The following is a 56,671-nucleotide window of genomic DNA, read 5'->3' on the forward strand; positions in this document are numbered from 1 at the left end:
GCCGGGGTCGGTGCTGGCGCGAGCGCCGGCTCGCAAGGCGCATCCGTCGGGGCAGGCACGAGCGGTGCCGGGGTCGGTGCTGGCGTGAGCGCCGGTTCGCAAGGCGCATCCGTCGGGGCCGGCACCAGCGTCGGCGGTGCGGGGGTCGGTGCTGGCGGGAGCGCCGGTTCGCAAGGCGCATCCGTCGGGGCAGGCACCAGCGTCGGCGGTGCCGGGGTCGGTGCTGGCGTGAGCGCCGGTTCGCAAGGCGCATCTGTCGGGGCAGGCACCAGCGTCGGCGGTGTGAGCGGAGCAAACGTCGGAGCTACGGTCGGCGCAGGTGCCGCGTCCCTCGGCGCTCCCGGCAGTCCGGCCGTAGACACGACAGCCAATGACCCAGGCAAGTCCGACGGGAAATCGATCGCCCTGCCACTCGTCCTCAGGCCTTCCAAAGCAGGTTTGGGTGACTCCACCAGGGGGTATCCCTTTGGATCTCTTGGACCGCTGGGAGCGAGACCCGGTACGCCAACTGCGGTCGTGCAAGCCTGCCGCGCGGCGATCCTGTCCGCTGCGACGCCGCTTGGCGCCCTCCGTGTCCACGCGGTGAGCGCGGGTGCCTTGCGTCAGCGTCGAGGCGCACTCACGGCGCCGATCGCGGTGCGAATAGACTACGCAAGACGAGGCGGCATCGAAGTTCGGCAGGCGCGAGTCGGCTGTCGCCTCGACGCGGCGGGCAGGGTCACCGCAGTGAGATAGCACCAAGCCTGTCGGGCAGGTTTCGAAATCCGAGGACAATACGCCGGCAACCAGCGTGATCTGGTCGTCGAGGCGCATGGCCAGCCGGTGCACGGCGCCGATGAAGGCGTTGCGCCCGCCACCCACCATGCCGACCCGCAAGCATTCACGCATCGATCCGTCAGCAATTGCGTAAGACCATGATTTGAAAACTCCCTCCTGAAGATTGACTATCGGGAATTGGCGTTCCCTAGTCTGCAAAATGCCAACATTGTTCCGGGAGGAGGAATGGAGCTTCGGCTGGACGGCAAGGTGGTGCTGGTCACCGGCGCGACGCAAGGCATCGGCCGGGCGATCGCCGAGACGCTCGCGCGCGCAAGTGCCGGCGGCCTGCTGGTCTCCGGGCGCGAACCCGTGCGTGGCAACGACGTGGCGACGGCGCTCTCCCAGGCAGGCACGCCAACCGCATTCGTCGCCGCCGATCTGGCTGATACCACGGCGCCGGCGCGGCTGGTGGACGAATGTATCAGCCGCTTCGGGCGCATCGACGCGCTGGTCAACGCCGCCGGCCTGACCAACCGCGCCTCGTTTCTCGATGCCGACCTCGACGATTGGGCGGCGCTGTTCGCCGTCAATGCGCGGGCGCCGTTCTTCCTGATGCAGGCGGCCATCGCGCAGATGATCAAGCAAGGTCAAGGCGGCGCCATCGTCAACATTCTGTCGATCAACGCGCATTGCGGCTCGCCCGAACTCGCCGTCTATTCCGCCACCAAGGGCGCGCTCGCGACGCTGACCCGCAACGCCGCCAACGCGCATGGTTTCGACCGCATCCGCGTCAACGGCATCAATGTCGGCTGGACCGACACTCCGGCCGAGCGCATCATGCAGGCCGAGACGCTGGGGCATGGCCCGGGCTGGATCGACGCCGCCAACGCGTCGCAGCCTTTCGGGCGCCTGCTGGCGGCGGACGAGGTGGCCAACCTCACCGTCTTCATGCTCTCCGACGCCTCCGGGCCGATGACCGGCGCTCTGATCGACCAGGAGCAATGGGTGGTGGGAGCGAACCGGTGAAGGCTGCTTCGCTCGGAACGCTCGGCCCAGCACTGCTTAGCCGGCTTCCTTCCCTGGCTCCAAAAACCGTCTTACGACCGGGCAGCACTTGCCCGCAGGAAATAGCCTGGTGGACTGCATCGCCGTCAACGACAATTTCCGCACGGCTGTCACAGCCGGTCTCGTCGGCCTGCTCAGCGAGGATCCGACGGCGTTCGTCGGACAGGTTTGCGCATTGCCGGCGGCCGCACGGGTGAAGCGGCCGGCACAATCGGCATAGTAGGTCGCCACGACCACGGGAGGGCAATATGAAGCTCGGACTGCTCACCGCACCGTTTGCCGATACCCCGCTCGTCGAGGTCGCCGACTGGGCACGTTCTGCCGGCTTCGAGGCGCTCGAGATCGCCTGCTGGCCGAAATCCTCAGGCGCCGCCCGGCGCTATGCCGGCACCAGCCATATCGACGCCGCCTCGACCTCGGCCTCGCAGGCCAAGGAAATCGCCGCCGCACTGGCGGAAAACAAGCTGTCGATCTCGGGCCTCGGCTTCTACCCCAATCCGCTGCATCCCGATGCCGCCCACCGCAAGGCCGTCATCGATCATTTGAAGAAGGTGATCGTGCTGGCGAGCCATATGGGCGTGCCTGTCGTCAACACCTTCTGCGGCGGCGACGCTGCAAAAACCATCGACGCCAACTGGCAAGAGGCGCTCAAACTGTGGCCTGAGATCATCGCCCATGCGCGCGACAACGGCGTCAAGCTGGCCTTTGAGAACTGCCCGATGATCTTCAGCTATGACGAGTGGCCGGGCGGGCACAACATCGCCTATTCGCCCTATATCTGGCGCCGCATCCTTGAGGCCTGGGGCGGCGATGTCGGCATGAATTTCGACCCGTCGCATTTGGTCTGGCAGATGATCGACCAGGCCCGCTTCATCAGGGAGTTTGGCCCCTACATGCTGCATGTCCATGCCAAGGACTTGATGATCGATCATGATGGACTTTACGAGCGCGGTATCCTCTCGGCCGGCATGGGCTGGCAGGTGCCGCGCATGCCGGGACTTGGCGATGTCGACTGGAATGTGATCTTCTCCGGCCTCTATCGCGCCGGTTATGACGGACCCATCATCATCGAGCACGAGGACCGGCGGTTTGAGGGGAGCGATGAAAACGTCAAGCGGGGCTTTCTGCTGGCCCGCGATGTGCTGCGCCCCTTTGTGAAATGAGGCCGACTTTTCGAACTGAACTGAAATCAATGTGGAGGAAGACTGAAATGAAAAAATATCTGGCGATGGTCCCGCTGCTTGCCGGCGCGGCGTTTCTGGCTTCGGTGGGCGTCTCGTCCGCTGAAGCCAAATACACGATCGGCGTGTCCAACACCGTGCAAGGCAATGGCTGGCGCGAGGAGATGATCTGCGCCATCAAGGCGCAGGCGCTCGCGTCCGGCGAGGTGACCAAGCTCAACATCGCCCATCGCAACACCGACGCCGCCGGCCAGCTCGAGGACATTCGCAACCTGATCAGCGCCAAGGTCAACGCCATCGTCGTCAACCCGGCCGATCCGGCCGGCATCAAGTCAGCCCTTGAGGAAGCCACCAAGGCCGGCATCGTCGTCGTCGCCGTCGACCAGGCGGTCACCGAGCCTTCGGCCTACATCATCTCCAACAACCAGGAACAGTACGCCTATCTCGGCGCAAAATGGCTGTTCCAGCAGATCGGCGGCAAGGGCGATGTCGTCTACATGCGCGGCGCCGCCGGCGCTTCGGCCGACAGCGACCGCGACAAGGGTTTTAAGAAGGCGCTTGCCGAATTCCCCGATGTGAAGGTCGTGCACGAGGTCTTCACCGGCTGGCAGCAGGATCAGGGCAAGCAGCAGATCCTCGATTTCATCGCCACCGGATCGCCGTTCAACGGCATCTGGACCTCGGGCATCGACAATGTGATCGTCGACGCGCTGGTCGAGTCGCAGACGCCGCTTGTGCCGGTGGTCGGCGCCGACAATGCCGGCTTCGTCGGCCAGCTGAACTCGGTCGAAGGCCTCGTCGGCGCCGCGGTGACCAATCCCGGCTCGATCGGCGGCGCCGGCGTGACCTTGGCTCTGCAGATCCTGAACGGCAAAAAGCCGGCGGAGCAGACCGTGCTCGTCGAGCCGCAGCTGTGGGAGAACGCCACCGAAGAGGGCAAGGCCAAGCTGAAAAGCGTAGCCGATCCGTCGCTGAGCCCGGAATGGCCGGTCTCGATCTCCATTCCGGAGTGGACCACCTACACCAAGGACCAGATCATCGCCTGCAAGGGCCCGGGTGAGTAATATGGGCTTTCGCTTCAGACCATGACCGTTTCCAACTTCTGCGGAGACTGTCGACGTCGACGCCGCCCCTCATCGCCCTGCCGGGCCCTTCTCCCCGTGACGGGGAGAAGGGGCTGGCCGCAACTTCGGCGCCCTTCCTGCGACGGTGATGATTGGCGAAACCGGCGATCACAGCCCCCTCTCCCCGTCCCTATACGGGGAGAGGATGCCGGCAGGCAGGTGAGGGGCGGCGCCGGCGTGAGATGATTTGGGCCACTTAAATCGAGAGCAACGCGATTTTGACCACCAACCCTCTCCTGGAGGCCACCGGCGTCGTCAAGACTTACGGCGCCGTGGTTGCGCTGCGCAACGCGTCGCTGTCGGTTCTGCCGGGCGAGGTTCACGCGCTGATGGGCGCCAATGGCGCCGGCAAATCGACGCTCGTAAAAATCCTGACCGGCGCGATCCGCGCCGATGCCGGGCATATCCTGATCCGCGGCGAAGCCCGTGACGTGCGCTCGCCCGCCGATGCGCGCCGCGCCGGCCTGCTTCCCGTCTACCAGGAACCGTCGCTCATCCCCGATCTCGACGTCGCCTCCAACCTGCGCCTGACCGACACGCCGGTCGAGCCGTTCCGCGCCTGGGTGCGCGAACTCGGCATTCCCGACCTCGACATCCGCGACACCGCGCGCGACATCCCGCTTGCCGTTCTGCGCGTGCTCGATCTGGCGCGGGCGCTGGCGGTCGAGCCCGACGTTCTGCTGCTCGACGAGATGACCGCGGCACTGCCGGCAAACCTTGCCGAGAAGGTGCTCGAAGTCGTTCGCCGCCAGGGCGACAGCGGCCGTTCGGTGATCTTCATTTCCCACCGCTTTGTCGAGATAGCGGCGCTTTGCGACCGCGCCACCGTGCTCCGCGACGGCGAAACCGTCGGCGTCGTCGACATCAAGCCGGGCGTCGAGGAGCGCATCGTCGAGATGATGCTCGGCGCCAGGATCGAAAAGACGCGCGTGGCGGCGCGCCAGACGAGCCAGGCCGCTTCGCCTAGGGATAGCCGTCCGCGCCTCGGCGTGGCGAACCTTCGTGTCGGCACCAAGCTCAACGACGTGTCGTTCGACCTGGCGAACGGTGAGGTCGCGGGCGTCGTCGCGCTTGAGGGGCAAGGCCAGGACGAGCTCTTCGCCGCGCTCGCCGGCTCCATCCGCCCGTCCGGCGGCACGATCGAAGTGGACGGGAAGCCAGTGAAATTCGCGCATCCGGCGGATGCGATCCGCGCCGGCATCGCCTATGTGCCCGGCGACCGCACCGAAGCTTTGACCATGCAGCGCTCGGTGCGCGAAAACATCGCGCTTCCCTTCAGCGCCGCCTTGCGCAACTGGGGACCGATCAACATGGCGCAGGAACGCTCCAGGGTCGTCAGTGCGATCGAGCGTCTGCAGATCGACACGCGCGCCCAGCGGGAAGTGCAGCGCCTGTCCGGCGGCAACCAGCAGAAGGTGACGATCGCCCGCTGGATCGCCGCCGAAGCACAGACCATCCTCTGCTTCGACCCGACGCGCGGCATCGATGTCGGCACCAAGCAGGAGATCTACAAGCTGCTGCGCGAACTCGCCGACCAGGACAAATCCGTGCTGTTCTATACATCCGAGCTCGAGGAGGTGCAGCGTGTCTGCGATCGCGTCATCGTCATCTTTGGGGGGCGCGTCGTCGACGTCTTCCCCGTCGAACTCGCCGACGAGCCGGCGCTGATGCGCGCCGCTTACGGCTTGTCGCGCGGCGCCAAGGAGGATGTCGGCATCCTTGCCGATATCCACTCGAGCCCGGTGGCGAAACCTTGACCCGGCTCGTCCGCCGTCAGGGCTGGGTCGCCGGCCTGCTTGTCCTGTTCGTGGTCCTGTTCGTGATCACCAGGCTCATCCAGCCGGGCTATGGCAGCGGCGATTTCGGCTCGCTGGTGCGCGCGGTGCTGCCTTACGCCTTTGCCGTGGCCGCCCAGACGATTGTCGTCATCGCCGGCGGCATCGATCTTTCCGTCGGCGCCATGATGGCGCTGACCAGCGTCACCGCCGCCTCGATGATGGACGGCGCCAGCGAGGAATACGCGCTTTTCGTCGTGCCGTTCGTGCTGGCCATGGGACTGGTGCTGGGCGCCGTCAACGGCATGCTGATCGTCGTCACCCGCGTGCCCGACATCGTCGTCACGCTGGCCACTCTCTTCGTCCTGCAGGGCGCGGCGCTGCTGGTGCTCGGCGCGCCCGGCGGCGCGGTCGCCGAATGGCTGAGGGCGACCATCGTCGGCACGGTCCCGATCCCCGGATTGCCTGAGATCTCTGCCTGGATACCGAAGGCGCTGGTGCTCCTGGTCGTCTGCCTCTGCATCATCTGGATACCCCTGAAGCGCTCGAAGCTCGGCCTGTCGATCTACGCCATCGGCAGCAGCGAGCTCGCGGCATTTCGCAGCGGCGTGCCTGTCGCGCGCACCAAGATCATCGCCTATGCCTTGTCGGGGCTTTTCGCTGCCATGGGCGGGCTGGCGCTGACCATGAGCACAGGCATCGGCGCCCCCATTCCCGGCCCCTATCTTCTTGCCAGCGTGGCGGCGGTGGTGCTCGGCGGCGTCGCACTCGGCGGCGGCAAGGGCGGATTGCTCGGCCCGATCGTCGCGGTCTTCGTGCTACGGCTGGTGCGCACCGACCTGATGCTGCTGGCCATCGATCCCAACGTCACGGCAATCATCGAGGGCGCGATCATGGTCGCCGTCGTCATGTTCGGCGCCTTCATCACCATGCGGAGCCGCCAATCATGAGCAATGGCGTAAGGCTGGTTTATAGAGTCGGCGATCCTTCGCGCCCATCCAATCTCCCCACGACTAGGCAGGGCTATCGCAGGTGGGAAGCCGAGGCTTTCGCTCTACGATGTACCCCCACCCCTAACCCCTCCCCACAAGGGGGAGGGAGACTTCCGTTGGCGCTGACCTCGGCAAATTGCCTGTCTTTCGGGGCCAAAGGGAAAGGACAGGCGCGCGGCAGCGTTCCCTCCCCCTTGTGGGGAGGGTTAGGGTGGGGGTCCATCTTCGCAAGAATCCAAATGCGATTGCCCTGCCGGGTCCGCACGCGCCGTAGAGCGCCATCCCCTCCCGGCATCGGGCAAAACCAATCGCGAGCAACATCATGAGCACAACCGCGATCCAACCCGTACCCTTCGGCCGCCGCCTCAAGCGCTTCATGGCCGACCGGCCGCTGATCCCGCTGATCATCCTGCTCGTCATCCTGGTGGTGGTCCTGCAGATCCTGCGCCCCGGCATCGTCAACGAGCGCTGGCTAGCCAACACGGTCAAATTCGCCATCCCGCTGGCAATTCTTGCCGGCTGCCAGACCATGACCATGCTGACCGGCGGCATCGATCTGTCGGTCGGAACCGTGGCGACGATGAGCGCCTTCATCATGGCGACGCAGGTCGTCAATCATGACCCGGCGGTGGCGATTCTCATCGCCTTGGTGCCGGCGGTGCTGATCGGCCTGGTCAACGGCATCGGCGTCGGCGTATTTCGCGTGCACCCGCTGATCATGACGCTCGGCACCAGCCTGATCGGCACCGGCTGCCTGCAGGTCTATCAGCGCACCGTCATCGCTTCGGGCGCCAAGATTCCGCCCTTCCTGGCCTGGCTGGGCACCGGCCTGACCTATGGCGTGCCCAATGCGCTGCTGCTGTTCGTGCCCATCGCCGTCCTCATCGTCTTCACCTTGAACCGCACCGGCTTTGGCCGCCTGCTTTACGCGGTCGGCGACAATGAAGGCGCGGCACGCCTGTCCGGCGTCCGCTATTGGCAGGTCATCACGGCGCTCTACGTCATCTCGAGCGTGCTCGCCGGCATCACCGGGCTGCTCTATATCGGCCTGATCAAGGCGCCGTCGCTGTCGTTAGCCGAACCGCTGGTGCTGCCTTCGGTGGCAGCCGCCGTGATCGGCGGAACCTCGATCTTCGGCGGCCGCGGCGGCTACACCGGCACGATCATCGGCGCCCTGATCCTCACCGTGCTGACGACGCTGCTGACGATTTTGCAGATGCCCGAAGGCGCGCGGCGGATATTATTTGGGCTGATCGTCCTGTTCGTGACGGCGGCGTATTTGCGGATTATTGAGGATCGGTAGGGGAAGGCTGATGCGAGCAGCTGCTTTGTCTCGAAGCAAGACCCTCGCACACGGAGCCGTAACAGCTTTGCGCCCAATCCCAGCCGCTCGTCGACGCTCAGCTCGATCCCGAATGCCGCCGTCGAGGAACGAGAAGGCACTGGCTGGGGGTTGATGGCCACATCGGGAGGTGAACCCATGGAACCGCGCGCCAAGGAACAGGAGAACCTTTCCCGACTCGAACGGGGCCGCGCGACAGCTGCTGATGCGTCGCGGCAGACAAGCCCGGATACTCGAACGTGTGCGTCCAATCCTCCTCACTCGTTCGTGTCGACATGGCTTGCGATCTCCGACTCAGGCGGAACCCATGATTCACAACCGACCCCAAGGAACACTGTTGCCGCCCATCTAGCCGTCTTATCGGTATCGGCGAAGCCGCTGATCTGTGCTAAGCCGCCGCCCGAATAGCCAAAGGAGTACACCCGTGAGCGAGCCGACCGTGGCCGAGGCGACCGACAGCATCTATGCATCGCTCCGCGCGAACAATGCCGACATCGACGCACATATCGCGGCGCTCAAAGCAGCGCTGGCGCGAGAGGGGATAGAACAAGCGGTGTTCGATCCGACCAGGCTGGCGCAGAACAACCGTTCGGGCCGCAAGCTAATGCAGGCTTATTTTCGGCAGCGCGGGGTGAGCGTGAGGTTTTCGGCCTCGTAGGGGCGCACGCTGAGGCGCCACAGCCCGCCGGCAATCATTGTGGTCCAAGATCCCGCGGGGAGTTCAGGCAAGTCCGCTTTTGGCTTCTGCAGGCCGACATGCGGCTTCCGGCCCCGCCGACGTCAAAGTACCTGGGAAATCGGCCGACAAATGGTCAGTTCAATCACCTGCGCCGGCTGCCGAGTACATCAGCGACCGATTCGCCGCTTCGGGCCTTCGGATTTGACCGGATCAATCGCATGAATCTGCCGCCTTGAGCGCTTCGGCGCGGTCAGATTTGTCTAACGCTCCTATCCGTCGAACCGACGCGAAGAATCGTGGATAGTCGCCCGAACACAAATCGAACAAGCGGAGAAACGTCGCCACCCGATCGCCGTAGACGGAAGTCGCGGCGAGCTTCGCGTTGTTAATCGGAGAATCGAACCAGACATCGTATCCCCGGTATCCACGCCAGCGACTGTCGCGCATCTCTCGGTAGCGCATCCGCAGCCGTTCGATCGCGGCTATCTTTGCGGCCCGCTTCTGCTCAGAGGTAGCGCTGTCGTCATAGACGTGCCTTAGCTCGTCTCGGGTCTGCGACACCAGTGCAAGAAATTGAGCTCTGCGCCTCCGGTCGGCTTCGTAACGGCGCAAACCGGCAGTGTCCCCATTCGCGCGCAGCCATTTTCTTACACCGGTTGTTTCGACAGCGGCAGCGAACGCTTCGTTGAACGCGGAATCGTCCTGTACGTAGATGCGCTGGTGGGCCAGCTCATGGAACACCAGCCCTGCAAGACCCGCTTCATCTTGGCTGAGCATGGTGCTTAGCAGCGGGTCACTTGACCAGCCGAGCGTGGAATATGCAGTAATGCCCGTCACATAGACGTCCAGGCCCTGTCTCTGAAGTTCGACAGCGGTTTCAATCGCAGACCTTTTGGAGAAGTACCCTCGGTACGGAACGCATCCGAACACTGGAAAGCACCATGTTCGTGGCGTCAGCGAGAATTCCTGCGCTGCGAAGATGGCCCATGTCACCGCGTCCCGACCAACGTCAACATAGCTGCGGTAGCTATTGTTGTCCGGCAGCGCTAGGTCATCTATCGCAAACTGTCGGATGGCGCTCGCCGATGCCATTCGAGCGCGCAACGTCGCAGGGGTCGACGGATCGTCGATCAGCTCTCCGACATCCTGGCGCGCCGCCATGATCTCCACGTGACCCTTCAAGGATTGTGCGTAGTAGGAAATGCTGGTGCAACCTGCCACGCCGGACATCACGATCATCGCAGCAACCGAACGAAAAAAAGCATGCATCACGGTTCGCCAACGGCATTGCTCACACGTCCGGATAGGGCAAATGTACGCAAGTACGCCCGGTCCCAAACAGTCGCGCCAATTTGGTTAAGGTTCTGGATGGGTTTAGGTTAGACGTTCGTCCTCGGCAAGACTGTCACAATTCGGTCACTGGCCGCCAAATTGCCGAATGTCCGGACGCGGCGGACTGAAGCAACGCAGCATTTTCCACTTTGAGGCGAAGTAATTCTCACCTATGGTCCGCCAGGCTTTTGGCATGGAGGGGAATATTGCCGATGGTTTTATCACGCAGGGGTATCGTGCTCGGCGGCCTGGCGCTGGTCGCGGTGGGTGCAACCAGCAATATTGCTCAAGCCGCGGCGGCAAAATCCTTTTTCGCCGGTACCGCCAGCGATAACAATTTTGTCTATCGCAAGACCAACTTCGCCAAGATCGACAAGAGATGGCATCGCCAGATCGTCAAGTATTTCAGCAGCGAGCCGGTCGGCACCGTCGTGGTCGATACTCGCCACCACTTCCTCTACGTCATCATGGAAAACAAGACCGCCATCCGCTACGGCGTCGGCGTCGGCAAGGACGGCTTCAAATGGTACGGCCGCGCGACGATCGACCGCCGCGCACTGTGGCCGCAATGGGTCCCGCCCCCCGAAATGCGTAAGCGCAGGCCGGACCTACCGCACATGGTCGCAGGCGGCGCGTCCAACAATCCGCTCGGGCCGCGCGCGCTCTATCTGCACCGCAACGGCGCTGACACCGGCTACCGCCTGCATGGCACGCTGGAGCCATGGAGCATCGGCACCGACGCTTCCAGCGGCTGCATCCGCATGTTCCCGGAAGACATCATCGACCTGTACCAGCGCTGCCCGATCGGCACCGCGGTGCAGGTCCTGCCGCACATCGCCGACCAGGCGCCCGCTTCCACCACTGTCGAATGATTGGCGCCTCATGAAACGCATGATTGAAAACACGCGCCGGCTGCTCGCCGCCGGCCTGCTGGTGCTGGCCGCATCCTGCTCGACCAGCAACACGCTGGCCCCCTCCACGCCCGACATCACCAACACCGAGGTTGCCGGCTTCCAGAACGTGCAGCCGGGCAGCGAGGAGGATTTTATCCTCAATGTCGGGCGCCGCACCTATTTCACGCAAGGTTCGGCCGCGCTCGATTCTGTCGCCAAGGCCACCCTCGACACCCAGATCGCCTGGTTGGCAAAGCATCCGCGCTGGCTGCTCAAGCTGCAGGGTTTCGCCGACGATCCCGGCGCAAGTGAAACGGCGCTGTCGCAGCAGCGCGCCGATGCGGTGATGGACTACCTCGCCGCCGGCGGCATAGACCGCAACCGCTTGTGGGCCAAGGGCTACGGCAAAGACAGGCTCGTCCGCGACTGCCCTGACACCGCCTGCAGGTCGCAGAACCGCCGCGTTGTGTCTAATTTGCGCGATGTGAGGGACGAGCCGTAGGGGGCTGCTGTTCTGCTTGTGACCCGAAGCAGAGTCTCACACCCGACGGCGGCATGGATCGAGGACGGGAGCCACTACACTACTTGATCCTGCAGGAAACTGATCGACCATGGAGTAAAGGTCACTTCCGCCAGAGGCAGCTCTTCTGGGTGCTTTGAGTTTGCTTCTATGCAACTTTGAACCGCGAAGGCCGCCCTCAACCGGCTCCCAGATATGTTTCAGCAATGCCGATGGTAGTCGACGTCGCGTCGGTACGCTCCTAGCTGGCCCAAGCGTAGAAGACGGCGAACAGCACAAGCCATACCGCATCGACAAAATGCCAGTACCAGGATGCCGCCGTCGTTATGAAGCCGGCGCCGCCGGCTGAGCGCGCGCGGATCACCCGATATGCGGCGATCGACAGCAACAAGATGCCGATAACGACGTGCAGGCCGTGGAAGCCAGTCGTAAGGAAGAAGATCGAGGGATAGACACCGTCGCGGAATCCCACCGAGGCGAGGCTGAATTCCCGAAGCTGAAGGCCGACGAACACGCCGCCGAGCGCGATCGCCACGGTAAGCCCGATAGCCGAAAGCTGCCATCGCTCTTTCAGAAGCCAGTCATGCGCCGCTGCGACGCAGACCCCCGACGCGACGAGGATCACTGTGTTGAGAAGCGGGCCGCCCCAAGGGTCGTCGGGGCGCATCGGCGTAGGTGGCCATGAGCTGAACCCCGCGATCTCCGGATAGATCGCGTATCGTAGGTAGACGGCGAACAAGGCGGCGAAGAACGCTACCTCGGACGCGATTAAGGCGATGATTGCGATCCTCGGGCCAAAGGTGTTTTGCGGACCATTCGCACGCTCACCACTCGTCGCCCGCGACCACGCTGTCAGAGCGATGAACAATGGCAGAAGCCCCACCGCGATCACGAGCGGACCGAGTGCCGCGATGCTGCCGGCCAGCGTGCCGAACAGCGACGGGTGGAAGAGCGCGAGACCGGCGCACGCCAGCAGGAACAGCGAGACAGCAGTCGCGACAGGCCATCGGCCATCCGTGCCGCCGACCTCGGTGACAGTCTTGCTCACGCGCCTGCCTCCGCGCCCGCCGTGCCACGCGGACGCGCCATCTCGGGATCGTCATCCCATTCATGCGTGAAAGCCGGACCCCACACATCGCGCGGGGCCGGCGCGCCACGGCGCAGCGAGACCGCAAGCATCACCAGGAACAGCAGCGTGGAGGCGAGCGCGAGCACAGCGCCGAGCGACGCAATCATATTCCAGCCCAAGAAACCGTCCGGATAATCCGCGATGCGCCGTGGCATTCCTGCCAGTCCGAGGAAATGCATCGGGAAAAACAGAACGTTGGTGCCGATGAAGAAGCACCAGAAATGCAACCGTCCAACCCACTCCGGGAACATGCGTCCGGTCATGCGCGGGAACCAGTAATAGAAGCCGGCGAAGATCGCATACGTCGCGCCGAGGCTCAGCACATAGTGGAAATGCGCGACGACGTAGTAGGTGTTGTGCAGCACTTGATCCGCGCCGGCATTGGCAAGCACGATCCCCGTCGTGCCGCCGACCGTGAACATGATGATGAAGCCCAGCGCCCACAGCATCGGCACGGTGAGGCGGATCGACCCGCCCCACATAGTGGCAATCCAGGCGAACACCTTGATGCCGGTCGGCACCGCGATCACCATCGAGGCCAGCGTGAAGAAGGCACGCGGCGCGAAGCCGACACCGACGGTGAACATATGGTGCGCCCAGACGATGAAACCCAGCGCCGCAATTGATGCCATCGCCAGCACCATGCCGGGATAACCGAAAATCGGGCGACCTGAGAACCGCGAGACGATCTGGCTGATGATGCCGAAGGCCGGCAGGATCATGATGTAGACCTCCGGATGGCCGAAGAACCAGAAGAGGTTCATGAACAGCATCGGGTCTCCGCCGCCGGCTGGATCGAAAAAGGCGCCGCCGAAATTGCGGTCGGCAAGCAGCATCGCCAGCGCGGCCGCCAGCACCGGCATGGCGAGAAGCAGCATGAGCGACGAAATCAGGATCGACCACACGAACAGCGGCATGCCGAACAGCGGCAAGCGATCCTCGCGCATGTTGAGGATGGTAGTGACGAAATTGATCGCGCTGATCACCGAAGAAATGCCGGCCAAGTGCAGCGCGAGGATCGTCATGTCGACCGACGGTCCGGGCTGGCCGTCTATGCCCGACAGCGGCGGATAGAGGCTCCAGCCGGTACCCGTTCCGTCGCCGACCAGCAGCGACCCGATCAGCATGATCAAGGACAGCGGCAGCAACCAGAAGCCGAGACTGTTCAGTCCCGGAAAAGCCATGTCGCGCGCACCGATCATCAGCGGGACGAACCAGTTGCCGAAGCCGCCGATCAACGCCGGCATCACCATGTAGAAGATCATGATTAGGCCATGCGCGGTAGCGCACGACATTCTGCCGGGTCAGGTCGAACGCCGAAACGGTGACGAAGGAGTTCCAGCCAACCGGCTGATATTTCAGCCCGACCTCGTACTGCTTGCCGGTTTCGGGCACGAGCGGATTGCCGTTGCTGTCGGGGCCGGACACCGGCTGGAACGATTCGGAATAGCTGACATAGGGCGCAAGGCCGTTGTCGGCGAGATAAAGCAGACCGGCGCGGCTGGTGAAGGCGTCGTCCTTCTGGCGGGGACCGAAAGCGCCGCCCAGATTGTCGTGGACTTTCGCGTCCGCCCAGTCCTGGCGGCCGCCCAGCGTCAGCCGCCAGTTGCCCAGCTTGATCTGGTCCTGCGCGTAGAGGCCGACCTGCGATTGGGTGGTGTCGGTGTCTGTATAGGGCGTCATTTCGCCGACCGGATAGCCATAGACTGGGTCGAAAATATTGAAATCATCGTCGGTCATATCGTTGCTGGCGGCATAGTCGCGGTAGGTGTAACGCTTGTAGTCGAGGCCGAGAAGCAGCGTGTGGGCGAGCAGCCCGGTGTCGAAATCGGCCTGCGCCTGGTTGTCGATGGTCACGCCGCTGAGCCTGCTGCCGCCGGCATCGGCATAGCGGGAATAGTCGCCCTCATCATTCAGAAGCCCGCCGCCGAAGACGCCTTCCTCATAGTGCTTCAGATAGGCGTAGCGGGCGTGCTGGCGAACCTGCCACGTCTCGTTGAAGCGGTGATCCAACTCGTAACCGATCGACGCCTGGTCATTGTTGTAGGTGTCGAAGTCCGGTTCGCCGACGAACATGCTGTTCGGCAGGTATTTTCCGTCCTTGCCCGGCCTGATCGTGCCGTATGCCGGCAGGTACTGCATCGCCCAACCGGACCGGTCGCGCTGATAGTTGGCGAGGATGGTCAGGCTGGTATCGGCATCGGGCTGCCAGCTCAGCGCCGGCGCGATGAAGATGCGGTCGTCCTCGACGAAGTCTGTCTGCGTATCGCCGGTGTGGGCGGCGCCGGTGAGGCGGAACAGGAGCGACTTGTCGGCGTTGACAGCCCCGCTGAAGTCGAACTTCCTTCATAACGGTCGAAGCTTCCGGCGCCGATCTCGACCTCGCGGAGGTTCTCCTCGGTCGGGCGCTTGCTGACATAGTTGATGATGCCGCCAGGGCTTGCCTGGACGTAGAGGACCGATGCCGGCCCGCGCAGGATTTCGTAGCGTTCGGCGCCGTAGGAATCGAGCGCCGTGAACAGCGTGAAATTGCTTTCCTTGAGCTGCAGCCCGTCCTTGTAGAAGACGCCGCTGGAGTTCGAAATGCCGCGCATCTGCAAGCCGTGGCCACGATTGTCGGTGCCGTAGAGATTGCCGGTTGCGCCTGGCGTATACCGCAGTGCGCTGTTCAGGCTGTCCACCGCCTGCGCTTCCATCTGGTCTTTGGTGATGACCGATATCGACTGCGGCGTCTCGATCAGCGGTGTTTCGGTCTTGGTGGCGGTGGAGCCCTGGGTGGCGACATAGCCGTCGACCGTCCCAAAGGCGCTTTCGACGCGTTCCTGAATGTTGATCGGGTCGAGAGTGGTGGTCGCCTCCTGCGCGACGGCGTCGCCGCCGCCAAGCAGCACCGGCAGCGACATCGCCGCGATCAGCAGGTTTCGGCGCGCAGTCGTTTCATCTCGAATTCTTCCGCGGCCAAAACCAATCACCATCTCGGCGCGCTCCACTCTTTCGGAATTTCGACGCAAATCCGGCGCGTCACGACATTTTGTTGACCCAAAAGTCATCTTCATTGTTGACTCATGTTTCATAGTTAACCGGGCATCGGCGCCGAAAACCGGACTGCCGAAACCGATTACGGAAATGCTCGGGCGAAGCCGAAGAGAGGCCAACACCGTGGCTGGAACACATGCCCAGACTGCCTTCCATGTCGAAGCGGTGCGCTTTGCCGTCAGCGAGCGGACGCTGCTCGGTCCTGTCACACTCGAGCTGCAACGCTCGCGCGTCTATGGGCTGATCGGGCACAACGGCTCGGGCAAATCGACGCTGATCAAGCTCTTGGCGCGCCAGCAGCCGGCAAGCTCGGGCGGCATCACCTTCGCGCAGCGTCCGCTGGTGCAGTGGGGCGCGCGCGAGCTCGCCCGCGCGCTGGCCTACCTGCCGCAGACGACGCCGGCGGCGACCGGCCTGACCGTGCGCGAACTGGCGACGCTCGGGCGCTATCCCTGGCATGGCGCGCTCGGCCGCTTCGGGCACGAGGACAGGCGCCATGTCGACGAGGCGCTTGTCCTGACCGACATGGCTGACTTCACCGACCGGCTGGTGGACGAATTGTCCGGCGGCGAGCGCCAGCGCGCATGGCTGGCCATGCTGGTGGCGCAGAATGCCGGCGTCATGCTGCTCGACGAGCCGATCTCGGCGCTCGACATCGCCCATCAGGTCGAGGTGCTGGGGCTGGTCAGGGATCTCAGCCGTAAACGCGACCTGTGCGTCGTCGTCGTGCTGCACGATCCCAATATGGCGGCGCGCTACTGCGACGAACTGATCGCACTGAAGGACGGCAGGCTGCTGACGCGCGGCACGCCGGACCAGATCATGCAGGGCGACGTGCTCAAAGGAATTTTCGGTGTCGAGATGGGTGTGTTCGCGCACCCCGTCACCGGCCAGCCCATCGGCTATGTGCAATGAGGCCACTGTGAGAATAAGGAAGAAGCCCTTGTCCAGACATGGTTTGTTCGCGGCGTTGATCGCATCCGTCATCCTGTCGGCTAGCGGCACGGCCGCCCAGGAGCAACCGGACGCGGCTCCGGCGATCGAGGCGCCCGCTCCCGCGCCCGGTCGCGCCACCAGCCACGCAGCCCGGCGTGACCACGCCCACCCAGACCACGCCTATCGAGACTGGTCCTTCGACGGCGACGTCCCTGACCCTGCCGCATGATCTGTCGCCATGGGGCATGTTCATGGCGGCCGACATCGTCGTGAAAGCGGTAATGATCGGGCTGGCTTTTGCGTCCTTCGTCACCTGGACGATGTGGCTGGCCAAATCGCTGGAGATCCTTGGCGGCAAGCTGCGCGCCCGCCGCGCGGCACAAGCGATCGGCTATGCCGCGACGCTGAACCAAGCCGGCCGCGCGCTTGGCCACAATGGCGGTCCTGGCGCCCTGCTGGTGCGGGCGGCGGAGGAAGAGACCGCGCTTTCGGCCGGCTCGCTCGACCATGTGTCCGGCGACGGGCTGAAGGAGCGGGTCACCTCGCGTCTGTTGCGCATCGAGGCGGCGGCGGCGCGGCGCATGTCGCGCGGCACCGGCGTGCTGGCGACGATCGGCTCGACCGCGCCGTTTGTCGGCCTTTTCGGCACGGTCTGGGGCATCATGAACGCCTTCATCGGCATCTCGCAGGCGCAGACCACCAATCTCGCCGTCGTCGCGCCGGGCATCGCGGAAGCTTTGCTGGCCACCGCGATGGGCCTTGTCGCGGCGATCCCGGCGGTGGTCATCTACAACGTCTTCGCGCGATCGATAGCCGGCTACAGGCAGATTCTCGCCGACGCGTCGGCAGGGGTCGAACGGCTGGTCAGTCGGGATCTGGATTTCCGCACGGTCGCGCCGGCAAAGCAGATGGCCGCGGAATGAACACGGAGCGACGCCATGGCGGCTAGAATTCGAGAGAACATCGACGGCGATCTCGAGGAGAACCACGAGATCAACGTCACGCCGTTCATCGACGTTATCCTGGTTCTGCTGATCATTTTCATGGTCGCGGCGCCGCTGGCGACGGTGGACGTCAATGTCGACCTGCCGGGCTCGACTGCAACGCCGGCTCCCCGGCCTGAGACGCCGCTGTTCCTGACCCTGAAAAACGATCTCAGCCTGGCGGTCGGCAACGATACCGTGCCGCGCGACGCCTTCGCCGCCACGCTCGTCGGCAGGACAAAAGGCGACAGGCAGACGCGCATCTTCCTGCGCGCCGACAAGGCGGTCGGCTATGGCGAACTTATGGAGGTGATGAACCTTTTGCGGGGCGCCGGTTATCTGAAGATCGCGCTGGTCGGCCTCGAGACCGCGCCCGGCGATGCCGCGGCGCCGCAAGTCGGGACGGGCAAGTAATGTCGCCGGCCGCCGCCCTGCCGATGGCCGATCAGCGGCGTTTCGGCGTGCGCGAGATTGCCTGGTGGGCGGGCGCGGCTGCACTGGTTCTGGTGGCGCATGCCGCGATCGGCTATGCGATGCAGAGCTGGCGCCCGGCCGAGCCCGATGGCGGGCCGCCGCAGGCGCAGGTGATCGAGCTGTCGCCGATGGCGTTCACGCCGGCCGAGCCGGCCCCGCTGCCGCATGAGATAGCGCCCGATCAGCCGGATCCGGCCGAGGAGCCTGACGTAACCGAAACGGAGCCTCCGCCCGAACCGCCCGTCGAGCGGGCAGAGCCGGTCACCGAGCCGTCGGAAGCCGCCCCGGCCGACACAGTCGAGCCCACCCCGCCAACCGTGGCGGAACGGGTCGACCAGCCGCCGCTCGAGGAGGTCGTGCCTGATATTGCCGAGGCCGTCACGCCGGAAGTGGTCATTCCGCTGCCGCAGCCGAAACCGGTCGACGCACCCGTCGAGGCCAAGACAAAGAAGCAGGCAAAGACTGAGGCAAAGGAGCCGGCTGAGGTCAAGACCAAGAAGCCGGTCAGAGAGGCCAGACAGCGTCCGAAAAAGGAGAAAGCCGCACCGCCGCGGACGACGGCCAGTCTCGCTGCGAAACCCGCAGCCAAGGCGGCCGCACCGAAATCGGCCAAAGCATCGGCTTCGAGATCCGGTGTGAGCGCGTCCAAGTGGAACTCGCAGCTGCATGCGTGGATCAGGCGACACACGCGTTATCCAAGGGGCGCAAAGGCCCGGCGCGAGGAAGGTAGTCCACGAGTGACCTTTACCGTCGACGGATCCGGCCGCGTTCTATCCGCCCGGCTGGCTCGTTCCTCCGGCTATCCGGATCTCGATCGCGCGGCGCTCGACGCCTTACAGGGTGCCAAAGTGCCAGCGCCGCCGCCGGAAAAAGCGGGTACATCTGTTGCGGCGCCTTTCACATTCAAGCTGGACTAGCTCGTTCGGTATCAACTGGCCCGTCTTGGCCGACAGTCGGATACGAACCGTTGCAGCCGCATCCAGCGACGATTTTCGACCATCCATCGTCATTTGTCTGTCATATGTCGGCCATATACATCCATAATTCCGGATTCTGGGATGCATGGATAAGAACACCGCCCTTCTCGCACTGGCAGCGCTTGGCCAGGACACCAGGCTCGAGGTGTTTCGCCTGCTGGTGCGGGCGGGCGCAGATGGTGTTCCTGCCGGCGAGATCGCCTCGCGCCTGGGTACGGTGCAGAACACCATGTCGGCGCATCTGAAGGTTCTCGACCATGCCGGCCTCGTCCGCGCCGAGCGTGACGGCCGGACGATCCGCTACGTCGCCGACATGACCGGTTTTCGCGATCTGCTTGCCTATCTCATGGAGGATTGCTGCAACGGCGCGCCGGAGCTCTGCCGGCCTGTCATCCACGCGGTGACTTGCAAATGTTAGAGATGGGCACACCCATGGCGGCTGACCTGTCCCGTCGCATTGTCGCGGAAGCGCTCGGCACGGCGATGCTCGTCGCGACGGTCGTCGGGTCCGGCATCATGGCCGACCGGCTGACGGATGATGTGGGTCTGTCCCTGCTCGGCAATACGCTGCCGACTGGAGCGATCCTGGTGGTGCTGATCACCATACTCGGACCAATTTCCGGGGCGCATTTCAATCCGGCGGTGACGCTGGTTTTTGCCCTCAGGCGCGAAATCGACGCAATTGCAGCTTTGGCCTATGTCATCGCCCAGATTGTCGGCGGCGTCGCCGGAACGCTGCTGGCGCACGCCATGTTCGAACTGCCGATTCTGCAAATCTCGCAAACCGTGCGGACCGGAAACGGACAATGGATTGCGGAGTTGGTGGCCGCCTTCGGCCTGGTCTTCACCATTCTTGCCGGTCTTCGCTTCCGTTCGGATGCCATCCCCTGGCTGGTCGGGCTCTACATCACCGCGGCCTATTGGTTCACAGCCTCGACCTCGTTTGCCAATCCGGCCGTCGCCATCGCGCGGGCGGTTTCCAACACGTTCGCGGGCATCCGGCCGATAGATCTGCCGGCGTTCATCGTCGCCGAGCTGCTGGGCGCGCTGCTTGCCATGGCCTTGGCAGGGTGGCTGCTCGCTGACCCCAAAGCAATCAGACCGATGAGAGCCGCGAAATGACCATCACCATCTACCACAACCCCGACTGCGGCACCTCGCGCAACACGCTCGCCATCATCCGGCAGTTCGGCGAAGAGCCTGATGTGATCGAGTATCTGAAAAACCCGCCGTCGCGCGAACGGCTGGTCGAGCTGATCAAGGCGATGGGGATGACGCCGCGCGAATTGCTGCGCCAGAAGGGCACGCCTTACGCCGAGCTCAATCTCGGCGATCCCAAATGGACTGACGACGAGATCCTCGATTTCATGCTGGCGCATCCGATCCTGATCAACCGGCCGATCGTGGTGACGCCGCTCGGCACCATGCTTGCACGGCCGTCCGAAGCGGTTCTCGACATCCTGCCCAATCCGGATATCGGTCCGTTCACCAAGGAAGACGGCGAAGTGGTCGTCGATGCATCGGGGCGGCGCGTCTGACGCCTATCTGATATTTCTGGAATTTTGGAAATAGCGCTTGACGACCCCCGGCGGCGGGAGCTAGCTTATTTCCATGAAACTCGAACAAGCAGCAAAACAGCTCGAGGCGCTCGGCAATCCGACGCGGTTGAATCTTTATCGCACCCTGGTGAGGGCAGGCGAAACCGGGCGACCGGTCGGTTATCTGCAGGAAAGCCTCGGCATCGCGGCGTCGACCCTGTCGCATCATCTCCACCGGCTTATCCTGACCGGCCTGGTGACCCAGGAGCGCCAGGCAACGACGCTGATTTGCCGTGCCAATTATCCGGTGATGAGCGATCTCCTCGGTTTTCTTGCCGACGAATGTTGTGCCGATGCCGCATGCGGCCCGGCTGTCGGGGAGGCGGCTGCGTAACTCTTTTTTGACCGATATTTCTGTAATCCTAGAAACATAGAAGGTGTGTCATGGTTCCCAACAGCAATCTCCCGGTTGCCATCATCGGCGCCGGACCTGTCGGCCTGGCCGCGGCCGCCCAGCTCGTCAGCCGCGGCCTTCCGGTCAAAGTTTACGAGGCCGGTTCCGCGGTCGGCTCGAACCTTCTGGATTGGGGCCATGTGCGGGTTTTCACGCCGTGGCGCTATTGTGTCGATGCGGTTGCCCGAAACCTTCTGGAGAGCCGCATTTCCTATGGCCGATGAAATCGTCGGCCAGTATCTTGCGCCGCTCGCAAAGCTCCCCGGATTGGCGCCGTCGACCGAGACCAGTGCCCGTGTTGTCGCCATTTCCCGCTGGGGGGCCGACAAGGTTCTGAGCAAGGCGCGGGAGACGCGGCCGTTCATGCTTCTGGTCGAAACGGCCGGGGGCATGCGCCGGGACAGCGCTCGTGCCGTCGTCGATGCGTCCGGCACCTGGCAGACGCCGAACCCGCTCGGCGCGGGCGGCATACCGGCCGAAGGCGAGAGGGAATTTGGCGACCGCATCGCCTACGGCATCCCGGATGTCCTCGGCCGTGATCGTCATGTCTATGCAGGCCGCACGACATTGGTGGTTGGCGCCGGCCATTCCGCCGCCAATGCCTTGCTGGAATTGGCAGAGCTCGCGCAAACCGAACCGGGCACCTCGGCACTATGGGTGACGCGCAGCACCGACCTTGTCCGCATCTATGGCGGCGGCGATGCCGACGCCCTGCCGGCGCGGGGCGAGCTTGGTTCCGATGTGCGGGAACTCGCCGAAAGCGGCCGCGTGCGGCTGGTGACTGGCTTTGCCACGGTTGCCATTCGCGAGGTCGACGGCCGCCTCGTTGTCGAAGGCCAGACAAAGGACGGGTTGCGCACACTCGGCCCCGTCGACCGGATCATCGCCGCGACGGGGCAGCGCCCCGATCTCGCCTTGACCCGGGAGCTTCGGCTGGACCTCGATCCTTGGCTCGAAGGCGTCAAGGCACTCGGGCCGCTCATCGATCCCAACGAGCACTCATGCGGCGACGTGCCGCCGCATGGTCATCGCGAGCTCAGCCACCCAGAGCCCGATTTCTACACCGTCGGCGTCAAAAGCTATGGCCGCGCGCCGACGTTCCTGCTGCTGACCGGCTATGAGCAGGTCCGCTCGGTCGCCGCGGCGCTCGCCGGCGACATGGCGGCGGCCGATGCCGTGCAGCTGGTGCTGCCCGAGACCGGCGTCTGCACGGTGCCGGCGTCAATTTCAGGCACGTCGTCTCAGGGTTGCTGCGGCGGACCAGCGCCGGCTGCTGTCGATGCCTGTGTCGACGACGCCAGGGCTAAAGCGAGCGGCAAGTCTGGGTGCGGCTGCGGCAGCACGCAAGCGATCGCAGCAGTGCGCGGCGGCGATCTCAAGATCGCCGCTCAATGAGCGACCGGAAAATCCCGGCTGCTGCGCTCTGGGCGTTGGGGCTGACGCAGATCATCGGCTACGGCACGCTCTACTACAGCTTCAGCATCCTGGTGCCGTCCATTGCGGTCGAGTTCGCCTGGCCGGAGCAATGGGTTTTCGGCGCCTTGTCGGCGTCGCTGCTGGCGGGTGGGCTGTTTGCCCCGACAGCCGGGCGCTGGGCCGATCGTTTCGGCGCCGGCCGGGTGATGACCGTTGGTTCGGCTGCCGCCGCGGCAGCGCTTGTCGCCTGCGCGGCAGCACCCGGTCGGGTGACCTTCGTGCTGGCCCTGATAGCGATGGAGCTTGCGTCCGCCTTCGTGCTCTACAGCGCCGCTTTCGTCGCGATCGTCCAGATCGGCGGCGCCAGGGCGCAGCGCAGCATCACCCATCTGACGCTGATCGCCGGCTTCGCTTCCACCCTGTTCTGGCCGCTGACGGCGGCACTTCACGAACACCTGACCTGGCGCGAGGTCTATTTGGTGTTTGCCGGCATCAATGTCGCCGTCTGCCTGCCCATCCATGCCTGGCTGGCGCGGCTATCGCGTCGGGCGGACAAAAACGCTTCGGCGGAACCTTCGGCCATCGGGCCGGCGAGCGGTGCCTTCACGCCACGCGACCGCAGCAGAGTGTTTCTGCTCATGCTTGGCGGCTTCGCGATCGAGGGCTTCGTGCTGTCCTCGATCCTCGTTCACATGGTGCCGCTGACGACGGCGCTCGGGCTTGGCTCGGCCGGGCTCGTCGTAACCACGCTTTTCGGGCCGTCCCAGGTGGCGAGCCGACTGATCAACATGCTGTTCGGCGGCCGGCTGGCGCAGACCTGGCTCGCGGTGATCGGCGCGACCTTGCTGCCGCTCGGCCTTGTCGTCCTGCTGGCGACGACACCGTCGGTGGCCGGAGCCATCGCTTTCGTCATCCTGTTTGGATTGGGCTCGGGCCTCGCCAGCATCGTCGGCGGCACGCTGCCCCTGGAACTGTTCGGGCGGGAGCGCTACGGCGCCCGGCTCGGCTGGGTGACGGCCGCACGTCAGTTTTCTTCGGCACTTGCGCCGTTTGCCCTTGCCATGGCGATGGCAGGCATGGGCGTCCAACCGTCGCTCTGGCTGACCGCTGCGGCCGGCATGCTCGGCATACTGGCCTTCTCGGCAATCATCCTGATCAAGCGGCAGCATCTCACGCAGGATCCCGTGATGCTTACCTCGGCGAACTGACGCCGCGCGCAGCGACCAGCTGTGCGCAACAGCGAGCGGCCGGCCATGCGCGCTCGACGGGCTGTGATGCGGTTGATAAGCCCTCTCCTCAAGGAGAGCCGAGATATGACCGTTGCGATCGAGATGGGCCACACGACCGCAGGCGCCCCGGCGGTGCTGGATCTTGAGGAACTGCTGGCGACCCGCCTTTTGGTGCAGGGCAATTCCGGCTCCGGCAAATCCCACCTGCTGCGCCGGCTGCTGGAGCAGAGTGCGCCCTGGGTGCAGCAGACCATCATCGATCCCGAAGGCGACTTCGTCTCGCTGGGCGACCGTTTCGGCCACCTCGTCATCGATGCCGAGGAGCATACTGAGCGCGGCTTGCAGAGTGCCGGCGAGCGCGCGCGCATCCATCGCGTCTCCACGGTGCTCAATCTCGAGGGGCTCGACGCCGAGAACCAGATCCGGCGCGCCGCCGCCTTCCTTGGCGGGCTGTTCGAGGTCGCCCGCGACCACTGGTACCCGATGCTGGTGGTGGTGGATGAGGCGCAACTGTTCGCGCCGGCAGTGGCGGGCGAGGTTTCGGACGAGGCGCGCAAGCTCTCGCTCGGCGCCATGACCAATTTGATGTGCCGTGGCCGCAAACGCGGGCTGGCCGGGATCATCGCCACCCAGCGGCTGGCCAAGCTCGCCAAGAACGTCGCCGCCGAGGCTTCCAATTTCCTCATGGGCCGGACTTTCCTCGATATCGACATGGCGCGCGCCGCCGACCTTCTCGGCATGGAGCGGCGGCAGGCCGAGGCGTTTCGCGACCTGGAGCGCGGGCAATTCATGGCGCTGGGCCCGGCGCTGTCGCGCCGTCCGCTCGGCTTGCGCATCGGCCCGACCGATACAAGCCCACGCAACGGCACCCCGCGGCTGATGCCGCTGCCGGAAGCAGCGCTGGCGGATGCCCGCGCGATCATCCTGGCAGCGCCGCCGCCGGAAACCGTCCGGCCGCAGCGCCGGTCGTCGCCGGACCTGCTCGATCAGCTGATGGCGGCAAAGTCGGCGGCGCTGGAAATCCGCAGCGAAGCGGCGGCGCCGCCGATCAGCGCCGAGGATTTGGCGGAGCGGCGTGAGCGGGTCGACCGGGTTTTGCGCGCCGTGCTGGCGCAGCCCGATGCGGGGTTCCGTGTCATCGGTGTGCTCTATCAGGAATTCGTGGTCCGCTGCCGCATAGAGGGCCTGGCGTCAGTCGTGCCGGATCTGCCCGCCTTCCGTCGCATGCTGACGCGCGCCCGCGCCGGCCTCGGCTCCGACATGGCAGGGGATGACGCGTGGCAGGACGTCTCGGCGCGCGCCTCGCTGCTGCCCGAGGATATGCAGGGCGTGTTCATGATGATCGCCCGCGCGGCGAAGGAGGGCTGGCCCTGCCCGAGCGACGCGACGATTGCCCGCGCCTATGGCTCGCACTCGCTGCGCCGCGCCCGGCGCCTGCTGACCTATATCGAGGAGCAGGGCCTCATCGTCTGCCAGCTTGACGGTCTCGGCCGGCGGGTCGTGACGCTCGTCGAACTGGCCTGGGCAACGGCACCGGGCGACCCCAATGCCGAGGAGGCGGAGCAGGGGAGCTTGGCTGTGTGAGGCGGCGGCCGAGCGCGCAAGGGGAACGCCACGCATCAAGGCGATGTATGGCCAAGCGGCAGGTACAGCGGCGAGTTTTTTAGAGATCAGCCCCGATCAACTGACGAAGGACAAGAAATACGGCAGGACTGTAGCGCAAATAGCCGCCGAAACTACGCCACCGCCGCCGATTACCCCTTCGGTTCGTTCTGTTGACATCTCCTGCTTCTGGAGAGATGGTTAGATACTACGCGGCGGCCCTTTTTCCGAAGATTTTATTCTGCAGCTTTATCAAAGGAGTTGGCAATGCGTTTGTCTCGATCGCGCCGACTTATGGCCATCGCTTTGACGGCAATCGCAGCCGTTCCCTCTTATGGACATGCCGAGGACAAGCTGCTGACGGAAGCGGTGCAGTTCAACGGTACGATCCTGTATCTCTCCACCGAGGTGCCTAGCCTGATCTTCGGCGCCGTGCGCAACGGCGAGACGGCCTTGGGCGGTTTCGGCAAGATTGCCGACGGGAGCGAGAAAGTGCCCGACGGCGACACAATGTTCCGTATCGCGTCCGTGAGCAAAGTGTTCTGCGGCAGTGTGCTTTCCTCGCTGACGATCGACGGCAAGGTACAGCTTACTGACCGGCTGCAGGATCGCCTTGGCTGGGACGTTACGCTCCCTGAGAAGGATGGCCGCGCCCTCCGCCTGATCGATCTCGTCGCGCAAGCTTCCGGCCTTCCGCGGGAGGTGCCAGTGGCCGAGGCGCCTCCCTCCGACCCCTTCTCTACGAACACCAAGGAGGCGCAGATTGCCGCCCTCGAGGACAATCCGCTGCTGTTCGCGCCGGGCACCGCCGTTCTCTATTCGAACTTCGGATACGACCTCCTCGGAGCGGCGCTCGCGAATGTCTCGGGAAAGCCCTATGCCGAGGTCCTGCGGGAGCGTGTCCTCGATCCCCTCGGCATGAAAGACACGGTTTTCAACCCAAGACCGGCGGACGAGCCGCGCCTGATGCAGGGCCATAACTTCGACGGCAGCGCCATGCCCATCGTGCCGACGAGCACAGCCATGGAGTGCGCCGGTGGATTGTACTCGACCGCGAATGACCTGCTGCGCTGGATGAACTGGCATGTCGACAACAAGCCTTCCGCGGCCGACGCCGAGTTGCGGCTTTTGAACCACGCGGCTTTTTTGTACCGGGACGGGCTCGCGTCGGCGGTGGGGCTGGATGACGGCGGCCCGATGGACGCCATGGGCCTCGGATGGGTCATCATGCTCCCCAACGAGCATCGCCCGCTCATCCTCCAGAAGAGCGGCGGCCTGCAAGGGATGTTTCTCTATGTTGCGATTGCACCGACACGCGGCGTCGGCGCTTTCTTCGTCATGAACGAATTCAATGCCGCCGGCTTCATGGCTGGGGTCAAGACGACGAACGATCTCGTCGCAGAGATCGCTCCACGCTGATTTTCGCGCTGACCGGGGAGCGTGCGCGATGATTAACGCTGTGGAGGGGCCTGACGGACGGCATGTTTCGTGGCAAGGCAAGCGCGACATCGGGCGATCCTAATCGAGGAGGCGGAGCAGGTGACGGGGGGACAGTGCGCGCACCATTAAAATGCGACTCAGAAGCCGAACGGCAACAGTAGACCGCAGGTACGGCGGCGAAGTTTTTTCGCGCCATAGCCTGATCTTCGCGCCGCTTAAGAAACCAGACAGCCGTTAGGCGCTACCGCTTATTGCGGCTTATGCCCGACTTACGCTCGGACCGGCAAAGCTATTTTGCAAAACCTGTGTGGTCGTCGGCAACATAACCTGCTCTTGACCCTGTGTGGCATTAATCTGCCTTCGCCCACTTGCATTTGCAGTTAACAAAGCCCCAACCTACGTGAATCATTAAATCGATTGCAGGACAACGTGGCGCCAAGCAAGAATGCAGAGTATGAGGCGTTGGATTTGGAGGTCGCTCTTGCAGGTCTGCGGCGTGATTACTCGAAATTAATGCCGCGCCTTCGGGCACTCGAACACACCGTCAAATGCGAGTGCGAAGGTGTGGTGTTGCGGCTACATTTTCCTGCGTTCCGGCAGGGAAAAGCTACTATCCATGAACTCATAGATGCTGTCGTTCACTATCTGACATCCTTCGCGCTGCCGCGATCCGACGTTAAGGTCGTCGACGACCTCTACGGCAAAGTTAGCGTGGACCATTTCAAGCTCAAAATCTCGCAGCTTTCGGAATCCGCAAAGGCGCTCTTCAAACGCGCCAATGAAGCGACCAACCGCAATGGCGAAGCCGGCGAACTGCTCTTGTACCTACTGACTGAGTGGATTTTGGACGCGCCTCAACTGGTTGCGAAAATGTCCCTAAAGACCAACCGGGAGATGCCCATCCATGGTTCGGATGGTATCCATGTGCGCTATTCGGCCGAGCAATCGCGACTACTCTTGTATTGGGGCGAGTCCAAACTTTATTCCGACATCGGCGACGCGATAGCCGCAGCAATTTCATCGATTACAGAAGCGTTGGAGCCGGCTAAGATGCAGCACGAGATTGAACTTGTGCAACGGAATATTGACTTTTCTGGTCTCGATGGCGCAAGCAAATCGGCCATCCTCAAATACCTTGATCCTTACGATGACGCTTACAACGAACGCTATGACGTGACGACCTGTCTGCTTGGTTTCAATTTTGATGCCTTTCACGCACTGGCGTCAACTCAGCCCGAGAAGGCTGACGCGGAGTTCGCAAAACTCGCAGAAGCGAAGCTGAAGGAGTTGGCACCCAAGCTGGCAAAGGCCATCGAGGCGGCGAATCTCGTTAACCGTCCCATCGAAATTTTCTTCTTTCCTGTGCCTTCGGTCCAAGAATTGCGCGATCTGTTTCAAGCCAAGATTGGCTGGAAGTCATGACCCTGGAGCTGATCGAGAAGGTCTGGGGTAACGTGAACTTTCACGAGGCATCGCGCCGCATCGAACTAGCATGGCTGCGCAGGGAACTCGGCGCTGAGGGGATCGCCGTCACCGCAGAGGAAGCGAGCAAGCTCATTCGCGCCGCTGCGATTCTCGCGTGCTCGAGCGACCAGCGGCACCGCAAGGCAGCATTCCGCGCGGCGACCTGCACGTATGAACTTTTTGGCGCATCGACACTCCCGCTGGACCAAGCGCTTCGTGTTGTCCTCGCGCGGCTTGGGAATTTTCCGTCGTTCAGCACGCGGTCGGAAGTTGCCGAGGCTCAAGCGTTACTGCCACTGGTTCTAGCCACCGAAGAGATTGCCTCAGCAGACGGGCGCGAAATCGCGGTCAATCAGCAGACGATCTATCTAACTGATTTTCAGCACGACCTATGGACCAGTCTTGTAGCCAGAAAACCCATTGCGCTGGCCGCACCCACGTCGGCCGGAAAGTCCTATGTCCTACAAAATTACCTGTCGTCGCTCTTCGCTGTCGACCGGCCTCATTCCGTTGTGTATCTCGTACCTACACGTGCACTCATCGGCCAGGTGGCAGAGGATCTCGCCGCTCAATTCCAAGGTTTCGCTGGCCACGTTCCGGATATCGTCACGATTCCGATTGACGCGGAAACGGCGCTTCCAACTCGAGCGATTTACATCATGACACAGGAGCGCATTCAACTTGCGCTTGCGGCTCATCCGGATTTCAATACGCATGTGGTGGTGGTCGATGAAGCACACTCGATCGCCGATGGAGCTCGCGGTGTTCTTCTTCAGTGGGTCATTGACGACTTGCTCTCACGCAATCCTGAGACTCAGATACTTTTTGCTAGCCCCAGCATCCGAAACCTTGGTGTCTTCGCTCGACTGTTCGGCCTGCCGAACGTGGTCGAGTTCACGTCGGTCGAACCAACCGTCGCGCAGAATTTTCTTACTTTAAAAATAGACTCTGTGACTAAGGGCCGAATAGTTATCCATACCGTTGGCGACGGGTCTGCAGCACCTGTCGAAGTGACCAGCCTCCAGCTAGGTCAGACTATTGCGAGCCGCGTGGAGAAGCTGGTGCACGTTGCCGCTCGGCTTGGACTCGGCCAATCGAATATCGTTTACGCGAATGGCGCCGCAGAGGCAGAGAAGATCGCGATTCAGCTGGCGGACCTCTTCTCTAATCGGGAGCCTACCGAGGAACAGCTAGCTTTGGCCGAACTTGCCAAAGAGGCGGTTCACCCGAATTATGTCCTTGTGGAATGCGTCAAACGGGGCATCGCTTTCCACTATTCGAACATTCCGACCCAACTTCGCCGAGCCGTTGAAGCGGCTGTTTCTGCCGGTCATGTTGACTATCTCGTATGCACCAGTACTCTTCTTCAAGGCGTCAATCTGCCTGCGAAAAACATTTTTATGTACGCGCCCGAGAAGGGACGCACCAACGCTCTTGAATCCACCGATTTTTGGAACCTCTCCGGCCGCGCCGGTCGGTTGCGGCGCGAATTCCAAGGCAATATCTTTCTGATCGACTACGCCAACTGGAAGAAGAAACCTTTGGATAGCCCAAAGGATTCCATCGTCGTCCCAGCGATTGAGACCAGCGTGAGGGAGCATGAGGCACAGCTCGTCACTGTCATTATTGATCAGGCAGCAGCGGGTCGGAGAGATCAGCCCGATCTTGAGACAGCCTTCGGTCGCCTCTATTCAGACCACAAGCGCGGCGAACTATCCACCACGCTTGCACGGATTGGAATTGCTGCAGACGGTCCTGAGTCCCAGGTCTTATCAGCCGCACTCGTCACCGCCGACGCCATGGTATCCATTCCGGCCGAGATATTGCGCCGCACCCCCAACATTTCGGCGCACAAACAGCAGCGTCTCTTTGGCCGCCTCGAGGTGACTATTGGCCGGGGGGTCGATGCAGCGCAGACCCTCATTCCGCGACACCCGCGTGAAAGCGAAGCTTTCCAGTCATACGCGAATATATTGGAACTGTGCCATGAGATCATTTTAGGGATCGATACATCGAAAGCCTTACATCGTTTTCATGCTCTTATGGCGCTGAAATGGATGCGAGGATTGTCCCTCCCGCAGATCATCGACGAACAAATCAAACGTGACCCCAGGAAGGCTCAGCAGACCATCATTCGCAATACGCTCGATCTGATCGAGACCGAAATTCGGTTTCAAGCGGTTCGCTTGTTTGGCTGTTACAGCGCTCTTCTAGTATATGCGCTCGACAGTGCGGGGATGATCGACCTCGTATCGAGCATACCGTCACTTCCTCTCTATTTAGAGGTCGGAGCATCCGACAAGACAATGATCAGCTTTATCGCGCTCGGGCTATCACGCGTCACCGCGATGAAGCTCAACGAGCTTTCTGCGAGGAAGGACCTCGACGTCGCAGCGGCCCTTCAATGGTTAAGGACCCGACCACCTGGCAGCCTTGGGCTCTCGCCGCTTCTGTTGGCTGAAGTTAACACGATCATTGCCGCATGAAACCCATCGCTCCGATGATCGGAAGCGATTGCCAGAAATACCGGTCCGTCCGTCTCGGCGCGAAGGTGTCGCCAAGGCGATGCCGACCAAGGAAATCGAGCCGAAGTGGTTGTCTGCGCAGCCACATCTAAACCGCAGGTGCGGCGAAGCCGTTTTGCGCCAGGAGTAGTCTTTTTGTCGCCAAGCGGCCTCCCCTTCGCTATTTCAGCGGCAGGAATGGTTCATGCTGCCACGCGCACTTCGATGTGCAGGCCAGCTGCTTCCACCATGTTAACAAGCGAATCGAGACCAAACACTCCGGTCTTGTGAAGCAAGAGGTCGGAAATGCGCTGTGGCGTAACACCAAGTCTGCGTGCAGCCTCTGTTTGCGTCCATCCCTGCGCCTGTACATGTCTTTCGATGGCTTGCATCAAAGTAGACCGCAGTTTCATGTTTGCGGGGTGCGCTGGATCTGCGTCTTCCACTGCAGCCGTGTGGGCCACACTAGGCCTTTGCTTGGATTTATTTCCTTTAATCGGCAAAGAGAATTGCTGTTGTGAGATGGCCGCGATTTTCGAGGAAAGCCCAATTTTTTCCTCGGCCTTTGCACGAGCATGGTCCGACATAAACGAAAGCAAATGACTCAAACCATCAGCGTCAGCTACGGTAAGGAATTCCTTGTTTTTGTTTACGAAAACAACAGACTTCTTCTCTTCCTTAATTAATTCAATAACATTGCTCAGCGTTCCAGTGCTCTTACAATCCCAAATCATGAGACCGTAATTGCTAGCATGGGCCATTTCTAAATCTTTTGCGGTATAGAACGCCCTACTGCCGGGCGATGCTTTTGGATAAACATTGCTAACGGGCCAGTCGGCGAGATTGTTGCGTGGGCGATCGCCACTGCAATAAACTTTCACTCGTTTGGCTCCGTATCGAAGAAGGCATTCTTGGATAGAGGAATCTGCGCCGTCAGCATCACCGACGACAATGTCTAGATCGGAATCGACGATTTTTTCGATGCGCGCTTTGACCTTCTCATGAAGCCTGCTGATAGCGATCGATCCTGCAATGAATACAGTGGTCATGGGGTCACTTCCACGTAACGGCGGCAGCATAGATGTGGACGATTTTGGGATAGGTCCGAAGAGCCTGACACACCGCATCCATAGTTGCACCAGTGTCAAATAAGTCGTCGAGCAGCAAAGCGTTCCAACGACCCTCGTTTGTTATGCTGGGATTTATAGAGAACCGTCCTTCCAGGGCCGCGTTCTTTTCCTCCCTCGAATTCATATTCTTGAGCTGTGGGCTTCCCTCTGGCGCGTCGCCCTTTACAACGATGCTGTTGAAGACAGGGATATTCGTGAGTCTCCCGAGCTCGTTAGCGATTGCATCGACAGGCTGGCGGGGCCGGACGGTCGATGCAGGCATAGGAATGATCATCCCAACATTCTGGAAAAGCGGCAGCAACGAGGTTTGGACTTGCGCAGCGATCGGGCCGACCTGCGACCAATCATTGCGATACTTGAGCTTAAAGAGGGCTTCGCCTGGTTCGGACCTCGTGGTATCGAACTGGGGATGCCCGTATGCGTCATCGCCCAAATACACACTCGAAAGAGTGTGTTTATGCAGCGCGTACCCCGAATTCCAGCTTCCGTTTAGCTGCTTCAACTGAACTTGCATACGCCGTCCATCCTTTACCCTGCTCAGCCAGGGAGGCCCGGCGACGGTTCAAGGTATACAAAATATTCTCGCCAACAAGGTTGTTGCAAAACTCGCAAGTTTCGCAACGGAGGTGGCGCCACTGAAAATTCCCTGAGGTCAAAATTCGCAGCCTAAGCCGGCACTCCGCAACAGTTTGGAGCCGAATCGGGTCACAAGCAGCAGCTCGCGTCCGCCCCTACCGATCCTCAACAATCCTCAAATGCGCCGCCGTCACGAAAAGCACGATCAGCCCAAAGAAAATCCGCCTTGCACCCTCGGGCATTTGCGGATGGTCAGCAGCGTCGTCAGCACGGTGAGGATCAGGGCGCCGATGATGGTGCCGGTGTAGCCGCCGCGGCCGCCGAAAATCGAGGTTCCGCCGATCACGGCGGCTGCCACCGAAGGCAGCACGAGCGGCTCTTTTGAATTAGTTCCCGAAGCGCCGATAGGCGCTTCGGGGTCGACGTAGTCTCATTCACTTGCTTGTCGCAGCTTGCTCGATGAGTGCAGCGACAGCCTCGGGCTTTGATACATAGACGGCATGGCTGCCGGCGGTTTCTGTGACGGTTGATTTGGCACGCCCGGCCATCATGCGCTGTGCCGCCGGCGGGATCATTCGGTCTTCAGACGCAACCAGGTAGTAGCTCGGCTTGGACTTCCATGCCGGATCGGTGACTGCGCCGGTCAGCGCTTCGACGCCCCACGGAACCTGCGAATCGGCCATGAACGATGCCACATCGGCGTCTACATCTGCGGCGAACGAGGCAGCGAACTTGTCCTTGGCGAGGAAGAGGAAACCATCCACGGGCGGCAGGATCGGAGGCACAGGCGCGCCAGCAGGCGGATTGGCGATCAGCGAGGAGACGGACTCGCCCTTGTCCGGTGCGAACGCGGCAATGTAGACGACAGCCTTCACCTTCTCGTCCGTTCCGGCTTCGCTGACGACGACGCCACCATAGGAATGGCCGACGAGAACGACAGGACCGTCCTGTCCGGCAATCGCGCGCCTGGTCACGGCCACATCGTCAGCCAGCGAGGTCGTCGGATTCTGAACGATGGTGACGTTGTAACCGTCCTTCTTCAGGATGTTGTAGACGCCTTGCCAGCCCGAACCATCGACGAAGCCGCCGTGGACGAGAACGACGTTCTTTACGCCGGCCGGCTGTGCGGCGGCGGGTGTGAGTGCGGTTGCCGCCATTGCGAGTGTCGTAGCGGCGGCTATGAGGGTCTTGATCATATCGGCATCTCCTTGTTTGTCACGATAATCATTATCGCGATAAGTAAGGTTTACAAGTGCGCAATCGCCTTGTAAAGCAATTTCTTTATCGCGATATCATTTTTTGTGATAATGGACCTCCGCGCCACGAAATGGAGATTACAATGGCCAACGACCCCGTGCTACCGCTGGATGGCCAGCTTTGCTTTTCGATCTATTCCGCCTCGATCGCCATTCAGCGTGTCTACAAGCCGATGCTGGACGAGCTTGGCGTCACCTATACCCAGTACCTGGTATTGAGCGCCCTTTGGGAGCGCGACGGGCTAACGATCGGCGCTGTCGCGGACAGACTGGCGCTGGAGCCAAGCACGATCACGCCCGCCGTAAAGCGCCTCGAAGCTGCGGGCTTTGTTGCTCGCCAGCGCAGCACGACAGATGAGCGGCAGGTGCAGGTCCATCTCAGTGAAAAGGGCGCTAACCTTCACGCCAAGACAGGCTGCCTGACGGCCGCCCTACTGCTCCATTCGGGCTTCACGGTGCCCGAAATGATCGAGCTAAACCGTAAAGTGCAGTTGCTGCGCGACGGTATGAGACACGCTGCCGGCCCAACCCCTGTCGCGTAGCCCTTCGCTACTGTGTCTGCTTTCGCCGGTAGCGGTCCTACTGGCGGCGAAGCCGGCTGTCCCCTTCGGGTCACAAGCAGCAGCTCGCGCCACCCCTACCGATCCTCAATAATGCGCAAATAAGCCGCCGTCACGAACAGCACGATCAGCCCGAACAGTATCCGCCGCGCGCCTTCGGGCATCTGCAGGATGATCAGCAGCGTCGTCAGCACGGTGAGGATGAGGGCGCCGATGATCGTGCCGGTATAGCCGCCGCGGCCGCCGAAGATCGAGGTTCCGCCGATCACCGCGGCTGCCACCGAAGGCAGCACCAGCGGCTCGGCCAGCGACAGCGACGGCGCCTTGATCAGGCGGATATAGAGCAGGCCGGTGATGCCGGCGAGCACGCTGAGATGACGTAAAGCAGGCGGTCAAAGCCGGAGAGGTTCAAGGTGAAGACGCGTTTTGGTCGAGAACTGACCGGCTGCATTTGGGATGCTGTGTCGAGAAGCTGCCATTCCGCCGCCGCCTCAGGCGACCAGAACAGCACCGACCGCACCCGCATGGATAGGTCGCCGCGTGCAAGGTCAGGCCCAAGCGGCGCCTTTGATCTCAAATGTGGAGCTCTCTGGCTCGACTGTTCTGAGCTTGAAAGGGTCGGATTGACCAAGCTCAGATTGAGCCGTAGCTTCAGATAAGCGTGCGGCCTCGTTGTTCAGCAGAGGCTCGCCTTGAGGGTACCGATGGCTGGCAGTGACGATGCGCGTCTGCCCAAGCAGGTAGGTGAGCCGGCGGCACGTCATTCTGCGCCGGCAACAGTGCGGCGACGCGAGCTTCTCATTGCCGTCTCGACGCTCGCCGCATTCTTCGGATTGCCCGCCGCGGCCCGTAGCCAGGTCGCCTTGAGCAGCGCGATCGACCCCAGCGCGTTTCGCGAATTGACAGGCATACTGACGGGCATGTCGCCGAGCGACGCCACGCTGCCGGAATTGTTCCTGCAGGCATTCTCCGCTGACGCCGCCGATCTCGGAAAACTGCATGCGATCGTGACGGAACAGCCCGAGACAGAATGGGACAGCGCGATTGCGTCGGCGGGGCTGAAACCGCTGTCGGAATCGCTCATCCAAGCCTGGTATACGGGTAGCGTCATGCACGGCTCGGAAGAACGCGTCCTTACCTATCTCGATGCATTCGTCTGGCATGCCTGCGGTTACACCAAGCCGCCGACGCGATGCGACACGAATTTTGGCGCGTGGGCGAACGCACCGCCGCCAGGACGGTTTTCCGAATGACCGCGCCGGCGTCCGCCGATGTCGTGTTTGTCGGTTCAGGCGTAGCCGCGGCGCTTGCCGGCGCGGCTATCGCGAAAGCAGGCTTCAGCGTGCTGTTCCTCGAGGCGGGACCGCGCGTCGATCGCGGCACCGCTGTGACACGATTCCAGTACTCGTCCGCGAAGGGCCAGAACTCGCCTTACCCCGACCAGCCCTATGCGCCGCAGCCGGAAGAATCCGACTTCTCCGCCTACTATGTCGAGGCTGGGCCGGACACCTTTAGGGGACAGCAGGCGAGGATCGTCGGCGGCACCACGTGGCACTGGGGCGGGCTCGCCGCGCGGTTCCGGCCAAACGATTTCAAGATGCACTCGAAGTTCGGCGTCGGCGTCGATTGGCCAATCGCCTATGGCGACATGGAGCCGTGGTATCAGGCCGCCGAGGAAGAGATCGGCGTCGCGGGCGACGACACCGCCGATTTCGGCGCGCCGCGCTCAAAGTCGTTTCCGATGCCACCGATCCCCATGACCTATGCCGACAAGCAGGTCGGCATCGCTGCCAAGGCGCTCGGCTACTCGGTGTTGCCATTTCCACAGGCGCGCAATTCGGTGTGGCGCGATGGCCGCCCGCAATGCTGCGGCAATGCGAGCTGCGTGCCGATCTGCCCCATCCAGGCGAAGTACGACGCGACGCATCATCTCGCCATCGCGGAGCGCGCCAGCGCGCATGTCGAGCCGCAGGCCGTGGTGCACGAGCTAGTCGTCGGTCCGGACAAACGCATTGCCGAAGTGCGTTACCGTCGCCCGGATCGCAGCGAGGGCAGCGCGATCGGAAAAATTGTGGTCATCGCGGCGCATACCATTGAGACGCCAAAGCTGCTACTGCTTTCGACGGGAGACAATGCGCCGACGGGCGTGGCGAACAGTTCCGACCAGGTCGGCCGCAATCTGCTGTCGCAGATCGATGTCGGCATTCAGGGACTGACCAGGGATCCCGTGTTCACCTATCGCGGACCGGTCTCGACCGGCGGCATTGCCGAGCTTCGGGACGGCGATTTCCGCAACGAGCGTGCGGCCATCGGCATCTCGCCTTCCAATGAGGGCTGGGCGCGGGCGGTCGGTCCGTTCCAGGCTGCGAGGACCTTCATCAAACAGGGCCTGCGCGGCGATGCGCTGAAGGCGGCAGTCCGTTCGCACGTCGCGCGGGAGCTGATCATTGGCAGCTCTGCCGAAATGCTTGCCAATCCGGACAATCGCGTGACGCTGAGCGAGCAGATGGACGGGATCGGCATTCCGCGGCCGAACATCGCCTTCAAGTCTGACGACTACACGGCGCGCGGGCTGGCGGTCGCGCGCGATGTGCAGAACAAGCTCATGGCTGCACTCGGCGCCACGCAGATCAAGCAGCTCGGCCCGATCGCCGACAGCGCGATCATGGGCGGTACGACACGTATGGGAGATGACCCGCTCACCTCGGTCGTCGACAGGGACCTGAAGAGCCACGACCATCCAAACCTCTACATCGTCGGCTCGTCCGTCTTCCCGTCCATCACGGCGAATGCGCCCACGCTCACCATTGCGGCGCTCAGTGCGCGCCTCGGCGCGCATCTCATCTCCGTGCTGAAGGCGTAAATGTCATGCGCGGGCGGGGCACTGTTTTCCTCGGTTTTGTCTCCGCAATGATGCTCGACGCACGGCACGGCTTGGCGCAGGCGCCGGCGAACTGGCAGACAAGTTTCGGCGTCTCGGCCTCGGAGACGAAGGAGCGGATCGTTGCGCTGCACGACCACATATTGCTGATCGGCGTCTGCATCGTCGCGCTCGTCGCCATGCTGATGGGTTTCGCGCTCTTGCGCTTCCGGGCGAGCCGGCACCCCACGGCGTCAAAAGTCACGCGCATGCCGTGGCTGGAATTCGGCTGGACGATCGCGCCGGTGCTGGTGCTGGGCGCGATCGCCGCGCCGTCGCTCCAGCTGCTCGCCTATGAGAGCGACATTCCCGACGCACAGTTGACGATAAAGGCCAGCGGCCATCAGTGGTTCTGGCGTTATTCCTATCCCGACAATGGCGGCTTCGCATACGATTCCATCATGTTGCCGCCGGCCTCCGTTCCGGCCGGTGAACCGCGTCTGCTAGCGGTCGATAATCGCATGGTTGTCCCGGTCGGCGCTGTCGTGCGCATACAGGTGACATCGTCGGACGTCGTGCACTCCTTCTTCATGCCGGCACTGGGCCTACAGATTTACGCCATGCCCGGGCGCCTCAACGAAACTTGGACACGCGTCGAGAAGCCGGGCGTCTATTACGGGCAGTGCAACCAGATCTGCGGTCTGAACCACTCCTTCATGCCGATCGCGATCGAGGCCATGGCGCAGCCTGATTTCGATGCCTGGGTGCGGGACGCTGCAACGCGATATCCGGTCGTCAGCGCCGCGACTACATCAGCGCAGGTGGCGAAATGAGCGCCACCGAACATAGGCGCGAGTGCCGGTCGATTGCGGCCTGGCTGTTCACCACCGACCATAGGGCGATCGGCACGCTGTATCTCGGATTCGCGATCATGGCGGGGACGCTGGGTGGCGCGATCTCGGGCTACATGCGGCTCGAACTGGCGCAGCCGGGCATGAACTATGTCGTCAACGGCCAGTCCTGGAACGCGCTGATCATGGCGGTGTTGGCGCGCCCAACGACATCTTCCAGACCGGCGAGATCCGGCGCGCGGCATCGAGCTGGAAGGTGTTGCGAGCCTTGATACAGGTTTCGATTTCCGGGCGGCCTATACCTGGCTCGACACCGAGATCACCAGTCCGACCAGCATCAACGAGGATGGAACGAGCAACCAGGGCAACACGCCTTTCGGCGTGCCGGCACACGCGGCCTCGCTGTGGGCAAATTACACTGTCGGCAGCGGCAGATTGGAGGGGCTCGGGCTCGGCGCCGGCATCCGCTATGTCGGCTCGACCTACGGCGACGATGCCAACAGCTTCAAGGTGCCGGCCGTCACGCTCGTCGACGCCGCGCTGCATTACAAATGGCAGAACGCTGAGTTGAACCTCAATGTCAGCAATCTGTTCGACAAGCGCTATGTCGCCTCCTGTTTCGCAGAAAGCTTCGGCTGCTTTTATGGCGAGGGTCGCCGGATCAAAGGCTCGGTGAAGTACACATGGTGACCCGCGCGTGCAGGCTCGGATCCAATTGGCGCCACTGACGCGGCGCCGGTGCCTTGCCGGCCTGGCCGCGACGAGCCTCGGTCTGCGCGGCGACCTCGCGCGTGCGGCACGGCCGCCGCGGATCGCCTGCCTCGAATGGACCTCGGCCGAGATGGTTATCTCGCTCGGGATCGGGCCAGTCGCGGTCGCCGACACCAAGGGCTACCGCGACTGGGTCGCGGGTCCGGCGCTTCCCGCCGGCTGCATCGATCTCGGCTCGCGCGGCGAGCCCAATCTCGAACTCAAGCCCGACCTTATCACCGGCGCCTATGGCTTCGGGTTGGACGAAGCTCCGTTCAAGCGGATCGCGCCACTGCCCACGGTGCCCTTCTACGACGGTAGCGAAGCGCCTTATCGCCAGGCCGAGATTGAAACGCTGAAACTTGGCTCACAGCTCGGCCGCGAGGCTGAAGCTCAGCGCCTCATCCAGGAGACCGCGGCGACAATCGCCGAAATCAGGGGGCGATTCTCAGAACGGGCAAAGCGACCGCTCGCTGTGGTCAGCATGTTCGACGACCGTCACGTCCGCGTCTACGGCAAGGGCAGTCTGTTCCACGACGTGCTCGACAGGTTGAGCCTGACCAATGCCTGGACAGCGCCACCGATAGCTGGGGCTTTTCCTTGCTGGGCATCGAAGAATTGGTTGCGATCGGCGAGGCTCGCGTGATTTCCCTCGATCCGATCCCGCCGCATGTGAAGATCAGGATTGACCAGAGCAGCCTCTGGGCGAACCTTCCCTGCGTCAAAGCCGGCAACGTCAGGACGATCCCGCCGGTATGGCCGTTCGGCGGGCTTTCCGCCGCTGCCCGTTTTGCAACGTTTGTGGCCCGGGCATGACCGTCATGCAGTCCACGGCCGGCCATCGTGCTCGTTTCATGGGAGGGAGGCTCGTCGCCCTCGTCGGCGTGCCGGCGGTGCTCGCCGCATATATCACCGCTGCCGGGCTTTTACGCCTGTTGCCCGCCGACATGTGGTGGCAGTCGCTCGGGGCGGCGGACTTTGCCGACCCGCGGCAGCTGCTTTATCGCCATGCCTTTCTGCCGCGTCTGGCGATCAGCCTGCTGGCCGGCGCGGCGCTCGGCCTGACCGGCACGCTGCTCCAGCAGGTGCTGCGCAATCCGCTCGCCGAGCCGACGACCATAGGCACCAATGCAGGCGCGACCGTCGCCCTGACAATCGCCACGCTCTACGCGCCGTGGATGCTGGAGCAAGGTCGCGAATGGGTGGCGCTCGTCGGCGGCGCCCTGTCGACGCTGGCGGTTTTGGCTCTGGCTCAGGGCCGGAGTTTCTCGCCGGTCGCGATCATCATTTCTGGCCTGGTGGTCAGCCTCACCTGCAGTTCGGCGAGCGCTCTGCTGATGGCAGCCAATCGCGAATATTCCGAAGAGCTTTTCATCTGGCAGAGCGGTTCGCTGATCCAGAACGGCGACGCCGTAGTGCTCCGGTTCGCCATGGCTCGCGCTGGCCGGCATGGCTGCCTTCCTTCTGCTCCGGCCGCTACGGCTTCTCGACCTGAGCGACGAGGGAGCGGAAAGCCTCGGGACGAAGCCGGTGGTGACACGGCTGGCGGGGATAACTGTCGCCGTCGCGCTGAGCAGCATGGTGGTCGCAGCCGTCGGCGTCATCAGCTTCGTGGCGCTTGCGGCGCCGGCGCTGGTCAGGCTCGCCGGCGCAAGGACCTTGCGCCAGCGCATGATCTGGGCACCGCTTACGGGCGCCGCGCTGTTGTGGCTGACCGACCGGCTGGTGCAGGTCCTGCCGTTTACCTCCGAAATCCCGGCCGGTGTGGCGACTGCTTTCCTCGGCGCGCCGCTGCTGTTTCTCCTCCTGCCGAAATTGCCACCAGCCCGGATCGGGACGGCGCCATGGTGTCTTCCGTGCGCAGGCGCAGCGGGTGGGTCTATCTGCTGGTCGGGCTCCTCGCGATGGCGCTTCTTCTCTGCGCCGCGCTTGTTGTCGGGCGAGGCGCGGCCGGCTGGCACGTGGCCTCGGCCGCCGAACTTGCCGACCTCCTGCCGCTCAGGGCGCCTCGCATCGTCGTCGCGGTTTGCGCTGGTATGATGCTAGGCGTGGTCGGCACGCTGATGCAGAGGATGACCGGCAATCCGATGGCGGCGCCCGAGGTGCTGGGTGTTTCCGGCGGCGCCTCGCTAGGCATCCTGCTGCTCTTCGTCGCGACTTCTGATGTCAGCCGCCCGGCAATGATGGCGGTCGGCCTGGTCGGGGCTCTGGTCAGCCTGGCGATGATTTCGCAGACCGGCCGCCGCAGCCCATTGCGAATGATCGACTGTTGCTTTCCGGGGTCGCGGTGGCGACGATGGCGTCGGCATTCTCGGCGGTGATGCTCGCCAGCGGCGATCCTCGGCTCGATACGCTCATCGGCTGGTTATCCGGCTCCACTTACCGGGCCTCCGCCGTCGATGCCACAATCGCCGCTGTGACGGCGACTGCTCTGCTGGCCATCGTGCCCCTCACAATCCGCTGGCTGGAAATCCTGCCGCTTGGAGAAGCCGCCTCGCGCGGGCTCGGGCTTAGCCTCTTTCGCGTCCGGTCATCCTCCTGGTGTTTATTTCGGTGCCGACGACAATAGCTACGCTGGTCATCGGGCCGCTGAGCTTCGTCGGATTGATGGCGCCGCACCTGGCCCGCATGCTCGGCCTTCAACGCGCCGTGCCGCAGCTTTTCGCGTCCGCGATGCTTGGCGGCATGATGCTTGTTTCGGCCGACTGGGCCGGCCGGATGCTGATTTTCCCGTGGCAGATTCCGGCGGGTTTGCTGGCTGCCCTGGTCGGCGGGCCTTATTTCATGGTGCTGATGTGGAAAGGCCGGCAATGAGCGGCACCGCCAAGCGCTTCGGGCTGGCGGCCACAAAGCGCATAGTCCTGCCACGCGCTCAGCCGGCGCGTGCTTCCCGGATCACGCGAGGCGCAAACGTGCGGGGCTGAGGGACATCGGCCTCGCGGCGCGCCAGAGTGTTGCGCAGCAGCGCGATCACCTCGCGGCCAGCCATTGCGATCTCGCGTGGCCTGTCGATACCGACGATCATGAACTCCTCGATTCCCAGGGCCGCATAAGGAAGCAGCGACAGCGCAATCTGCGCCGGCGGTCCGGCAATGTCGACCGCCTTCTGGCAACTGGCGTTGTCCTCCGAACGGATCCGGACGGGAAGCGCGAAACGCAGCTTGTGTGCCCGGCCGTGTTCGGCGGCGGCACTGCGCACCCGCTCCATCAGCTGCCGGATCTCGCCGCGCGAACCCGGCGCCAGTTCGAAGATATCGGCATGCCGGCCGGCGACCCTGAGCGCCGTTCCGGACTGTCCGCCCATGCGGATGATCATGCCGGCGCCCTGCGGGCCCTTGCGCGGCACATAGCCGCCTTTGACGCTGTAGAAGGCGCCTTCATGATCGAACGGCCTGTCGTTCGACCACAATCGCTTCAGCAGCACCAGATATTCGTCGATCCGCTGCCAGACGACCGTGTGGCCGACCGGACGTGCCTCGGCATCGTCGTCGTTCAGCGGCTCGCTAAGCATTCTGAGTGACAACCGCCCGCCGCTTTTTGCGTCGAGGCCCGCCAATTGCCGTGCCGCCGTCGTCGGCTCGATAACGCCCGCCCAATGCGTGAGAGCGACCTCAAGCGATGAGGTGCGGTCAAGCGCCCGGGCGGCAATATCCATATTGGTCAGCAGCCCGGCCGGATCGTCGACGACGATCTTCTGGAAACCGATGTCCTCGATCAGCGACAGCTTTGTCGCGGTTTCCGCGAAATCATAGAAAAACGTCACGGTTGAATCGGCGGGGTGAGTTTTCCCGGGAACATGCGTGAACTCGATCGGCATTGCCATCTCCTCCATCACGTTGAGATCAGGGCGCACAAAAGCACACCGGCATTCGGTTCATTCAACTCCGATTATTGCGAAACGGCAGATCGCTATCCCTGTAAGTCAGGAACCGATCACTCCAGACTCCATGATCAGGGGATAAGGCCCAGGACGACTGCCCCGGTGAACACGAACGCAAGGGCAAAGACGAGATAGGCAAAGGCGCCCTCATAGGCCGGCCGCCAAGTCTGGTCGGAACCGAGCCTTTGGCCTTTGCGGGCAGTCCTGGCGTTCTGGAAATAGGACATATCGACCTCCGTCTCGGCGGTTAAACTACTAAATCAGTAGACTTTGTCGAGTGCTATTTTTCAGCGATCTTTGGAATGTTTTTCTGTGACCGGATGACAAATTGGTTTGTTTGCTACTTAGCGCGGCACTTCAGAGGCCGATCGGCCCGATGGCAGAACGCCAGGTCCTGTGAGCCGAGGGACAGGGGATGGGCGGAGCGGCCGCCTATTTGGCGGGCGGCCTGTAAGCTTCCAGGCCGAACAGCATCAGCACGAGCGAGACCAGGAAGAACCCGACCGCCACGCCGAGCGCGATCCGGGCGGCTGTTGTTCCCGCATAGCAGATGAACCCCCATGCGCTTTCGGCGCCTTATCGAGATCAGATGGGAACGGGGTAATCTGGAGGGATGAAGTCCACGCCGCTATTCGCCGAGGGCCTGCGACATCTCGTTCTTGAAGTCGACTTTCGTGCCCGGCCGCCCAACATAGCCCTGACTCGGCAGAAAGGTGGAAAAAACCCGGCGCGATTTCCCGCGGCCGGGTTTCTTGTCGAGACCGATCTTTACTGCTTGGCGTGCAGATCGGTGCCGAGCGTGTCCTTAACAAAGAGCATTCCAATCACCAGCGACATTGCCGAAATCGCGATCGGGTACCAGAGGCCGTAGTAGATGTCGCCGGCCGCGGCACTCATCGCAAACACCGTCGCCGGTAGCAGCCCGCCGAACCAGCCATTGCCGATGTGATAGGGCAGTGACATGCCGGTGTAGCGGATGCGGGTCGGGAACATCTCGACCAAGATCGCCGCGATCGGCCCGTAGACCATCGTCACGTATATGACGAGGACGAAGAGGATTGCGATGATTGCCGTCCAGTTAACCGCGGCGGGATCGGCGACCATCTTGAACGCGCCCGCGCCGGGAACACTATAGACTGCCACTTCGGTCGCGCCTGCGGCTTCCTCGGCAGTGATCAGCTTGTCCTTGATAGCCTGTTCGACCGGGACCATCGTCTTGTCGCCGGCACGGATTGCCGCGGCGTCAAGGTTGAGGCGCGGATTGGCGGCCACCAAGGCGTCGAGTTTCGAGTCCACGACCTTCGCCGGATCGCGGACCAGCGGGTAGCCCGTATCCTGCAACGCAAGGTTAAAGCCCTTTGCAAGCGCCGCATCCTTGGCCTTGGCTTCGTCGCCGGCGGCGATCGCATCGAAGGATTCGATCTTGGTTTCGCCGATTTGGACCGTGGCAGCCGTTCCTGCCGGCGCGGTGCTGACCACGTCGTAGGGTACGGAGTTCTTGGTCAGGAAGGCGGTGGCGATATCGCAGGAGGTCGTGAACTTCGCCGTACCTGTCGGGTTGAACTGGAACCGGCAGTCACCGGGCGCAGCCGTGACCGTGGCGCGCACGTTTTCCTGGGCGGTGGCAAGCGCGGGGTTAGCCGCCCAGGTCAGCGCCTTGAACAGCGGGAAATAGGTAACGATTGCGAGCGCAAGCCCGGCCATGATGATCGGCTTGCGACCGATTTTGTCTGACAGCCAGCCGAACAGGACGAAGCCGCCGGTGCCGAGGGCCAGCGAGATGGCGATCATGATATTGACGGCCTGCGCGTCGACCTTGAGCACGTTCTGCAGGAAGAACAGCGCGTAGAACTGGCCCGAATACCACACGACGGCCTGGCCGGCGGTCAGGCCGAACAGAGCGAGCAGCGCGATCTTGGCGTTCTTCCACTGGCCGAAGGCTTCAGTCAGCGGCGCCTTGGAGCCCTTGCCCTCGTCCTTCATGCGCTGGAAGGCCGGCGATTCATTGAGCGAAAGCCGGATCCAGACAGATATGCCTAGGAGGACGAAGGACAGCAGGAACGGCACGCGCCAGCCCCACGCGGCGAAGGCCTCCTTGCCGAGATAAGTCTGGACGGCGAGGATGATGACTAGCGACAGGAACAGGCCGAGCGTAGCCGTGGTCTGGATCCACGAGGTGTAGTAGCCGCGCCGGTCATCCGGCGCGTGTTCGGCCACATAGGTCGCAGCACCGCCATATTCGCCGCCGAGCGCCAGGCCCTGCAGCATGCGCAAGCCTATCAGGATGATCGGCGCGGCAATGCCGATCGTCGCCGATCCGGGTAGCAGGCCGACGAAGAACGTCGAAAAGCCCATGATCAGGATGGTGACGAGGAAAGTATATTTGCGGCCGACGAGATCTCCGATGCGGCCGAACACCAGTGCGCCGAAAGGACGCACCAGAAAGCCCGCGGCGAAGGCGAGCAGCGCGAAAATGTTGCGGGTGGCTTCCGGATACTGGCTGAAAAAAGCCGCGCCGATGAAGGCGGCCAGCGATCCGTAGAGATAGAAATCATACCACTCGAAAACGGTGCCAAGCGAGGAAGCGAAGATGACCTTCTTTTCCTCTCTCGACATACCGCGTCGCTTTTCGCCTGCGGTTGCTGCGATAGCCATTGCATTTCCTCCCTTTGCCGAGCAAATCTTGAAGAGAATGGCGTTCTCACTTGAATCGCCACGCTCGGCCGCAATAAATGACAGAAATGCCCCTGCGAGGGCAGAGGTGCTTTGGTTCTATGACTTTGGTCTAATGCGGCGTTGGTTCGCAACATCTCCCGGGCGAATGCATTTGACCCGCACATACCAGAATGCCGACGCAATAAACCCGCACGCACGAGATTGCCGATGCAATATATCGAAGTTTTTCTGTCGCAAATATCCGACCCGTTCCGGATCGGCTTGCTTGCGGTGCTTGTGATAACCGCGTTCAATACGGCTGCCCAGACGGGCTTTGTCCTGCCGCTTCTACTGGGAACCATTTTTGTCGCCATTCTGATCCCCGCGGCAATGGGGGACGATAGCAGCGACCTGATCGTCCCAACGGTGGTTGGGCTGTTTTCGAACGTCCTGATCCTGGCAGTTGTCATGGCTGTAAGGCTGATATTCCTGCGCCTGAAGGGTTCCGATTCCCACCGCTGATCTGGAAACGCAGCGACTTTAAGCGGCGTTTTACATGGCAAGTGCGCTGATCCTGTCGACGCTGACCATCATGCTCGCCGGCGTCCCGGCCGCGCTCTATGAGCGCTGGTCGGCGCGCCCCAGAAGCATCGTCGTCTCGTCCATCTGGCTTGCCGGCACGGTTTTGTCGACGCTGCCGGCGCTGCCGAATGTGATGCTGACGCTAAGCGGGGGCTGAGAATTCCCTTCGGCTCGACCGCTGGGGCGGGCGGCTTCCATCCCGCTGTTTGAAGGGGAAGCCGGATTCCGGCCACGGCCATATTGTCGTGGTGTACAGTTCATGACCCTCTTGAAGGCCGTGCTGAAGGCGCTTTCGGATTCGTAGCCGAGCGACAGGGCAATAATGGAAATTGGATCGCTGGAGTTCGCCAGCCTGTCCCCCGCCAGCAGCATTCGCCAGTTCGTCAGGTACTCCATCGGCGACGTCCCAACCATCTCCTTGAATTTCAGGGCAAAGGTCGATCGCGACATGCCGGCACGCTCCGCCAGCTCCAGCAATGTCCAGCGATGCGCCGGATCGTCGTGCATGGCGTTGATCGCAGCAGCCATCTGTCTATCTGCCAGGGCGAAAAACCATCCAACGCCACCTCCCAGCCCTTCCGCCAGATGCAGGCGCAGGGCCTGGAGCAGCATCATGTGGGCGAGGTGTTGCGCAACCAGAAAACCGCCCGGCTGCGGTTCGCGCAGCTCCTGCATCATCCGCTCCACCGACCAGCGCAGCGCCGCCTGATCCGTTTCTCTCCGGATATGCACGATAGGCGGCAGCATCCCCAACAGGACGCCGGCATGATTGCCGCTGACGGCGAAGCGGCTGCCGACAAGAAAGAAATCACCGCCGCCATTGTACGTCACGACGCCGCCAGCGCGCGCGGGAGGAAAAAACGTGCCGGCGTCGACAGGCGTCAAAGTCATGTCGCTTGCGAGGCGGAAAGGCCGCCCACTCGGCAGCACGAAGCAGTCCCCCTTCTCCAGGCGCACGGGGTCGGCAACGCCTTCCACGGAGAGCCAGCACCCGCCGGAAACCACGGCGTAGCATTTGATGCGTTCGTGCTGATCGGAGAACTGGATTGACCAGTTTCCACCCGCGTCGAAGCCAGCGGACACATGGCTGCGTGGCTTCAGCAGCGACAGCACGTCTGAGAGCGGATCCATGGGCGTTCCGGACGATTGCGAAGATATTACGGACTTTACAGCATAGACCTCCATTCCCTCAACTGGTTATTTAGTAACAACGTTTCCTTGATCGCGATCAATGGCAAAGTAACTATCATCAGCTGCGTACTATTATCAGTTTTCGCCGCAGCTAACGGAGAAAATTCCTATGGGCAACGCTGACAAAGTCACTATCGTAACTGGATGATACCTCAGGGTTGCGAAAGCAATACGCACTTTAAGGATAGCCGCAATTTTCGCCTATCCAGAAAGCACCGGATAAGGGAAATATTCATGACAGCGTTCACGATCAATGGACGGGCGGTGGATCTCGCCGCCGAGCCAGATACCCCACTTCTGTGGGCGATACGGGAGCATCTGAAACTCACCGGCACCAAATTCGGCTGCGGCATCGCGCAATGTGGCGCCTGCACCGTTCACGTCGACGGCGAGCCGACGCGCTCCTGCATAACCCTGCTTCAGGAGGTGGCCGGAATGGAGGTGACGACGATCGAAGGCCTGTCGCCGGATGGCAGCCATCCGCTGCAGCAGGCCTGGATCGCCGAGCAGGTGCCGCAATGCGGCTATTGCCAGTCTGGGCAGATCATGCAGGCGGCGGCGCTCCTCAGGAGCAACCCCAACCCGACCCGCGACCAGATCGTCGAACATATGGACGGCAACATCTGCCGCTGCGGGACCTATGTGCGGATCATCAGCGCCATTCAGCGCGCCGCACGGGAGGCCTGAGCCATGACCGAGACATTGCAACTGCACACCAGAGTGCTCTCGCGGCGCAGCTTTCTCATCACCGTCGGCGCCACTAGCATCGCGGTAGCGTTCGGCGGTCTGCTCCAGGATGCCTCGGGCGCCAGCGTTGCGCCGGCGATCGAGGACAGTTACCGGCCGAACGCCTGGCTGAGCCTCGTCGCCGACGGCACCGTGACCATCATGTCACCGGCGTCCGAGATGGGGCAGGGTATCATGACGACGCTGCCGCTGCTCATCGCCGAGGACATGGATGCCGATTGGGACAAGGTTCGCGTCGTCCAGGCTCCGTCCGACGCGGAGAAGTACGGCAATCCTGGCTTTTACGGCGTACAGCTCACCGGCGGCAGCGAATCCACGCGAGGCTATTACAAGATGCTGCGCCTGGTCGGCGCCCAGACCCGCAAGGTCATCCTGGCGAGTGCTGCCGCCATACTTAACGTTCCGGTGAGCGAACTCACCACGGAGCCCAGCCGGGTCGTGCACGCGCCGTCGGGCCGCTCACTCGACTATGGCGAGGTCGCCGCGGCCGCCGTGCTTCCGGAGCCGCTGCCGCAGGCGACAGACGCCGATCTGAAGCCGAGCGATCGGTGGCGCTATATCGGAAATCTGACGGTACCGCGTGTCGACGTGCCCTCGAAGGTCGACGGGACCGCGATCTTCGGCATCGACGTGCAGCTTCCGGATATGCTGTACGGAGCGGTGCTGCGGGCGCCCGTTCAGGGCGAGCAGCCGCAAACTATCGACGATGGCGAAGCCAGGGCGGTGCCGGGCATCACGCACATCGTTCCGCTTCCCTACGGCGTCGGCATCATCGGCGAAACGGTCGAGGCGACGAAGCGGGCCAAGGATCTGCTCAAAATCGTTTGGACCAAATCGTCGCGAATCCGCAGTTACACCAGCGATCGGCTGTTGGAAGAGTATCGCAGCATTGGCCGCGACCTTTCCCGAACCGGCGTCAGCGCTCCCATGCAAGGCGACGCACAGGCCGCGATCTCGAAGGCCGCAACGGTCATCGAGGTCGATTACATGAGCGATCACGTTCACCATGCGACCATGGAGCCGATGAACGCCACGGCGCTCGTGACCGAGGATACGGTGGAAATCTGGGCGCCGACGCAAGGTCCAACAGGCACCCAGGGCTTTGCCGCGGAGGTGGCCGGCACCACCCCTGACAAGGTCAAGGTGAACACTACCCTGCTCGGTGGCGGCTTTGGCCGTAAAGCCGAGGCCGACTTCATCATCGATGCCGTGTCGCTGGCCAAGGCGGTGCAAGGCCGCCCGGTCAAGGTCATCTGGAGCCGTGAAGACGACGTCCAGCATGGCAAGTACCGGCCGCTCGAGGCGCAACATGTGCAGGTCGGTCTCGATGCCGACGGCAACATCGTCGGCTGGCGGCACCGCATCGTGGCCGATTCCATTTTTGCCCGGACGATGCCTCAGCTGTTCGAGAGCGAAGGCGGCCACGACAGTGTGGTGACCGAGGGCGCGCATTTCAACTATGCCGTCCCTGCGCATCAGATCGAGTATATCCGTAGGGATAACGGGCTGGACATCGGCTTCTGGTTCGGGGTCGGGGTTGGCTATACCAGGTTCGGCATCGAATGTGTCATCGACGAAATCGCCACTGCCAAGAGCGTCGATTCTGTGGCGTTTCGGCTGGAGCTCCTGAAGGACCAGCCGCGGGCGCGCAAGGTCATCGAGACCGTCGCCGAAATGGCGGAATGGGACCGCCAGCGCGACGGGCGAGCACTGGGCGTCGCCTATTCCGATGCCTTTGGCTCGCATTGCGCCGAGATCGCCGAGGTGTCTCTTGACCGGGAAACCGGGGAGATCCGCGTGCACACCGTGTGGTGCGCCGTCGATCCGGGGATAGCGGTACAGCCGCGCAATATCGAAGCGTTGATGATTACCGGGATCACAAACGGTGCCAGCCACGCGCTGTTCGAGCAGATCAACATCATCAATGGCGAGGTGCAGGAATCGAACTTCGACACCTATCGGGTGATACGCATGTCCGAGGCGCCCGATATCAAGGTCGCCGTGATTCCAACGCCCGAGACTGCGATCGGGGGCATCGGCCAGGTCGGGCTCCCGCCGATCGGTCCGGCGATCGCCAACGCGGTGGCGCGGCTCACCGGCGGCGTGCGGCTCCGGCACTACCCTTTCCTCCCGGAGCGGGTGCTGGCGGCGCTCAACGCCTGAACTTGGAGGTACTCACCGTCGCCTCGTTGCGGCCATGGCGGTCGGCATTTCGCCCCAGCCTGTCAGCGTTCTTCCCGGCGGAACGGCTTGAGCAGCGCCGACGGCGCGACCGCGTTGCGCGACATCACCGCCATGGCGACGATGGTGAAGATGAAGGGCAGCATCAGGAACGCCTCATAGGGAATATGGCCGAGCCCGCTCGCTTGCATGCGCAGCTGCAAGGCATCGACGAAGGCGAACAGCAATGCCGCTCCCGCCGAGCGCCACGGATCCCAGCGGCCGAAGACGACGAGCGCGATCGCGACCCAGCCACGCCCGGAGACAAGGCCGAAGGTGAAGGCGTTGAACTGCACCATCGACAGGAAAGCCCCGGCCAGCCCCATCAGCGCGCCGCCGAGGATCACCGCCTGGAAGCGCGTGGCGATGACGCTGACGCCGGCCGAATCGGCGGCGCGCGGATTTTCGCCGACCATGCGCACCGACAGCCCCCATGGCGTCCGGTAGAGCACGAAGGCGGCCAGGGGGACGGCTGCCATCGCCATGTAAACCAGCGAAAACTGGTTGAACACCGCTGGTCCGAGCACCGGGATATCGGAGAGAACCGGAATCGGCAGCGTTTCGAAACTCTTGATGCTGGGCGGCACCGATTGCTGGCCGAAGATCAGCCGGTAAAGGAAATAGGCGAGGCCCGACGAGAACAGTGTCACGCCGATGCCGCAGACATGCTGGCTGAGGCCGAGCGCCACCGTAAACAGCGCATGCACGGCACCCATCAGCGCCCCGGTGACAACTGCCGCAAGAACGCCGAGCCACAGGCTGCCGCTGAGGCTGGTCGCCGTGAAGCCGGTCATCGCCGACAACAGCATGATGCCTTCGATGCCGAGATTGAGCACGCCGGCCCGCTCGGAGAACATCTCGCCCAGTGTCGCAAAAGCCAAAGGCGTGGCGATGCGGATGATCGCGGCGAGGAAGCCGACCTGAAAAATCTGTTCGAGCACGACGCTCATTTTGCTGTCCCCACGCGGCGGATACGGTAGGCGGTGAACAGCAGCGCCACCAGCATGGCGAGCAGCGCGGTTCCCTGGATGACGTCGCTGAGGAAGGCGGGAACGCCGGTGGCCCGCGACATCGCCTCGGCGCCGGTCATGACCGCGGCGAGGAAGAGCGCCGCCGGCACCACGCCGAGCGGGTTGAGCCGCGCCAGCATGGCGACGACGATGCCGGAATAGCCATAGCCCGGCGAGATGTCGCTCATCACCTGGAAATGCACGCCGCCGACCTCGCTGACGCCGGCCAGCCCGGCCAGCGCGCCGGACAGCAGCGCCGTCGAGATCAGCACCCGCTCGACATGGATGCCGCCGTAGCGCGCGGCTTCGGGATTCTCGCCGACGACCCTGATCCGGAAGCCGAGGGTCGTGCGCGCGATCAGGAACCAGATGACCGGCGCTGCAAGGAACGCCGCCACGACGCCGAGATGCAGCCGCGTACCTTCGAGCAGCACCGGGAAATTCGCTGAATCCTCGATCGGCGGCGAGATCGGATAGCCGCTGAAACTGTCTTTCCACGGGCCTTCGATCAGCGCCATCAGGGCGTAGAAGATGACCGAATTGAGCAATAGCGAGCTGACCACGTCGTCGACCTTGAATTTTACCCGCAGCATGGCGGGGATAAGGGCGACCGCCGCGCCGGCAGCCGCACCCGCCACCGCCATGAGAAGCATGGCAAGCGGCCCCGGCATCGGGATGGCGCCGACCGCGCAGCTCGCCACCGCCCCGGCAAGCAACTGCCCCTCGGCGCCGATGTTCCAGAATTTGGCGCGGAAGGCGACGGCGACGGCAAGGCCGGTGAAGATCATCGGTGTTGCGCGCACCAGCGTTTCGGTGATCGCGTAGCTGTCGCCGAGCGACGCCGCAAACATCACGCCATACGCCTCGATGACGCCGGCGCCGGCCAGCGCGATGAGGCCGCTGCACAGCACCAATGTCGCGCCGATCGCCAGCAGCGGCAAACCCAGATTGAACCAGGCGGGCGTACTGGTGCGTGCCTCAAGACGGATCATCAGCCTGTCCCCCCGCTCCGGTCATCATCAGGCCGAGCTGCGCGATGGTGGCGTCGGCGCTGTCGAGCGTGCCGACGATGCGTCCCTCATACATCACCACGATGCGGTCGCAGAGCATGAGCAGCTCTTCGAGATCCTCGCCGATGACGACGATGCCGCAGCCCCTGGCACGCATGTCGAGGAACTTTTCGTGGATGAAGCGCGCCGCACCAATGTCGAGACCGCGCGTCGGCTGCGACACGATCAGCACCTTTGGGTCGAAGGCGAGCTCGCGCGCCAGCAGCGCCTTTTGCAGATTGCCACCAGACAGCGCTCCGGCCCGCGTCATCGGCCCGGGGCAGCGTATGTCATAGGCCTTGATCTGCGCCTCGGCGAAAGCGCGGATCGCGTCGGGCCTGAGCAGGCCGTTGCGGCTGAACGCCCCCGTGCCGATGCGCGGCAGCACCATCGAATCGGCGAGCGGCAGGTTGGTGACCAGCCCCGTCGTCATCCGGTCTTCCGGAATGCGCCCGAGACCGAGCGCCTGCACCTCGCGCGGCGAGAACCGCGAGACCACTTTGCCGGCTATCGTCATTTGGCCGGCATCGGGCGCACGAACGCCGGAGATCACCTCCGCCAGCGCCCGTTGGCCATTGCCCGCGACACCGGCAATGCCGAGGATCTCGCCGGCACGCACCGAAAGCGAGACATCGCGCAGCACCATGCCGGAATGGCGCGAGGTCGAGATGCCGGCCAAGGTCAGCACCGCGGCACCCGGCTTCGATGGCCCCCTAGCCGGTGGAACGATCTCGTGGCCGCACATCAGCCGCGCCATCTCCGAGGATGTCGTGCTTGCGGGGGTATCGACGCGCCCGGTCACGCGGCCATGCCGCAGCACCACGCAGCGATGGGTCAGCGCGCGCACCTCGTTGAGCTTATGCGAGATGAAGATGATGCCGAGGCCCTGGGCCGCCATCGACCGCAGCGCCGAAAACAGCCCGTCGACCTCTGTCGGCGCCAGCACCGCCGTCGGCTCGTCGAGGATCAGCAGCCTTGCACCGCGAAACAGCGCCTTGACGATTTCGAGCCGCTGCTGCTCGCCGATCGACAACGCCGAGACGGGAAGGTCCGGATCAAGCGTGAGCCCATGCTGGCGGCCGATCTCGTTGAGCCGCGCCCGCCCGCCGGCGCGATCGATCCGGCCCGATTTGCCGGGAATGCCGATCAGCAGATTTTCCAACACCGAAAGCCGGGGTCCCAGGTGGAAATGCTGGTGCACCATGCCGATGCCGACGGCAAGCGCATCGGCCGAGCTGTTGATCGTCACCGGCCGGCCCTGAACCAGGATCTCGCCGGCGTCCGGCGCATAGGCGCCGAACAGCACGTTCATCAGCGTCGTCTTGCCGGCACCGTTTTCACCCAGCAGCCCGAGAATCTCGCCCGGCGCAACGCTGAGATCGACGGCTTCGTTCGCCTTGACGGCGCCGAAGCTCTTGGAGATGCCGCGCATTTCGATGAGAGGGGCGGGCGTCGGCACGGGTACTCCTGATCGGAATTGGCTCTATGATTCAGCTTTGATCACGGGGATGCGCTGCGCCCCCCTCTGGCCTGCCGGCCATCTCCCCCTCAAGGAGGGAGATTAGCAGCTTCGCCGACAGCGCCTCTTCTTCAGCGTTGACGATTTGCGAAAGCCGAAGTGACATCCGATCTCCCCCCTTGAGGGGGAGATGGCCGGCAGGCCAGAGGGGGGCGACAAGCGCCCGACCCCAAGAGACAGCACTCAATCCGAAACCGGCGTGTCCTCGTCGACGTTGACGCGGAAATTGCCGTCGAGGATCTCGGCCTTTTTCTTCTCGACCAGCTCCTTGACGTCGGCGGGCAGCGTCTTGTCGAACTTGTGATAGGGCGCCAGGAAGGAACCGCCCTTGGCCATGCGCGAGAAATCGCCGTAATCCTGCGCGGTGAAGACGCCGGCCTTGACCAGTTTGATCGCGTGCTCGACCGTTGGGTACATGTCCCAGACCGGGCCGGTGATCACCGTGTCCGGGCCGAGGTTGGACTGGTCGGACATGTTGGAGATGGCGAGGATCTTCCTCTCGACTGCCGCTTCGATGACGCCGAAACGTTCGGCATAGATCACGTCGACGCCGGCGTCGATCTGGGCGATAGCGGCTTCCTTGGCCTTTGGCGGGTCGAAGAAAGAGCCGATGAAAGCGACCTTCCTCTTGATATCAGGATTGACCTCCCGGGCGCCGGCAAAGAAGGCATTGACCAGCCGGTTCACTTCCGGAATGCCCATCGCCGCCACGGCACCGATCGTGCCTGATTTCGACATCTTTCCGGCGATCAGGCCGGAGAGATAGGCTGGCTCGTGAATCCAGTTATCGAAGACTGCGAAATTCGGCTCGGCCGGCCCGGCGCCGGAGCCGAACAGGAAGGCGACCTTCGGAAACTGCTTGGCGGTGCGGCGGGATTCGCGTTCGGCGGCGAAAGCATCGCCCAGCACCAGCTCATAGCCGCCCTGCGCATATTCGCGCATGACACGGCTGAAATCGGCCGTCTGCACCTTCTCCGACCATTTGTATTCGATGCCGAGTTCCTTCTCGGCCCTCTGCAGGGCGACATGGATCTGGTGGACCCATGGCTCCTCGGTCGGCGTGGCGAAGATCGCCGCCACCTTCAGCTTCTTGTCCTGCGCCAAGGCACTGCCCGGCAGCACGGCTGCCGCCAGGCCAAGCGCGCCGAGTTCCAGCACGTTGCGTCGCGAAAGCCCTTCGCGTTTCGATTGCATTTTACTCTTCCCATTTTCCATTGCATGCCCCTCTGATTGACGCCGTGTCGAGCCGGCTGTTCTTTGAACTATCAGCGAGAACTATGGAACGGCGTCCGACCTTTGTCCACATGGTCAAATTTGCCGGGGCTGCAGCTCGCCGCACTTCGTGGCAAACCGTGGCCGGCGCTTAATCTTGTTTACTGCCTCTCTAGCGCCACCGCGATGCCCTGGCCGACGCCGATGCACATGGTGGCGAGCGCATAGCGGCCGCCGCGCTCGCGAAGTTCCAGCGCCGCCGTGCCGGTGATGCGCGCACCCGACATGCCGAGCGGATGGCCGAGCGCGATGGCGCCGCCATTCGGGTTGACGTGCTCCGCGTCCTCGGCAATGCCGAGTTGGCGCAGCACAGCGATGGCTTGGGAGGCAAAGGCTTCGTTGAGCTCGATGACGTCGAAGTCTGTCGGCTTCAACCCTAGCCGGGCACACAGTTTCTGCGTGGCCGGTACCGGGCCGATGCCCATGATGCGCGGCGCCACGCCGGCGGCCGCACCGCCGAGGATGCGGGCGATCGGCGTCAGCCCGTATTTCTTCACCGCGGCTTCCGAGGCGACCATCAGCGCCGCTGCACCGTCGTTGACGCCCGACGCATTGCCGGCCGTGACCGTGCCGCCTTGCCGGAACGGCGTCGGCAATTTCGCCAGCGCCTCGATCGTCGTACCTGCGCGTGGATGTCGTCCTTCGCGACGATGACCGCGTCGCCCTTGCGCTGCGGGATCGTCACCGGAGTGATTTCCTTCGCCAGCCGGCCATTGGCTTGCGCGGCCACGGCCTTGTCCTGGCTGCGCACGGCAAAGGCATCTTGGTCCGCGCGGGAGATGGCGTACTCTTCAGCAACATTCTCACCGGTCTCCGGCATTGAATCGATGCCGTACTGCTCCTTCATCAGCGGGTTGACGAAGCGCCAGCCGATGGTGGTGTCATGGATCTCGGCATTGCGCGAAAAGGCGGTCTCCGCCTTGGGCATGACGAAGGGAGCACGGCTCATCGATTCGACGCCGCCTGATATCATCAGCTCCGCCTCGCCTGATTTGATGGCGCGCGCGGTGATGATCACGGCATCCATGCCCGAACCACAGAGGCGATTGACGGTCGAGCCGGAAACCTCCTTGGGCAGTCCGGCGAGCAGCAGCGCCATGCGCGCCACATTGCGATTATCTTCGCCGGCCTGATTGGCGCAGCCATAGACGACGCCGTCGATATCAGCCCAGTCAATGCCGGGATTGCGTTCGATCAAAGCCCTCAAGGGAATCGCGCCAAGGTCGTCGGCGCGGACCGACGCCAACTGCCCACCGAAACGTCCGATCGGCGTGCGGATATAGTCGCAGATAAAGGCCTCGACCATCTATACAGCTTTCTCTCTTGCGTTTTCCCTAATGCGGGCCAACTCAATGCTTGATGCGGTCGCGCATCGCGTACCAGAGCATGCCGAGCACATAGAGCGGACCGCGCAGCGCCGTGCCGCCGGGAAACGGCATTGGCCTCAGCGTCGAGAACAGATCGAGCCGCGACGCATCGCCGGTGATCGCCTCGGCGAGCAGCTTTCCCGACAGCGACGACAGGATCACGCCCTTGCCGGAATAGCCATGCGCAAAATAGACTTCGCCATAGTGGCCGACATCCGGCAGGCGCGATGTCGTCACGGAGACCAGCCCACCCCACGCATGATCGATGCGGCGGCCGCGCAATTGCGGAAAGGTCTTTTCCATATGCGGCCGCACGAAGCCGGCAATGTCGGCGGGCGGCGACGGCGTGTAG

The 56,671-nt window shown here is 63.0% G+C and carries 50 protein-coding genes and 10 pseudogenes (1 of these 60 cut by a window edge); 39 read left to right on the forward strand and 21 right to left on the reverse strand.

What is annotated here, in order from left to right:
- A pseudogene (locus tag NKH36_RS08335) lies at nt 1-888 on the reverse strand (hypothetical protein); the annotation flags it as partial.
- A 114-nt stretch (nt 889-1,002) separates the two neighbouring features.
- Between NKH36_RS08335 and NKH36_RS08340 the strand changes: the two are divergent.
- From NKH36_RS08340 to NKH36_RS08375, 8 genes are all read left to right on the forward strand, one after another.
- Nucleotides 1,003-1,785 carry an SDR family oxidoreductase gene (locus NKH36_RS08340; RefSeq protein WP_352958038.1) on the forward strand — a complete coding sequence of 261 codons (783 nt, stop codon included), beginning with the start codon at nt 1,003-1,005 and terminating at the stop codon, nt 1,783-1,785.
- A gap of 109 nt (nt 1,786-1,894) precedes the next feature.
- On the forward strand, nt 1,895-2,044 hold the full coding sequence (locus NKH36_RS08345) for a hypothetical protein (RefSeq protein WP_352958037.1): 150 nt from the start codon (nt 1,895-1,897) through the stop codon (nt 2,042-2,044).
- 28 nt (nt 2,045-2,072) lie between these two features.
- Nucleotides 2,073-2,987, forward strand: coding sequence for a sugar phosphate isomerase/epimerase family protein (locus NKH36_RS08350; RefSeq protein WP_352958036.1), 915 nt, complete (start codon nt 2,073-2,075; stop codon nt 2,985-2,987).
- A 47-nt stretch (nt 2,988-3,034) separates the two neighbouring features.
- Nucleotides 3,035-4,069, forward strand: coding sequence for an ABC transporter substrate-binding protein (locus NKH36_RS08355; RefSeq protein WP_254016610.1), 1,035 nt, complete (start codon nt 3,035-3,037; stop codon nt 4,067-4,069).
- 278 nt (nt 4,070-4,347) lie between these two features.
- A complete protein-coding gene (locus tag NKH36_RS08360) occupies nt 4,348-5,886 on the forward strand; it encodes a sugar ABC transporter ATP-binding protein (RefSeq protein WP_352958035.1) in 1,539 nt (512 codons plus the stop codon).
- The gene (locus NKH36_RS08365; protein WP_352958034.1) at nt 5,883-6,854 is read left to right on the forward strand and encodes an ABC transporter permease; all 972 of its coding nucleotides are present in this window, start codon (nt 5,883-5,885) and stop codon (nt 6,852-6,854) included. The genes NKH36_RS08360 and NKH36_RS08365 overlap by 4 nt, the downstream gene beginning before the upstream one ends.
- A gap of 364 nt (nt 6,855-7,218) precedes the next feature.
- Nucleotides 7,219-8,199, forward strand: a complete 981-nt coding sequence (locus NKH36_RS08370; protein ID WP_023800493.1) for an ABC transporter permease — start codon at nt 7,219-7,221, stop codon at nt 8,197-8,199.
- Nucleotides 8,200-8,662: 463 nt separating this feature from the next.
- Nucleotides 8,663-8,896, forward strand: coding sequence for a hypothetical protein (locus tag NKH36_RS08375; protein ID WP_254027243.1), 234 nt, complete (start codon nt 8,663-8,665; stop codon nt 8,894-8,896).
- Nucleotides 8,897-9,127: 231 nt separating this feature from the next.
- Here NKH36_RS08375 and NKH36_RS08380 read toward each other — a convergent pair whose 3' ends face one another.
- Nucleotides 9,128-10,186 (reverse strand): aminopeptidase, encoded by a 1,059-nt coding sequence (locus NKH36_RS08380; protein WP_352961076.1) that lies wholly within the window; start codon nt 10,184-10,186, stop codon nt 9,128-9,130.
- Nucleotides 10,187-10,461: 275 nt separating this feature from the next.
- Here NKH36_RS08380 and NKH36_RS08385 point away from each other — a divergent pair, with 275 nt between their 5' ends.
- Together NKH36_RS08385 and NKH36_RS08390 are read left to right on the forward strand one after the other, a co-directional pair.
- Nucleotides 10,462-11,121, forward strand: coding sequence for a L,D-transpeptidase (locus NKH36_RS08385; protein WP_352961078.1), 660 nt, complete (start codon nt 10,462-10,464; stop codon nt 11,119-11,121).
- A 10-nt stretch (nt 11,122-11,131) separates the two neighbouring features.
- The gene (locus NKH36_RS08390; protein ID WP_352961080.1) at nt 11,132-11,644 is read left to right on the forward strand and encodes an OmpA family protein; all 513 of its coding nucleotides are present in this window, start codon (nt 11,132-11,134) and stop codon (nt 11,642-11,644) included.
- 259 nt (nt 11,645-11,903) lie between these two features.
- On the opposite strand, the gene NKH36_RS08395 is transcribed toward NKH36_RS08390, so the two are convergent.
- The 4 genes and pseudogenes from NKH36_RS08395 to NKH36_RS08410 form a co-directional block, all read right to left on the reverse strand.
- The gene (locus tag NKH36_RS08395) at nt 11,904-12,710 is read right to left on the reverse strand and encodes a cytochrome c oxidase subunit 3 (protein WP_352961082.1); all 807 of its coding nucleotides are present in this window, start codon (nt 12,708-12,710) and stop codon (nt 11,904-11,906) included.
- Nucleotides 12,707-14,074, reverse strand: a pseudogene (locus tag NKH36_RS08400) (cytochrome c oxidase subunit I); the annotation flags it as partial. The gene NKH36_RS08395 and the pseudogene NKH36_RS08400, both read right to left, overlap by 4 nt.
- Before the next feature lie 58 nt (nt 14,075-14,132).
- A pseudogene (locus NKH36_RS08405) lies at nt 14,133-15,092 on the reverse strand (TonB-dependent siderophore receptor); the annotation flags it as partial.
- Complete coding sequence (locus NKH36_RS08410; RefSeq protein ID WP_352961086.1) at nt 15,005-15,766, reverse strand: TonB-dependent siderophore receptor; 762 nt, start codon at nt 15,764-15,766, stop codon at nt 15,005-15,007. The gene NKH36_RS08410 and the pseudogene NKH36_RS08405, both read right to left, overlap by 88 nt.
- A 184-nt stretch (nt 15,767-15,950) precedes the next feature.
- Between NKH36_RS08410 and NKH36_RS08415 the strand changes: the two genes are divergently transcribed.
- The 14 genes and pseudogenes from NKH36_RS08415 (at nt 15,951) to NKH36_RS08480 (ending at nt 30,826) form a co-directional block, all read left to right on the forward strand.
- Nucleotides 15,951-16,742, forward strand: a complete 792-nt coding sequence (locus NKH36_RS08415) for an ATP-binding cassette domain-containing protein (protein WP_352961088.1) — start codon at nt 15,951-15,953, stop codon at nt 16,740-16,742.
- A gap of 28 nt (nt 16,743-16,770) precedes the next feature.
- A pseudogene (gene exbB, locus NKH36_RS08420) lies at nt 16,771-17,686 on the forward strand (tonB-system energizer ExbB).
- Between the two features lie 15 nt (nt 17,687-17,701).
- A complete protein-coding gene (exbD, locus tag NKH36_RS08425; RefSeq protein WP_352961090.1) occupies nt 17,702-18,160 on the forward strand; it encodes a TonB system transport protein ExbD in 459 nt (152 codons plus the stop codon).
- The gene (locus tag NKH36_RS08430; protein WP_352961092.1) at nt 18,160-19,137 is read left to right on the forward strand and encodes a TonB family protein; all 978 of its coding nucleotides are present in this window, start codon (nt 18,160-18,162) and stop codon (nt 19,135-19,137) included. Before exbD ends, NKH36_RS08430 begins: the two co-directional genes overlap by 1 nt.
- A gap of 145 nt (nt 19,138-19,282) precedes the next feature.
- Nucleotides 19,283-19,615, forward strand: coding sequence for an ArsR/SmtB family transcription factor (locus tag NKH36_RS08435; protein WP_352961094.1), 333 nt, complete (start codon nt 19,283-19,285; stop codon nt 19,613-19,615).
- A 14-nt stretch (nt 19,616-19,629) separates the two neighbouring features.
- Nucleotides 19,630-20,319 carry an aquaporin gene (locus tag NKH36_RS08440; RefSeq protein ID WP_352961096.1) on the forward strand — a complete coding sequence of 230 codons (690 nt, stop codon included), beginning with the start codon at nt 19,630-19,632 and terminating at the stop codon, nt 20,317-20,319.
- Nucleotides 20,316-20,735, forward strand: a complete 420-nt coding sequence (arsC, locus tag NKH36_RS08445; RefSeq protein WP_352961098.1) for an arsenate reductase (glutaredoxin) — start codon at nt 20,316-20,318, stop codon at nt 20,733-20,735. Before NKH36_RS08440 ends, arsC begins: the two co-directional genes overlap by 4 nt.
- Nucleotides 20,736-20,808: 73 nt before the next feature.
- Nucleotides 20,809-21,129 (forward strand): ArsR/SmtB family transcription factor, encoded by a 321-nt coding sequence (locus NKH36_RS08450; protein WP_352961100.1) that lies wholly within the window; start codon nt 20,809-20,811, stop codon nt 21,127-21,129.
- Between the two features lie 50 nt (nt 21,130-21,179).
- Nucleotides 21,180-22,584 (forward strand): annotated as a pseudogene (locus NKH36_RS08455) (NAD(P)-binding protein).
- Nucleotides 22,581-23,813, forward strand: coding sequence for an arsenite efflux MFS transporter ArsK (arsK, locus tag NKH36_RS08460; RefSeq protein ID WP_352961102.1), 1,233 nt, complete (start codon nt 22,581-22,583; stop codon nt 23,811-23,813). Before NKH36_RS08455 ends, arsK begins: the two are co-directional and overlap by 4 nt.
- Nucleotides 23,814-23,918: 105 nt before the next feature.
- Entirely contained in the window at nt 23,919-25,418 is a 1,500-nt protein-coding gene (locus tag NKH36_RS08465) for a helicase HerA domain-containing protein (protein ID WP_352961104.1), read from the forward strand.
- A gap of 312 nt (nt 25,419-25,730) precedes the next feature.
- Nucleotides 25,731-26,855 carry a D-alanyl-D-alanine-carboxypeptidase/endopeptidase AmpH gene (ampH, locus tag NKH36_RS08470; protein WP_352961106.1) on the forward strand — a complete coding sequence of 375 codons (1,125 nt, stop codon included), beginning with the start codon at nt 25,731-25,733 and terminating at the stop codon, nt 26,853-26,855.
- A gap of 450 nt (nt 26,856-27,305) precedes the next feature.
- On the forward strand, nt 27,306-28,298 hold the full coding sequence (locus NKH36_RS08475) for a HamA C-terminal domain-containing protein (protein WP_352961108.1): 993 nt from the start codon (nt 27,306-27,308) through the stop codon (nt 28,296-28,298).
- Entirely contained in the window at nt 28,295-30,826 is a 2,532-nt protein-coding gene (locus NKH36_RS08480) for a DEAD/DEAH box helicase (RefSeq protein ID WP_352961110.1), read from the forward strand. Before NKH36_RS08475 ends, NKH36_RS08480 begins: the two co-directional genes overlap by 4 nt.
- 221 nt (nt 30,827-31,047) lie before the next feature.
- On the opposite strand, the gene NKH36_RS08485 is transcribed toward NKH36_RS08480, so the two are convergent.
- The 4 genes and pseudogenes from NKH36_RS08485 to NKH36_RS08500 form a co-directional block, all read right to left on the reverse strand.
- The gene (locus NKH36_RS08485) at nt 31,048-31,893 is read right to left on the reverse strand and encodes a helix-turn-helix domain-containing protein (RefSeq protein ID WP_352961112.1); all 846 of its coding nucleotides are present in this window, start codon (nt 31,891-31,893) and stop codon (nt 31,048-31,050) included.
- Nucleotides 31,894-31,897: 4 nt separating this feature from the next.
- The gene (locus NKH36_RS08490; RefSeq protein ID WP_352961114.1) at nt 31,898-32,488 is read right to left on the reverse strand and encodes a ComF family protein; all 591 of its coding nucleotides are present in this window, start codon (nt 32,486-32,488) and stop codon (nt 31,898-31,900) included.
- Nucleotides 32,489-32,705: 217 nt separating this feature from the next.
- A pseudogene (locus NKH36_RS08495) lies at nt 32,706-32,932 on the reverse strand (ABC transporter permease); the annotation flags it as partial.
- 52 nt (nt 32,933-32,984) lie between these two features.
- Entirely contained in the window at nt 32,985-33,746 is a 762-nt protein-coding gene (locus NKH36_RS08500; protein ID WP_352961116.1) for an alpha/beta hydrolase, read from the reverse strand.
- Nucleotides 33,747-33,889: 143 nt separating this feature from the next.
- Here NKH36_RS08500 and NKH36_RS08505 point away from each other — a divergent pair, with 143 nt between their 5' ends.
- Nucleotides 33,890-34,348 carry a MarR family winged helix-turn-helix transcriptional regulator gene (locus NKH36_RS08505; RefSeq protein ID WP_352961118.1) on the forward strand — a complete coding sequence of 153 codons (459 nt, stop codon included), beginning with the start codon at nt 33,890-33,892 and terminating at the stop codon, nt 34,346-34,348.
- 95 nt (nt 34,349-34,443) lie between these two features.
- Here NKH36_RS08505 and NKH36_RS08510 read toward each other — a convergent pair.
- Nucleotides 34,444-34,737 (reverse strand): annotated as a pseudogene (locus NKH36_RS08510) (ABC transporter permease); the annotation flags it as partial.
- Nucleotides 34,738-35,070: 333 nt separating this feature from the next.
- Here NKH36_RS08510 and NKH36_RS08515 point away from each other — a divergent pair.
- From NKH36_RS08515 to NKH36_RS08565, 11 genes and pseudogenes are all read left to right on the forward strand, one after another.
- Nucleotides 35,071-35,619, forward strand: coding sequence for a sugar dehydrogenase complex small subunit (locus tag NKH36_RS08515; protein WP_352961120.1), 549 nt, complete (start codon nt 35,071-35,073; stop codon nt 35,617-35,619).
- Complete coding sequence (locus NKH36_RS08520; RefSeq protein WP_352961122.1) at nt 35,616-37,229, forward strand: GMC family oxidoreductase; 1,614 nt, start codon at nt 35,616-35,618, stop codon at nt 37,227-37,229. Before NKH36_RS08515 ends, NKH36_RS08520 begins: the two co-directional genes overlap by 4 nt.
- A gap of 5 nt (nt 37,230-37,234) precedes the next feature.
- Entirely contained in the window at nt 37,235-38,059 is an 825-nt protein-coding gene (gene coxB, locus NKH36_RS08525; RefSeq protein ID WP_352961124.1) for a cytochrome c oxidase subunit II, read from the forward strand.
- The gene (locus tag NKH36_RS08530) at nt 38,056-38,349 is read left to right on the forward strand and encodes a hypothetical protein (RefSeq protein ID WP_352961126.1); all 294 of its coding nucleotides are present in this window, start codon (nt 38,056-38,058) and stop codon (nt 38,347-38,349) included. Before coxB ends, NKH36_RS08530 begins: the two co-directional genes overlap by 4 nt.
- Nucleotides 38,327-38,767, forward strand: coding sequence for a TonB-dependent receptor domain-containing protein (locus tag NKH36_RS08535; RefSeq protein WP_352961503.1), 441 nt, complete (start codon nt 38,327-38,329; stop codon nt 38,765-38,767). The genes NKH36_RS08530 and NKH36_RS08535 overlap by 23 nt, the downstream gene beginning before the upstream one ends.
- Before the next feature lie 7 nt (nt 38,768-38,774).
- On the forward strand, nt 38,775-39,473 hold the full coding sequence (locus NKH36_RS08540) for an ABC transporter substrate-binding protein (protein ID WP_352961128.1): 699 nt from the start codon (nt 38,775-38,777) through the stop codon (nt 39,471-39,473).
- Nucleotides 39,428-39,643, forward strand: a complete 216-nt coding sequence (locus NKH36_RS08545; protein ID WP_352961130.1) for a TroA family protein — start codon at nt 39,428-39,430, stop codon at nt 39,641-39,643. Before NKH36_RS08540 ends, NKH36_RS08545 begins: the two co-directional genes overlap by 46 nt.
- 131 nt (nt 39,644-39,774) lie before the next feature.
- Nucleotides 39,775-40,170 (forward strand): annotated as a pseudogene (locus tag NKH36_RS08550) (iron chelate uptake ABC transporter family permease subunit); the annotation flags it as partial.
- Nucleotides 40,171-40,276: 106 nt separating this feature from the next.
- Complete coding sequence (locus tag NKH36_RS08555; RefSeq protein WP_352961506.1) at nt 40,277-40,867, forward strand: iron chelate uptake ABC transporter family permease subunit; 591 nt, start codon at nt 40,277-40,279, stop codon at nt 40,865-40,867.
- A complete protein-coding gene (locus tag NKH36_RS08560; RefSeq protein WP_352961508.1) occupies nt 40,789-41,148 on the forward strand; it encodes an iron chelate uptake ABC transporter family permease subunit in 360 nt (119 codons plus the stop codon). Before NKH36_RS08555 ends, NKH36_RS08560 begins: the two co-directional genes overlap by 79 nt.
- A pseudogene (locus NKH36_RS08565) lies at nt 41,124-41,641 on the forward strand (iron chelate uptake ABC transporter family permease subunit). Before NKH36_RS08560 ends, NKH36_RS08565 begins: the two are co-directional and overlap by 25 nt.
- A gap of 58 nt (nt 41,642-41,699) precedes the next feature.
- Here the strand turns inward: NKH36_RS08565 and NKH36_RS08570 are convergent.
- From NKH36_RS08570 to NKH36_RS08580, 3 genes are all read right to left on the reverse strand, one after another.
- Nucleotides 41,700-42,644 carry an LLM class flavin-dependent oxidoreductase gene (locus NKH36_RS08570; protein ID WP_352961132.1) on the reverse strand — a complete coding sequence of 315 codons (945 nt, stop codon included), beginning with the start codon at nt 42,642-42,644 and terminating at the stop codon, nt 41,700-41,702.
- A gap of 134 nt (nt 42,645-42,778) precedes the next feature.
- Entirely contained in the window at nt 42,779-42,934 is a 156-nt protein-coding gene (locus NKH36_RS08575) for a hypothetical protein (RefSeq protein ID WP_352961134.1), read from the reverse strand.
- Nucleotides 42,935-43,475: 541 nt separating this feature from the next.
- Complete coding sequence (locus NKH36_RS08580) at nt 43,476-45,362, reverse strand: MFS transporter (RefSeq protein WP_352961136.1); 1,887 nt, start codon at nt 45,360-45,362, stop codon at nt 43,476-43,478.
- 228 nt (nt 45,363-45,590) lie between these two features.
- On the opposite strand from NKH36_RS08580, the gene NKH36_RS08585 reads away from it, so the two are divergent.
- Nucleotides 45,591-45,884, forward strand: coding sequence for a hypothetical protein (locus NKH36_RS08585; RefSeq protein WP_352961138.1), 294 nt, complete (start codon nt 45,591-45,593; stop codon nt 45,882-45,884).
- A 96-nt stretch (nt 45,885-45,980) separates the two neighbouring features.
- Here the strand turns inward: NKH36_RS08585 and NKH36_RS08590 are convergent, their stop codons facing one another.
- Nucleotides 45,981-47,075 (reverse strand): AraC family transcriptional regulator, encoded by a 1,095-nt coding sequence (locus NKH36_RS08590; RefSeq protein ID WP_352961140.1) that lies wholly within the window; start codon nt 47,073-47,075, stop codon nt 45,981-45,983.
- Nucleotides 47,076-47,369: 294 nt separating this feature from the next.
- On the opposite strand from NKH36_RS08590, the gene NKH36_RS08595 reads away from it, so the two are divergent.
- Nucleotides 47,370-47,822, forward strand: a complete 453-nt coding sequence (locus NKH36_RS08595) for a (2Fe-2S)-binding protein (RefSeq protein WP_352961142.1) — start codon at nt 47,370-47,372, stop codon at nt 47,820-47,822.
- Between the two features lie 3 nt (nt 47,823-47,825).
- A complete protein-coding gene (locus NKH36_RS08600) occupies nt 47,826-50,045 on the forward strand; it encodes a xanthine dehydrogenase family protein molybdopterin-binding subunit (RefSeq protein WP_352961144.1) in 2,220 nt (739 codons plus the stop codon).
- 62 nt (nt 50,046-50,107) lie between these two features.
- On the opposite strand, the gene NKH36_RS08605 is transcribed toward NKH36_RS08600, so the two are convergent.
- From NKH36_RS08605 to NKH36_RS08630, 6 genes and pseudogenes are all read right to left on the reverse strand, one after another.
- Nucleotides 50,108-51,052 (reverse strand): ABC transporter permease, encoded by a 945-nt coding sequence (locus NKH36_RS08605; protein ID WP_352961146.1) that lies wholly within the window; start codon nt 51,050-51,052, stop codon nt 50,108-50,110.
- Nucleotides 51,049-52,104 (reverse strand): ABC transporter permease, encoded by a 1,056-nt coding sequence (locus tag NKH36_RS08610; RefSeq protein ID WP_352961148.1) that lies wholly within the window; start codon nt 52,102-52,104, stop codon nt 51,049-51,051. Before NKH36_RS08610 ends, NKH36_RS08605 begins: the two co-directional genes overlap by 4 nt.
- Entirely contained in the window at nt 52,091-53,593 is a 1,503-nt protein-coding gene (locus NKH36_RS08615) for an ABC transporter ATP-binding protein (protein ID WP_352961510.1), read from the reverse strand. The genes NKH36_RS08610 and NKH36_RS08615 overlap by 14 nt, the downstream gene beginning before the upstream one ends.
- 270 nt (nt 53,594-53,863) lie before the next feature.
- Entirely contained in the window at nt 53,864-54,895 is a 1,032-nt protein-coding gene (locus NKH36_RS08620) for a BMP family protein (RefSeq protein ID WP_352961150.1), read from the reverse strand.
- 158 nt (nt 54,896-55,053) lie between these two features.
- Nucleotides 55,054-56,258, reverse strand: a pseudogene (pcaF, locus tag NKH36_RS08625) (3-oxoadipyl-CoA thiolase).
- A 43-nt stretch (nt 56,259-56,301) separates the two neighbouring features.
- Nucleotides 56,302-56,671 carry the final stretch of an NAD(P)/FAD-dependent oxidoreductase gene (locus NKH36_RS08630; protein ID WP_352961152.1) on the reverse strand. 920 nt of this gene lie beyond the right edge of the window, so 370 of the gene's 1,290 nt are visible here — the last part of the coding sequence; its start codon lies off the right edge, out of view; it ends in the stop codon at nt 56,302-56,304.

This window comes from Mesorhizobium sp. M1312 (assembly GCF_040318115.1).
In the GTDB taxonomy this organism is placed as follows: domain Bacteria; phylum Pseudomonadota; class Alphaproteobacteria; order Rhizobiales; family Rhizobiaceae; genus Mesorhizobium.

Excerpts from the sequence above, each read along its gene's own strand:
- NKH36_RS08440 (WP_352961096.1), top strand. The coding sequence starts at position 19,630 with ATGGCGGCTGACCTGTCCCGTCGCATTGTCGCGGAAGCGCTCGGCACG.
- NKH36_RS08590 (WP_352961140.1), bottom strand. The coding sequence starts at position 47,075 with ATGGATCCGCTCTCAGACGTGCTGTCGCTGCTGAAGCCACGCAGCCAT.
- NKH36_RS08450 (WP_352961100.1), top strand. The coding sequence starts at position 20,809 with ATGAAACTCGAACAAGCAGCAAAACAGCTCGAGGCGCTCGGCAATCCG.
- NKH36_RS08390 (WP_352961080.1), top strand. The coding sequence starts at position 11,132 with ATGAAACGCATGATTGAAAACACGCGCCGGCTGCTCGCCGCCGGCCTG.
- NKH36_RS08585 (WP_352961138.1), top strand. The coding sequence starts at position 45,591 with ATGCAATATATCGAAGTTTTTCTGTCGCAAATATCCGACCCGTTCCGG.
- NKH36_RS08435 (WP_352961094.1), top strand. The coding sequence starts at position 19,283 with ATGGATAAGAACACCGCCCTTCTCGCACTGGCAGCGCTTGGCCAGGAC.
- NKH36_RS08615 (WP_352961510.1), bottom strand. The coding sequence starts at position 53,593 with ATGCGCGGCATCTCCAAGAGCTTCGGCGCCGTCAAGGCGAACGAAGCC.
- NKH36_RS08355 (WP_254016610.1), top strand. The coding sequence starts at position 3,035 with ATGAAAAAATATCTGGCGATGGTCCCGCTGCTTGCCGGCGCGGCGTTT.
- NKH36_RS08385 (WP_352961078.1), top strand. The coding sequence starts at position 10,462 with ATGGTTTTATCACGCAGGGGTATCGTGCTCGGCGGCCTGGCGCTGGTC.
- NKH36_RS08515 (WP_352961120.1), top strand. The coding sequence starts at position 35,071 with ATGGCTGGCAGTGACGATGCGCGTCTGCCCAAGCAGGTAGGTGAGCCG.
- NKH36_RS08380 (WP_352961076.1), bottom strand. The coding sequence starts at position 10,186 with ATGCATGCTTTTTTTCGTTCGGTTGCTGCGATGATCGTGATGTCCGGC.
- NKH36_RS08370 (WP_023800493.1), top strand. The coding sequence starts at position 7,219 with ATGAGCACAACCGCGATCCAACCCGTACCCTTCGGCCGCCGCCTCAAG.
- coxB (WP_352961124.1), top strand. The coding sequence starts at position 37,235 with ATGCGCGGGCGGGGCACTGTTTTCCTCGGTTTTGTCTCCGCAATGATG.
- NKH36_RS08350 (WP_352958036.1), top strand. The coding sequence starts at position 2,073 with ATGAAGCTCGGACTGCTCACCGCACCGTTTGCCGATACCCCGCTCGTC.
- NKH36_RS08620 (WP_352961150.1), bottom strand. The coding sequence starts at position 54,895 with ATGGAAAATGGGAAGAGTAAAATGCAATCGAAACGCGAAGGGCTTTCG.
- NKH36_RS08520 (WP_352961122.1), top strand. The coding sequence starts at position 35,616 with ATGACCGCGCCGGCGTCCGCCGATGTCGTGTTTGTCGGTTCAGGCGTA.
- NKH36_RS08480 (WP_352961110.1), top strand. The coding sequence starts at position 28,295 with ATGACCCTGGAGCTGATCGAGAAGGTCTGGGGTAACGTGAACTTTCAC.
- NKH36_RS08580 (WP_352961136.1), bottom strand. The coding sequence starts at position 45,362 with ATGGCTATCGCAGCAACCGCAGGCGAAAAGCGACGCGGTATGTCGAGA.
- NKH36_RS08340 (WP_352958038.1), top strand. The coding sequence starts at position 1,003 with ATGGAGCTTCGGCTGGACGGCAAGGTGGTGCTGGTCACCGGCGCGACG.
- NKH36_RS08430 (WP_352961092.1), top strand. The coding sequence starts at position 18,160 with ATGTCGCCGGCCGCCGCCCTGCCGATGGCCGATCAGCGGCGTTTCGGC.
- NKH36_RS08485 (WP_352961112.1), bottom strand. The coding sequence starts at position 31,893 with ATGACCACTGTATTCATTGCAGGATCGATCGCTATCAGCAGGCTTCAT.
- NKH36_RS08570 (WP_352961132.1), bottom strand. The coding sequence starts at position 42,644 with ATGCCGATCGAGTTCACGCATGTTCCCGGGAAAACTCACCCCGCCGAT.
- NKH36_RS08595 (WP_352961142.1), top strand. The coding sequence starts at position 47,370 with ATGACAGCGTTCACGATCAATGGACGGGCGGTGGATCTCGCCGCCGAG.
- NKH36_RS08530 (WP_352961126.1), top strand. The coding sequence starts at position 38,056 with ATGAGCGCCACCGAACATAGGCGCGAGTGCCGGTCGATTGCGGCCTGG.
- NKH36_RS08410 (WP_352961086.1), bottom strand. The coding sequence starts at position 15,766 with ATGGTGATTGGTTTTGGCCGCGGAAGAATTCGAGATGAAACGACTGCG.
- NKH36_RS08605 (WP_352961146.1), bottom strand. The coding sequence starts at position 51,052 with ATGAGCGTCGTGCTCGAACAGATTTTTCAGGTCGGCTTCCTCGCCGCG.
- NKH36_RS08575 (WP_352961134.1), bottom strand. The coding sequence starts at position 42,934 with ATGTCCTATTTCCAGAACGCCAGGACTGCCCGCAAAGGCCAAAGGCTC.
- NKH36_RS08505 (WP_352961118.1), top strand. The coding sequence starts at position 33,890 with ATGGCCAACGACCCCGTGCTACCGCTGGATGGCCAGCTTTGCTTTTCG.
- NKH36_RS08500 (WP_352961116.1), bottom strand. The coding sequence starts at position 33,746 with ATGATCAAGACCCTCATAGCCGCCGCTACGACACTCGCAATGGCGGCA.
- NKH36_RS08490 (WP_352961114.1), bottom strand. The coding sequence starts at position 32,488 with ATGCAAGTTCAGTTGAAGCAGCTAAACGGAAGCTGGAATTCGGGGTAC.
- NKH36_RS08555 (WP_352961506.1), top strand. The coding sequence starts at position 40,277 with ATGGCTGCCTTCCTTCTGCTCCGGCCGCTACGGCTTCTCGACCTGAGC.
- NKH36_RS08610 (WP_352961148.1), bottom strand. The coding sequence starts at position 52,104 with ATGATCCGTCTTGAGGCACGCACCAGTACGCCCGCCTGGTTCAATCTG.
- NKH36_RS08600 (WP_352961144.1), top strand. The coding sequence starts at position 47,826 with ATGACCGAGACATTGCAACTGCACACCAGAGTGCTCTCGCGGCGCAGC.
- arsK (WP_352961102.1), top strand. The coding sequence starts at position 22,581 with ATGAGCGACCGGAAAATCCCGGCTGCTGCGCTCTGGGCGTTGGGGCTG.
- arsC (WP_352961098.1), top strand. The coding sequence starts at position 20,316 with ATGACCATCACCATCTACCACAACCCCGACTGCGGCACCTCGCGCAAC.
- exbD (WP_352961090.1), top strand. The coding sequence starts at position 17,702 with ATGGCGGCTAGAATTCGAGAGAACATCGACGGCGATCTCGAGGAGAAC.
- ampH (WP_352961106.1), top strand. The coding sequence starts at position 25,731 with ATGGCCATCGCTTTGACGGCAATCGCAGCCGTTCCCTCTTATGGACAT.
- NKH36_RS08465 (WP_352961104.1), top strand. The coding sequence starts at position 23,919 with ATGACCGTTGCGATCGAGATGGGCCACACGACCGCAGGCGCCCCGGCG.